Origin of the sequence: Kibdelosporangium banguiense, from assembly GCF_017876405.1 — a bacterium.
In the GTDB taxonomy this organism is placed as follows: domain Bacteria; phylum Actinomycetota; class Actinomycetes; order Mycobacteriales; family Pseudonocardiaceae; genus Kibdelosporangium; species Kibdelosporangium banguiense.
Genome location: NZ_JAGINW010000001.1, coordinates 6,134,651 through 6,192,321, shown reverse-complemented (window position 1 = coordinate 6,192,321; position 57,671 = coordinate 6,134,651). Strand labels below are relative to the sequence as shown.

Sequence of the window (57,671 nt, the reverse complement as noted above, 5' to 3'; positions counted from 1 at the left end):
GCATCGCCAGGTCGGCGCCGACGACGACATGCACTGCGGGATTCCCCCTGCGGACCGTGGCACGGTCGATCACGTCGTCGTGCACCAGGGATGCCAAGTGCACCAATTCGACCACCGCGCCAAGCCTGGCTACCCGGTCCGAATCAGCGGACCCATATCCGGCGCAGGCGGTGAGCATGGTCGAGCGGAGCTGTTTGCCGGGTCGTTCCACCAAACCGCTGACCGCGTCACGCAATACCGCGGGCAAACCTGCGACCAGGCGGGCCAAATGCCCGCGTACCGCAGTGGTCATCTTTGGCCGGACGAGAACGTGTACGAACCGTCCAGTTCAAGATCAGGAATTGCCAGCAGATGCAGGCGCACCCGGTTATAGACCGCAAGATCATCCATATACGTGATCAGTTGCCTGCGGTTCATGCCGAGAGCGGGCGTGAGGACCTGGTCGAACAACACCCACAGAACATCCTTTTCCGCCGCGGTCACCAGTTCCGGCGAAAGACCGGCGAACATGTGCCGGACGTCGTCGAGATGCCCTTGGTTCAGCGCGACCGTGGAGTTCGGGTCCGCGAGCACGGATGCGACAACCGCCCGATATCGGTCGTAGTACAGACGTGCCTGGGCGCGTTCCTCCGCAGTACCGTCGCCGACGGCTTGCAGCCGTTCGATCCCTCGCTCCATGTTCAGGTAGATCGCCTGGACGATGAGGTTGCCGGTCTTGCTCTGGCCGAGGAACTCGTCGCGTGCCTTGTCCGCGAGGTCGTTGTCGCCAGTGAGCGGCAGGTCGTAGTACGTTCCTGAGGTCGCGAGCATGCGGCATTCGACGTAGTCGATGGGTGTCGGTGTCCGGCCGTTCCCGCCTTCGCACACCACCGCACCTGAGTCGCCGGTCATCGAGAACCGTTGCGCGAAGACCAGATCCTCGAACCGGTAGCCGTTGACCACGACCGTGGCCGAGGTGTCCAGGATGAAGCTCGACGTGTATCCCGTGCTGCGGCCGACTTTCTCGATCGGCCTGCCCACCACGGCGGGCGCGGTCGAATTCGGTGTCAGCAGTTCGACGTCCAGCTTCCGCAGGATCGAGTCGATCTTGGCGATGAAACACGCGCCGAGCTTGCTGGAGATGAAGGCCATTCCGATCACGGGATGGGTCGGCGAGATGGGTGCCATCAGGTTACGGGCCACCGCCGTGTCGACCTCGATATCGGGCGCCAGCTGAGCGATCGCGGCGTCCACTGTGTTCGCTCCGTCGGCCTCCTTGACCAACGGGACGAACCGCTTGAGGGTGGCGACCGTGTCGTTGGCAGGCCCGCCACCGTCCTTGACACTGGGCTGCACGGTGTTCTCACCAAGGCTCGAATGCCCGAAGTTCGCCAGGACATGGTTCGCCGACAGCACGCAGATCGTCCCGTCCGTCTTGTCCCGGACCAGACAGCCCAACGTGCCGTGACTGCCGTCGACCGCGTTGCCGATACTGGATCCCTGAAGCGGTGGACGTATCCGTTCCACGATGTCGCTGACTCCGGCGCCCGCCGCCGTGCCGGAGAAGGTGAACTCGCCGGTCTCCACGACGTCGACACCGTAGCTTCGCCCGTCGACCTCCACAGTCTTCGGGAGCAGCCGTCGCCGGGATATCAACGCCTCCCGCCGTTTCTTCAGCACCATGACCACGGCCACTGGTTCGTCGGTGAGTTCGCCGCCCCGGCTACGGAAGCCCTTGGCGACACCGACCACGCCAGGATCGCTCAGGAACTGTTGCGCCAGTTCGGCTTTGGCCCGGTCCAGGGCGGCCGCGACCTCAGGTGTCATGCAAATGCTCATGTCTGTTCCCCAGCGCCCGTTCAGCGGATGTCGATCGTGGTCAGAGTCGGGTCCTGACCGTCCTTCAGGGTCAGTGTGACGAACCCGAGAAGGTTGGTGCCGGTCGGTTTCCAGCCGATCATGTCCGCGCGGGCCCGTGGGTCCATGGCGATCCGCATCGGCCCTTTGTTCCTGGGCAACGGTAGTGGGAGCGGGCTGGTGATCGCGGCCGTGCCGGTGATCAGGAAGTCGACGTCGGTCTCGGGCATCGGTGTCTGCGGGAAGGTCAGATCGACCAGGAACTGGGCGGTCAGACCGCGTGGGTCGGTCGCGGTGAGACTGCATTTCCCGGTTCCGCTCACCCGGTCTATGTTCGCTCTTCTGAGCTTGCCGACCACGTCCGCTGTGCACGTGGCCTGAACGATGATCGTGCCCACCGCGATGGGCTGGCCGTAACGGGCCACGGTCGGCAGCCTGGTGATGATCCGCGACGGCATGTCCCAGAGGATCGCCTGGCTGGCGTTGGCCCTCCAGACCAGTCCGCTGGTTGCCGCTGCCGGGCCGGCGGCAACCGTCATGAGGGCGCCGGTCGCTCCCATTATCGCGGTACGCCTGCTGATCGCAGGACTCATGTGCGCTCCCCCACTGACACTGTCAACGAATGTCCATTGTGACCAGTAACGGATCCTGGCCGTTGTTCATCGCGAGCGAGACCTGGATGCCCTCGCCCCACACACTGCCGTCGGCCGCCCATCCGCTCATGGTCATCAGCGCCTCCGGATCAAGGCTGATCCGCATCGGCCCTCTGTTGCGCGGCAGCGGCAAGGGAAGTGGCCTGATGATCGCGGCAGTGCCGGTGATCGTGAAGTCGATCTCCGTGTCAGGGAACGGAGTCGGCGGAAAGTTCAGACCGACGGTCGCATGTGCGGTCAGCCCGCGCGCGTCGACAATTGTGATGGTGCACTCCCCGCTTCCGCCCACCGCCACCATGTCGGTCATCTGCCGGACCTGTTCGATGAAGTACCCCGGACAGGTCGCGCCGACAATCACCTGGCCGACGGGAATCGGCAGGCCGTAACGGGCCGACACCGGCAGCCTGCTGACAATCCGGGATGTCATTTCCCATTGCACGCCAAAGGCCGACGTGGCAGTCCAGGACACGTCCTGAGCAGCGGCCACGCTGGTCGACGCGCCGACCGCGACCGTCACCAGAGCCGCAGTTGTTCCCTTTAACGCCTTGCGCCTGCTGATCGCAGGATTCATATGCGCCCCCAGTCGGCCGGCGCCCCCCGGCACCCGCAACGAACCGTACCGGCCTTCGATCCTCGCACGGAGATCCTTATGGCGCAATGTAAGTTCCGCTGGGTGGTCCAAAGCTGTGCGGCAACACAGGATGCCGCCGCACAGCAAAGCGCTCGAATTGACACAGGCACTTGTCCGGCAGACCACAAACACGCTACTTTCCTGGCTGGATGGTCATTATTGATCATCCAACTAACTGGGGGGTTAGTCATGGTCAGGTACTCATGGGCAGCCGTCGTCTTCGCCATTGTGCTGTCGGGGCTTGGGATCGCGGCGCCTGCCGCGGCCGCCGACCCAGGACTGTCCGCATGGAACCGCGAGTTCGTGCGGCTGGTGGCGGGTTCGCATCCACAGGAACTGGTTCGTGCGGACGCCTGGGTCGCGTTGATCAGCGAGGACGGCGACGCGGCGGTCGACGAATTCGTCGATGTGGGACTGTGGGACGCGGTGCAACGAGCCGACGAGGTCGGCGAACAGCACGCGGATTTCGCACGGCGGGTACTGGCCACGTTCACAAGTGAGTTCTCACCGGAAGTGCACGCCGCGGCGCAGCACGCGCTGAACGGCGGGGATTCCGATCGCGCCGAGTTCGTCCTGACGGGATTCGCCGCGGCACAGAACCGCGACCGGCAGGCACGTGCCGCCGAGGGCAGCCTGGCCCGTGCCCTGGTGGCCGAAGACCGGGCGTTCGTACGCAACCTGGCGGCGACTGACCCTGGGGCGCAGGTTCGGGCCTCGGCGACATGGGCGACGCGCACCGGCGCGACCGACGACGATCTGGTGGCGTTCTTTGCCGACGGCTGGACTCACGCGGCTGTGCTGGACCTGGAAAGCCATCGCCGCCAGGAAATCGAGAGCGACGCGCGTTGGCGTGCCACCGTGCGGCGGCTGCTGGCCGACGCGCAGGAAGCCGAGCAGGCCGCACTCGGTGCGGCGGAAGAGTTTCGTGAGCAGGCCAGGGCGGCGGCAGCCCGAGCGTGGCGCACGGCCGGCGAAAGCACCGGCCCGGCCAGGACAGCATGGGCCGGCGCTGAGCAGATTGCCTTGCAGCAGGCCGCGAACTGGCGTGCGGTCGCCGCGGCGGCGGCTGCTGCCACCGGACCGAACTGGAAGCCGATCGCCGGTGTGGCGACCCGTACGCAGTCCAGTTGGACGGCTGAGCGTGAGTGGGCAGCAGAACAGGCACGGGCCTGGAACGCGTTGCTGGCCAAGGCGATCGAGGGCGAGACGCGGATGACGCAGCCGGCTCGCTGAATCTGATCCACCGATCCACATCCCACTGTTCATCAGGCGTATGTCCTTCAGAAGGTGTGTGATGGCGCGCAGACCCGCATGGCAGGCTTTGCTTTTGCTGGTGGTGTTGTCGGTGTTCGCCGCCGGGGCGGTGCAACCGGTCGTGGCGGCACCGGCCAATCTGACAGCCGCTGAGGAACCGCCGGGTCCCCGGCCGATTCCCAAGACCCCGTATCCGGGCTGGGACGGGCAGAGCGGCGTCGGCGAACCTCTCAACCAGCAACTTCGCTGGCTGGTGATGGAGAACGCGGAGAAGTCCGAGGACTTCGAGATCCGGGATGTGGCCTTGGCGGCGTTGGCGGAGAACACGAACGCCGCGTTCAGGCGGTTCCTGGTCACCGACCGGCCCGCTGCGGCGGCGCGGGCGAAGACTCGGCGCGAAGCGACCGCGCGGCAGAACCGGGCGACGATCGAGGCGTTGGACGGCACCGGTGGACCGGTCTTCAACGCCGAAGTGGACCGAGTGCTCGCCGGCACCGACTACGACCGTGAGATTTTCCTGCTGTATGGCAAAACCATCGCCACCGAACGGGACGATCGGGCGCGCCGGGCAGCCGAGGCACGCGCGGATGAGTTGCGCGCCAGGGTAACCGTGCTCGCGGCCACGGCGGGCCCGGACGTGCAGAGAGCGGCCCAGGAGGCGTTGGCCGCCGGTGACGCCGCGATCGCCGCGTTCCTGAACGGTGGATACCTGGACGCCGCGAAACGGGACGCGGTGGCACGTGAGCAATATCTGAAAGACCTCGAAGAGCGCACCAAGGCCGCGGAGAAGCTGAGCGAGGTCGCCAAGAGAGCGGCCCGTGCCTCGGAAGCGCGTAAGAACCTGCTGATCGCACACGGCCAAGGCGTGCGGGCGTTGCAGCGTAGCGCCAACGCGATGGTCTCGGCATCCAACGCGGCCAGGCAGGCAGCGCAGATCCTGGCCGCGAACGAGGCCGGCGGGCACCATTCCCCGGAGTCGTTCCGCCCCGCTCAGGAAGAAGTCAACCGGCAACTCGGTTACGCCCGCGCGGCCGCGACCGACGCCCGTAACGCGGCGGTAGCAGCCAAAACACAGGCCGACATCCTGATCGAGATCGAACTTCCCTACGGCGCCGACTGGGCACGCATGGCCGAGGGTATGGGCGCCGCCGCACGTGCCGCGGAACTGGCCACGGAGACCGCGCAGCAAGCGATTGTGGCGACAATGGCCACCGACGCCGCCCGCGACGACCAAGCAAAAGCCGAGGCACGCGCCGAGCAGGCACGACGGTGGCGTACCCACGGCGAGGAGCATGCCCGCGCCACAGCCGCGTTGGCCGAAGCCGCGCGACTTCATGAGGTGGCAGGAAAAGACGCCGCGAACCGCACACGCAGCGCGCGGGAAAGCGCCCAGCAGGCCGAGCGGCTCGCGAGTTTCCATGCCGACGAGGCCCGCAGGCAGATGGAAACCGCCGAACGCGAGCAGGCACAGGCAGCGGAGTGCCGCCGGACCGCGGAGGCCGAACGCGCCAAGGCAGAGCAGTACCGCAGGCAGGCTGAAGCCGAAGCGGTGACCGCCCGCAACGCCCGAGCCGAAGCTGAACGGAAGGCAAGCATCGCAGCCGAATACGAGCGACGGGCGGTAGCCCAGGAGCGCATCTCGGCCGATGCCCTCGCAGCCACGCTGCGGGAGGAACGCAACGCGGAGATCGCGCGGGACCACGCGTTGGCCGCCGAGCGCGAGAAGGACATCGCTGAGGCCAAGGCGCAGATGTACGAGCACGCGGAGGCGTACGCCAGGGGCACTGAGCATGAGGCAGCCGCGCACGCAGCCGCCGTGCAAGCGCGTGCCGACGCAAGAGGTGCGTCGGCTGCAGCATTCGACGCGCGCAACGCAGCGAACGCCGCAAACGGTGCTGCGGCGCGCTCGCGTGAGTACGCCATCCTCGCCGACGGCGCCGCCGCGCGGGCGCGGGCAGCTGCGCAGGAAGCCAGCCTGCATGCGGCAAGAGCTTCCGAGGCCGCCAGCAATGCGGAGTCCGCAGCGGCGCAAACGCACTATGCGGCCACCAAAGCGAATGCCGCGGCTGCCGACGCGACTGCGGCGGAAGCACAGGCCGCCCACCACTCGCGGGAGGCGACACGGCTGGCCGAGCTGGCAACCGTGCAGGCCACTGCTGCCGCGCTTGCGTCCGACCGCAGCAGGGACGAAGCCGATGCCGCGAACCACGAGGCTGTGTCGGCGGTGACCCAGTCCGCGCTCGCGGGCCGAGCCGCGCTCGGTGCACGGTTCTCCTCCGCAGCGATCCTCGAGCCAACGAACACCGCGATCATCGTCGTGGCCCCGTTCACCGGCTCCGATCTCGACGCCGACTGGATCGCCGAGGTCGCCCGGCAGGCCCAGGGAGTAGGCGAACAACAGGCCAAGGCCGCCCAGGACCGGGCCAACGAGGCCCGCGACGCCGCGATCCTGGCCCAGTGGGCAGCTGACCAGGCCGAAGGCGACGCGAAGGCCGCGTACCAGGCATCCGCCAACGCCGCGAAATCCGCGGCAAACGCACAACAGTCCGCCGCGAACGCCCAGAAGTCGGCGGCCGACGCGGCGGTGGACGGTGCCAAGGCGCGAGAAGCCGCCGCAGCGGCCAACCGGCACGACGCGGCGGCCCACGAGTCCGCAGCCAGAGCCCGTCGGGCGGCCAACCAGGCAAACGAGGACGCGGCCATCGCAGGGCGTTCCGCCGACCAGGCAGCACAAGACGCCATAGCCGCCAATGCCGCCGCCCAGCAGGCTGAGCGAGACGCGGCAGCCGCCAACACGGCGGCCGAAGCAGCCGAGCGCTCCGCCGCGGCAGCACAGGCCGCGGCCGAACAGGCACAACGCAATGCGGACGCGGCCACCGCGTCGATGGAACGCGCCCGCCAGACAGGCATCGAGATCCAGCAGGCCCTGGACCGCCTCGAACAGCAACGCCTTCAGCAAGAGGCAGAACGCCGCAAGAGCGAAGCCCAGCAGATCGCCTCGTGCGTACCCGGTATCACGTCCGACGACGTGGAGTTGATGGAGTCCACCGACGAGGGCGTGGCAGCGCTTGGCGAATACCGGGAAATCATGCAGGGCTGCGCGAACGGCGGAAGCGTCACGTCCTTCCTGTTCAGTATCGGCGCCGAAGTTCTCCTGGAGGTCATCGGCTGGCGTGACCTGGAACGCTGCTTCGGCGACGGCGATGTGGCGGCCTGTATCTGGACGATCATCAACGTCCTTTCGTTCGCCGTGATCGTGATCAAGGCGATTCCGATCGCCAACGCGATCGTCAAGGTCGTCGCCAACATCGGCAAGTACCTGGCCAAATCCGAGCGAATAAAGAACATTCTCGCCAAATTCACCATCGTTCTGGAGAAATTGCGCAAGGTCTGCCCGATCCGTGGCGCGGCTTCGGCGGCGGCGTGGCTGAGCCCATGCGACCTGCTTCCGAACAAGGCGAGCCCGGAGGAGATCGCCGAGGAACTCGCGGCCGCAAGGCGGCTCGGTGTCAGCCCGATCAAGGGCCGCACACCGGAGTTCGACGCATTGGTCGAGTCCGAGGTACCCATCAAGTGGGCAGTGTTGAAGGACGGAACCGTGCGGGTGATACCGAAGTTCAAGAACGGTGAGGAGCTCAAGCACACCGTGCTCGGGGGTGGCGATTCGGTCGCCTCGGCAGGTGAGTGTGTGATAAGAAAAAAACCTGACGGAAGTTATGAAGGGGTGAGCCTCGATCTCAACAGCGGGCACCACCAGCCACCGCGGCAGGGCTCGCTGGGCAGGAAGTACTGGGAAATCGGGCGAAACGCGTTCATCGACATCGGTATCCTCTTCAGCCGAATGCCATCGAGAGCGGGTGCGCAGTCGCCGGTTGGGACAGTGAAGTGAGTTTTCCCGATCGTGAGGCCCTTTTCCGCCTCGGGTTTCGTGAACTGGTCGACCGGCTCGACGCGCTGCGGATCACCGATCTCGCACTCGTCGATCCGGCCGAAAGAGGTGACCACTATGACTGGCTGCTGCTTGTCGAGCGCTTCCCGGAACGGCTCGTCAAGGCCTGTCATGAGCTGACCGAAGACGAACTGCGGCACAGCTTCGAGCTTGCCGACAGCATCTTTCACGGAGCCGAGACATATGGCGGCCGCCCCCGGGAGGACATCCTTCACGCACGGTTCAACCTTTCCGCGGTGCTGTTGCGAACAATCCCGGCACGGCCGGGTCTTGCTTACCTTGACCCGGCCGGCCTGCTGCGTGACTACCTCGCGGCACTGCCGATGACGCTGGCCGAAGCACAGCAGATGGAGCTACGCCGGGACACTCTCGACACCGCCGAGTTTCTTCGGCTGCGCGAGCCCAAGTTGCTGATGATGCCGCTGAAGCTGGTTGATCACCTGTTTGAGGAGTCGGCGGATCTTGACGAGTACCGGAAATGGAAAGAACTCTGGCCGGATCTTGCATAGAAACTGGGTCGGCGATGATGACATCGAACAGAACCGGATCGCGTGGTGCGGCAGCGCGACGGCTTTCGGCGTTGGGGTTGGCGCTACTGGGGATGATCGCGGTCAGCCCGGCGGCGGGTGCCGCACCCGGCCCGGTGGCCGAGCGCGTCCATCAGTCCGCGCCGCCTGCGAAGACCCGGATGGCGTCGGGTGAGACGCCTTCGGTCGCGGCGGAGACGGAGAAGGTCAGGGCCGCGTTCGTACTGGGGCTGGTCCCGACCGACGAGCAGCTTCGGTTGAACGACAAGGACTTCGTGATCCTGTTGTGGCGGCGGGCGACCGGGGCCGAGGTGCGTGGGTCGGCGGAGCTGGCGTTCGCCAGCTCGGACGCGGCGTGCACCGAGTGGATTCGGACGGGTATCCATCAGGCGAACACCCGTGACCAGGTGAACCAGTTGCGCGACGCCGAGGCGGCGCGGGTGGCCAGGGAGCTCAAGGAACAGGCCCTGATCGTGCTGGGCATCGTGCCCGAGTCGGAACTGGTGATCACGAACAACCGCGACTTCATCTACGAGATCACCCGGCGGGCGACCGGTCCGAAGGTGAAAGCGGCCGCGCTGGAGGCGTTCGGCCAGCCGGACCCGGCGCAGAAGGAGTTCATCGCGAACGGGCTGCGCACCGCCCATTCCCGTGACCAGCAGGACAAGATCGACGCGGAAGCCGCCGGGGAGGCGGCCAAGAAGGCGCGTCTGGAAGCGGAGGCGGCCAGGGCCCGCGCGGTGTCGGTGGTCCGTGTCCTTCCGACGCCGGACATCGTGACGCTGCCCGACGACGACATCCTCCGGGTGATCGCCGACCGTGCGACACCGGGCAGTGAGCTGGAAAAGGATGCCGTGAAGGCATTGCGCAGCCGGGACCGCGCCGACTGGCGGCGGTTCATCGACACCGGCGTGTTCGCGGCGTACAAACGCGACAACGCCATCGTGCTGCAGAAGAAGTACGAGGCCGACCGGCGGATCGTCGAGGAGATCAAGACCCGGGCGGACAACAGCGGACTGCAGCCCCGGCTGGCGCGAGCGGCAGCGGCGGCCCTCGCCGGTGGCGTCGACGAGGTGCAAGGGTTCCTCGGCATCGGGCAGTACGAGGTGCTGACGCAGTCGCTCAGCAGGAACGCACTCAACGGCAACATCGCCGGGCACTACCTGCGCGACGTGAACGGTGCGCTGGTGGTGAAGCCGGGCAGCCCCGAGCCCGCACCCGACGAAGGTCTGGACGCCACCTGGCGGATCGGGCCTGGGCTGGCGAACGCCGAGTGCCGTTCGTTCGAGTCGGCCACCAAACCCAACTACTACCTGGCTCGCTATCACGACGGCCAGAAGATCCGCGTGGGAGTGCGCCCGACCGACGGCACGAACGACTTCTTCTGGAACGCCACATGGTGCGTGGACACCAAACTGCCCTCGGCGGGTGTGACGATCCGGGGCGGGGCCGACTTCCTGCGCCGTGAAACCGATGGCACGGCAGGCGTGGGCACGGTGTACTACTGGTGGGTCACGGACCCGAATCCCGACTCGACCGAAATCACTCTCCACTGGCTCAACAGGTATCTGCCGGACTACGACCCCTATGCGGACCTGTGGGTGGAACCGGTTGGCGCAGAACAGGTGGACGGCCGGGTCAGGTTCCGTGATTTCCAGGAACGGGATGACGAAGGAGTTCCGCATCCAGCGTTCCGCTTGTACTGGAGCGCCGCGACCGGGGTCCACCGTCTGAATGTCGGCCGCGGAACGACCTGTCCGGCTCCCGAGATCCTCGACGCGTACCTGAAGCTCGGTGGCCACAAGTCCGTGCTTGGGCCGCCCTCGTCCGACGACGCCTGTACCGCGGAAAGGACTGGCCGTTACGCGCACTTCGGTTCCGCGGGCTCGATTTACTCGACCGACCGGACTGGCGCGCACGCCGTGTCGGGTGCGATCCGGGCCAAGTGGGCGTCGCTGGGCTCGGAGAAGTCCACATTGGGCTATCCGACCAGCGATGAGTTCGACATTCCGGGCGGCAGGCGTAACACGTTCGAGCGCGGGCGGATCGACTTCGACGCGGCGACCGGGGTGGCCACCGCGTACCCCACTACCAGCTGAGGCGGACACATGATGAGACGAAGATCGGCGCGGTCCGGGCTCCTGGCCGCCACCGCGCTTGCCGCATCGCTTTCTCTGGCAGGCCCGGCGGTCGCGGTGCCGGCGCACCAGGCCCAGAATGTCGCGATAACCGCGGCCACCCAGCGCGACAAGATCGACGCGGCGGCCGAGCTGGGCATCGTGGCCAGTCCCGAACTGCTCGTGCTCAACGACCGGAACTTCGTGTTCGCCCTGTGGCAGCGGTCGGCGGGCAAGAAGGAGGTGCGGGCGTCGGCGGAGCTGGCGTTCGCCGCGGGCCCCGACGCGTGCACCCAGTGGATCAAGATCGGGGTACGTGAGGCCAACCGTCGCGACCAGCTCAACCAGCAACGGGACGAAGCGATCGCCACGAAGGCACGTGAGCTCAAACAGGCGGCCGCGGCGGTCAACCAGATCATCGCCACGCCGGAGTTGCTGATCCAGGGCGATCGGGACTTCGTGTTCGCGATGTGGGAGCAGGCGTCCGGACCGCTGCTGAAAGCCGCGGCAAGGGTCGCCTATGAGAACGGGACCGCGCCCGTACTGGCGGAGTTCATCCAGGCAGGCATCTTCACCGCGCGGGAGGCCGACCAGCAGGCCAAGATCGATGCCGACGAGCACGCCGACGAGGAGAAAAAGAAGCGGGAGAAGGCCCGCAACGCCCGGATCCGGGCGGCGAACCGGCTGGGCATCGACGCCGACGAAGGCATGCTGGTCCTGCCGGACGACAGTTTCGTGCTGGAGCTGTGGACCTACGCGAAGCCAGGCTCCGAGGTCCGGGCCGCGGCCGAGCGCGCGTTGCGCAGTCCGGACGAGGCAGATCTGACCAAGTACATCGCCACCGGCATCCACGAGGCGTCCCGGCGAGACCTGCTGGCGCTGCTGACAAAGCAGGGGCAGGCCGACCGGCGCCTGGTGTTCGAGCTGCGGACCCGGGCCGAGCAGAGCCGGGTGCATCCGGCTCTGGTGACGGCCGCGACTGCGGCTCTGGCCGGCAGCGACAGCGATGTCGGCGACTTCCTGCGCGTCGGGCAGTACCAGGACTCCGTGCTGACCCAGTCCCTGCAGGCCGTTTCGCCGGGGAAGCAGGGCTGGTACCTGCAGGGCATCGACCAGGCCGTGATCGGCCCGGGCAACCCGGCCGGCGCGGACGCCACCTGGCGCGTCCTGCCCGGTAAGGCCGACGCGACCTGCCATTCGTTCGAGTCGGTTGCCCGGCCGGAGTACTACCTGCGCCAGCAGGGTCTGCAGGTGATGATCGCGCCCTCGGACGGGACCGCCCAGTTCAAGGCCGACGCCACCTGGTGCACCAAGCCGGGGCTGAACGCGACCGCGGCGCTGGAATCGCTCAGCAGGCGCGGCAAACTGCTCCGCCACCACAACAATCTGGTGTGGGCGGCCGACAGTTCCGGGCAGAACGACTTCGAGACGCCGACCGGGTACGCCGAGGACACCTCCTGGCAGATCGCCCCGCCATACCCCCTGCCCAACTAGATTTCGCGCAGGACTGAAGCAAGGATGTCCATGGCTCCGCGGAGCTGGTCGTCGGACAGATAGGGCGCTGGGCCGAGGCGTAGATAGTCACCGCGACTGTCGGTGAGCACGCCTCGGCTTGCCAGCTGGGCTTGCAGCTGCGGGGCCTTGGCCGTCCTCAGCGACACAAAGCCGCCGAAGTTCTCACGAGGTTCTTCAGAGATCGATATCAGCTCCGGCGAGACGGACATCCCGGCGAAAAGCGTTGCGAGCAAACCGGTCTGCTGCAGAACGATCTCGCGAAGCCGGGCGGGGGTCAAACCCTGCCCGGCAAAGAAGTCGAAGACGCGAGCGGCGCGGTAGTGGCTGGTGGGGTCGTAGGTCGATCCCGCATATCGGGTGGCGCCGAGCGGATAGCTGACCGCGCCGGGATGATGCTCGGCGAGTTCCGCGAACTCGGCGTACCAGCCGGTGATCACGGGCCGGAAGTTGTCGGCATGGGCGGGCAGGCGCAGGAAACAGTTGCCCTCGCCCAATTGCAGGTACTTGTAACCGCCGCCCACGACCCAGGCTGACGGGAAATCCGCTGTGGTGAACGGAACCGGGCCCAGCGCGTGATAGGCGTCGACGAGTAGCTCGACGTCATGGTCGACGCAGACCGAGGCAAGAGAACCAAGCCCCGGCACGATTCGAGACGTCTCGAACAACACCGCGGAGACAAGGACAGCGCTGGTCTGGGCGTCGACCGCGTCAGCCAGCCGGGCAGCCAAGGTCTCAACCGGTTCCGCATCAACGAAAACGACGTCGAGATCTGTCTCAGCGAGACGGTTGAGCTGGCGGCGCAACGTGTGGAACTCGCCGTTGGTGGTGACCAGACGCGGCCGTGACTTGAGGTCGAGCGCCGACAGAAACCGCAAGACGAGCTCATGAGTGTTCTGGCCCAACGCGATCCGTGCGTCCGGCTCACCGAGGAACACCCGGAAGCCGTCGCGGACACGGTCGGCCTTGGCGAACGCACGCTCCCATTTCTCGTCCACATGCGACGCGGCGTCTTGGAAAGCCTCGATCTGCCCGTCCAGGGCGACGTCCGGCCACGCCTGATGGGAGTGTCCCGACAGCAGCAGGCGTCCGGAGACGCCGAACTTCGAGTAGTGCCTGGCGAGGTCGTTCACAGCTCGCTCCGCACGGCCCACAGGTCCGGGAAGATCGGTGTGAACAGCGTGGTCCGCAGGTACGCCGCGCCGGACGACCCGCCGGTGCCGGACTTGTCCCCGATGGTCCGTTCGACCATCTTCACGTGCCGGTAGCGCCATTCCTGGATGCCTTCGTCCAGGTCGACCAGCCGCTCACAGATCTGCGCCGCGCCCGCGTCGTCCTGATAGACCTTCAACAGCACGTTCTGCAGGTCCTTCGACGGCTCCAGCGGCGCCGACACGTCCCGGTGCAGGCTCTCATGCGGCACCTGGTAGTCGTGCACGGCAAGGTAACCGAGGAAGGAGTCGAAAACCGACGGCCGGGTCATCGCCGCCTCGACGACCTCCCGCTGCTCGCTGCCGGCCGGGTAGTGCTTGATCACGCGTGGATCGCGCCGGCCGAGCACGGCCTCGACCGTGCGGAACTGGGCGGACTGGAATCCGCTCGACGCGTCCAGGCGGGCCCGGAAACTGGTGAACTGGCGCGGTGTCATGGTTTCCAGCACGTCGATCTGCGCGACCACGACCTTCAGGATCGTCAGCGCCCGGCGCAGCGTGTGCAGCGCGTGCGCGGTCTCCCCGTCGGCCAGGACCCGCTGCAGGTGGGCGAACTCGTGCAGCAGCTGCTTGAACCACAGCTCGTACACCTGGTGGACGACGATGAACAGCATCTCGTCGTGCTCGTCCGAGCGTGGCTTCTGCGCCGCGAGGACCTCGTCGAGCGCCAGGTAGGAGGAGTACGTCAGAGCGGCATGGTTTTCGGTCACGGCTGCATCACCTCATCGAAACGGCGCATCGCCGCGGGGGCCAGCGCGGTGTAGAGATCATGGAACAACCGCACGGCTTGCGCGCGGTGAGCGGGAGGGGAGACCAGCCCGACAGGCAGTTCGGGATCCAGGAACGGGAACTGCCTGAACGTGTGCGTCAGCCGGGTGCGTAACACCAACGCGTCCCGGTCGGGGAGCATCGCCACGTCGTGGCTGCCGAATTCCTCGACGAACGCCTCGTACCGGCCGGCCAGCTCGTCGAGGTCCCAGACCCGGCCGACGAACGACCGGAAATCCAGCGAGGCCGCCGGGCTGCCCAGCAGCAGGCCGGCGTGCCGCTGCACCTGGTGTTCCGCCAGCAGGGCGGTGACCTCGCGTTCCCGGTCGTGCGGCGCGATCCAGGTGCCGTCCTGGACCGGCCCGAAGCCCAGGAACCGGAGCCTGCGGACAAGCCGCGTTCTGGCGACCTTCTGCTCCTCTGGGATCGTGTGCCACAACACCGTCCACTGTGGGTCGGCGGTGCCGTTGCGGCCCAGCGTGAAGATCCGGTCGTCGCCCTCCTCGAACACGGCCGCGCTACGCGGCGTGATCGTGTAGTGCACCAGCCTGCCGTCCTTCACCCTGGCCAGCAGCTCACGGCGGACCAGCCGGGTCAGCGCCACCCGGGCGGCGCCCGCCGAGAAGCCGAACTCGGCCAGCAACTCGACCAGGCCACCCGACCACACCTGGCGGTCGCGCGGCCGCAGGTGCGCGCCGAGCAGCGTCATCACCAGATCCTGTGGAGCCTCGGGCATGCCGCGAGCATAGTTGACTCATCAGCTGGGTCAACCGTAATGTTTCGCCCGTGCTCTACTTCGCCGAGCTGACATCACCGCAGGTCGAGGAGCTGTTGACGGCCTCCCGGCGGCCGGTTCTGCTGCTTCCGGTCGGCGCGATCGAGCCGCACGGCCCGCACGCGCCGCTTGGCACCGACCCGATGATCTCCATCGGTGTGTGCGAACGAGTCGCCCGGCGGCTCGCTGACCATCCGTCACTGCGGGCGTTGATCCTGCCGCCACTCCCCTACGGCGTGACGCGGTACGCGTCGGCGTTTCCCGGCGCTGTGCACGTCAGTGAGGAGACGCTCTACTCGATCGTGGTGGACGTCTGCACGTCCTTGGTGAGCCAGGGTTTTGTGGACATCGTGGTGGTGAACAACCACTTCGAGCCCGAGCACGTGGCGACCTTGCGGCGGGCGACGAACGCCGCCGGGGTGGCGTATCTGGATCTTGTCCGGCGAGCTCAGGCGAGCAGGCTGACGCCCGAGTTCCAGTCCGGGTCGTGTCACGCCGGGCAGTACGAGACGTCGCTGGTGCTCGCCGACCGGCCGGATCTCGTCGACCAGGAGCGGATGGCGGCCCTGCCGCCGGTACACGTGGACATGCCGGCCGCGATGTCGGCCGGGCGCAAGGACTTCGTGGCGATGGGCATGCACGACGCCTACTGCGGCTCACCGGCCGAGGCGACCGCCGAGGAAGGCGAGCAGACCTACGACACACTGGTCGAGATGGTTCTCGAACTGATCGGGGGCGCGTGATGCGCTACTCGGACCTGCCGCACTCGGTCAACCTCGCCTCTTTCTTCGTCGACCGCAATCCACCGGACCGCACGGCGTTGATCACGAACGCGGGCCCTGTGACGTACGGCGAACTGGCCGCGCGCACCAACCAGATCGGCAACGCGCTGCTCGAACTCGGTGTGCGGCAAGGTGATCGTGTCCTGCTGGCACTGAACGACGGCGTCGACTTCGTGGCCGCCTGGTACGGCGCGCAGAAGATCGGCGCGGTCACAGCCGAGGTCTACACCTTCCTTCAGGTGAAGGACTATCAGTACTTTGTGGACTACGTATCGCCTTCGACAGTGCTGGCGGACGCGGCCACGGCGGACAAACTGCGTGCGGCGGGCGCCAGGAATCTCGTTGTGGTGAATGAATCCTTCGCCGCCGGGCAGCCGTCCGAGCTGGACGCTGCGCCGACCACAAAGGACGATGTGGCGATCTGGAAGTTCACCACCGGCAGTACGGGTGCGCCGAAAGCCTGCGTGCTTCCTGCTCGTAGCCCGCTGCTGAGCTTCGAGTGGTACGCCCGGGGTGTCCTGGACATTCAGCCAGATGATGTCGTACTGCCGGTGCCCAAGCTGTTCTTCGGGTACGCCAGGGATCTGGCGGCTCTGTTCCCGTTCGGCGTCGGCGCGGCCGGGATCGTCTTCCCGGAACGCAGCACTGTGGAGAAGCTGTTCGAGCTGATCGCCGCGCACCGGCCGACCGTTCTGGTCAACGTGCCGACCATGATGAGCGCGATGGTCTCGCATCCGCTGGCGTCCGAACAGGATTTCAGCTCGTTGCGGCTGTGCACGTCCGCCGGTGAGGCCCTCCCGGCGGAACTGTACCGCCGGTGGATGGACACGTTCGGCGTCGAGGTGATCGACGGGATCGGCTCCTCGGAGGCGTATCACATCTATCTGTCCAACCGTCCCGGCAACTCCCGGCAAGGCAGCCTGGGCCAGGTCGTCCCGGGGTACCAGGCCCAGGTGGTCGACCTGGACGGCGCGCCGCTGGGTGACGGTGAGGCGGGCAGGCTGGAAATCACCGGCGAGACCGTCGCTGTGGAATACTGGCAGGCGCCGGAGAAATCGGCCGAGACCTTCCCGCGTCCGCACACCGTCCGATCAGGCGATCTGGTCACCCGGGACGCGGACGGTTTCTTTTACTACCAAGGGCGTGTGGACGATCTGCTGAAGGTCGGCGGCGTGTGGGTCGCGCCCGCGGAGATCGAGAACTGTTTGATGGCACATCCCGCGGTGGTCGAATGCGCGGTGGTCGGGTACCTGCAGGACGGCCTGACCCGGCCGCGGGCTTTTGTGGTGGCCGGAAACGCGTTGACCGTGGCCGAGGTGCAGGATTTCGTCCGGTCCAAACTGGCGCCGCACAAGTATCCGCGTGATGTGCGTTTTGTGGAGTCGTTGCCGAAGACCGCGTCCGGCAAACTGGACCGACGTGCGCTCAAGGGAGACAAGACGTGACGTTCCGGGCATCCGCGGGTTTCACCTCGAACTGGGAGCATTTCGGCTTCACAGTGGCCGACGGCGTGGCGACGGTGACGTTCTCCCGGCCCGAGAAGCTGAACGCGCTCACCTTCGACGTGTACGCCGACCTGCGGGACCTGCTCGCGGAGCTGCCGCACCGCGGCGACGCGCGGGTCCTGGTGATCACCGGGCAGGGCCGTGGTTTCTGTTCCGGCGGTGACGTCGAGGAGATCATCGGCGAACTGCGGAAGATGCCGGCCGCGCAGTTGCTGGAATTCACCCGGATGACCGGTGCCGTGGTGAAGGCGATGCGCGAATGCCAGCTGCCGATCATCGCGTCGGTGAACGGAATAGCCGCGGGCGCGGGCTCGGTGATCGCGCTCGCCAGTGACTTCCGGCTACTGGCCGAAAAGGCCGCTTTCGCTTTCCTGTTCACCAAAGTCGGGCTGGCGGGTGCCGATATGGGCTCGGCGTATCTGCTGCCCCGGCTGATCGGTCTAGGCCGGGCGACCGAACTGCTGATGCTCGGCGACAAGGTCGATTCCGCCACCGCCGAGCGAATCGGCCTGGCCACCAAGGTCACCACTGATCTGCCCGGCGAGACCGCCGCACTGGCGGCCCGGCTGGCCGACGGCCCCGCCCTGGCGTATTCGACGACAAAGGTGTTGCTGACCCGCGAACTGGACATGGACCTGGGCTCGTCGATCGAACTGGAGGCGATCACCCAGGCGCTGCTGATGAAGTCCGACGATCACGGCGAGTTCTACGCCGCCTGGGCGGCCGGCCGCAGTCCACGCTGGACCGGCCGCTGAGATCGTCCCGGCTGGGTATGCTGTCGCAGGTTCGGCAGGGCTCACCGAAAGGATCAGCGTAGTGGCGTACCCGGGGGATCTTCCCGTTGTCGACAGTACGATGGACTCCTCATTCATCCGCTACCTCCAGACGCACGCACCCGAACTGCTGCCCTGGAACAAGGTGCGCCGGGATGTCCCCCTTTCGCCGCACGGGACGACTGTCCTCGCCGCGATCTATGCGGACGGCGTTATGGTCGCGGGTGACCGCCGAGCCACCATGGGCAACCTGATCGCCCAGCGAGACCTCGAAAAGGTCCACCCAGCCGACGAGCACTCCGCGATAGCCTTCGCCGGAACAGTCGGCTTGGCCGTCGACCTGGTCAAACTCTTCCAGCTCGAACTGGAACACTACGAGAAGATCGAAGGCGTGACCCTCTCGATCGAAGGCAAGGTCAACAAACTGGGCCAGATGATCAGAGCCAACCTCGGCGCGGCCCAGCAAGGCCTCGCGGTGATCCCCCTGTTCGGCGGCTACGACCTGGTCCAGGCCAAAGGCCGGATCTTCAGCACGGACGTCACCGGCCACGTAACCGAGGACAAGGATTTCGAAGCGGTGGGCTCCGGCTCCCACTTCGCCAAGGGCTCACTGAAGAAGCTCTACCGCCCAGGCCTGACCGAAACCGAAGTGGCCCACATCTGCATTGAGGCCCTCTTCGACGCCGCCGACGAGGACTCCGCAACCGGCGGCCCCGACCTGGGCCGCGAAATCTACCCGATCCTCGCAACCGTGACCGCCTCCGGCTACCGCCAGCTCACATCTGCCGAAACCGGCGAGATAACCCGCGCCGTAGTCCAGCGCTAGGCCAAGCGCCGATATTCCTGAACGCGTGTGTATGTGCCCCCAAAGTGGCTTTCGGAGCATCCAGCGCCCCCAACGCCACTTTGGGGGCATCCGAAGGTCACTGGTAGACATGGCCGTGTGATCTTTCGGGGGATTCTCTGGGGTGCTGCCCTGCTCGCGGTCGTGTCGTACCTGGTGGCGAGCGTGTTCTATCGAATCGATCTGGATGTGTACCGGATCGGGGTGCAGACGTGGCTCGACGGTGGGGAGCTCTACGGCACGCTGCCGGAGACCAGGGCAGGCATCAGCCTTCCCTTCTTATACCCGCCGATCGCGGCCGCTCTGTTATCGCCCTTGGCCGTCGTCTCGTATCCCGTGGCCAGCGTCGCGCTCGCCCTGGTCACCGTCGCTGCGGTGGCGCTCACTCTGATGATCGTCGTCAAGGCACTCGACTTACCCCGGAAATGGTTATTCGTGCTGCCGGTCGCGCTCCTGCTGGAGCCTATCCAGTCGACCGTGGATTTCGGGCAGGTCAACGCGGTCCTGATGCTCCTTGTGGTGGCTGATTGTCTGGTTCGCGATCCTCGGTGGCCGCGCGGCGCGTTGATCGGTGTGGCCGCCGCGATCAAGCTGACTCCCATCGCGTTTCTGCTGTTCTTCCTCGTCAACCGTGAGTACCGATCCGTGGTGACCGCGGTGTTGTCGTTCCTTGCCACCACTTTTGCCGGTTTCCTGTTGGCGTGGCACGAATCGGTCTGGTTCTGGACGCGGATGGTCTTTCGTACCTCCGACCGGATCGACGTCGGCCATGCCGCGAACCAATCGATCACGGGTGTGCTCACGCGGCTGGGTGTCACCGGCAGCCTTACCTGGCTGATCCTCGCAGCGGCGGTGATCACGGTGGCTGTGCTCGGTATGCGTTCCGCACCGCCGCCGCTCGCACTGTCGATCAACGCGTTGGCAGTGCTGCTCGTGTCGCCCATCTCGTGGACGCATCACTGGGTCTGGTGCGTCCCGATCCTCTTGTCGTTGCTGGCCACGGGACACAACATCCTGGCTGCTTGCGGGCTGGTCATATTCTCGATCTCGCCGCACCGGTGGTTCGGGCTGGGCCCGTTCAACCTCGGCCAGTTCCTCGTTGTCGCCGCGTATTTCGGTTTCGCGATCCTCGTGCTGGCCATAGTCCGGTCACGCGACGACTTGCTGCTCAGGGCAAGATCCGGGCTGCGGCCACAGTGACGTTGCCCGCGCTGGTTTTCGGCGCCGCCAGTTCCACCTGGTCGCCCAATTCGCGGGCGGTCAGCAGGGCGGCGGCTTCGGCGACGCTGGGTGTGCCCACTTCGGCTTGAACTCCGGCTGCGGGATTCGGCACGTCGACGCACGCCAGGGCGTCGGCTGTGTGCACGGCGAGCGGGGGCATGCTGCCGTCGCTCTCGCCGTGCCAGAAACCCCAGTCCTCCACGGCTTCCTGGATGCCGGGTTCACGGGCCTTGATGTCGATGGTCGCGAACGAGCGGACCGCGCGAGGGTCCAGCTCGTGCTCGGACTCCAGCAATTCCAGTGCCGCGGTCACGGCTTCGTGCGTGACGCCCTTGCTCGAACCGACGCCGACCACGAGTGTCTTGGGAATCAGCCGCAGCAGCTTGCCTTTCGGGCGCAGGCCCGGGATGCGGTCGTCGATCAGGACTGTCCACTCAGTACCGTAGTTGTCCGGCTGCAGGTTGCCCGGCAGGTCCGGCAACAAGAATCCGAGCGGGTTGAGCAACCGGACTGGATCCCCGGCCAGCACGGCGGCACCGCAGGCGGCGAGGTCGCCGTCGACCGCGGTGTCCAACGTCTCCACCAAATCGTCGATCGGGGTCGCGCCGAGATAGTCCGATGTGGTCACGACCGTGACGTTCAACGACTCGGCAATCGCTTGCGCGAGAATGTTTCCGGCACCGGTCAGGGCAATCACAAAGCCCTCGTGCACACACACGACACCGGGATCGTCACGCTTGTTCTCCAGCAATGGCGCGACGAGCCGGACCGCGGCACCCGCACCCATGAAGAACACGGCCGAGCCCAGGGTCGGCCACAGGCGCTCGAGCGACGGCTTGACCGGGCCGTCCACCAGCACCGTATCCGGGCCCAGCGCAAGGCCGGCGGCAGCTCGTTTTCCCTGAGCTGTCACCGCGAACAGACCGATCAACGTACGCCCCAAACCAAGATCACCGGATCGACGGCGGCCAGTTTCGTGGCGCCGTCGGAATGTTCTGCCAACCGTGCCGCCGACAACTGGCAGCCGTCGACACGATAGTCGGCCGCCTTCAACGCCGATCGGGTGGCAGCGACACGATCGACCGACGCCAACGCCACAACCACCCGCGAAGCCTCAACCGTGGTGCACGCGCGCACGACCGCGTCCCCACCGCCACCAATGAAAACGGCGTCCGGCTTGGGCAATCCGCTGATCGCGGCCAGCAACTCGGCCTCGACCACACGGACGTCAACGCCGTACTGGCTGGCGTTGGCCATGATCCGCAGGCACTGCATCGGATCCCGCTCCACCGCCAGCGCAGCAGCGCCGAGCCGGGCACACTCCACGGCCATCGCGCCCGAACCCGCGCCGACGTCCCACACCAACGATCCAGGTGCGGGCGCGAGCCGGGCAAGCGCCAGGGCACGCAGTTCCGCGGAACTGACCATGCCGTCCCGGTGGGAGAAGTCGTCCTCCGGCATCGCCCAGCCATCGGTGACCGGCTGGGCACCGGCGATCCAGCCACGCGGCGGCACCTTTTCGGCCTCGGTCAGGCTGAGCACCACGCTGGATTCGCGCCAGGTACGTTTCACCGCGTCATTGAGGTCTACTGTGGACACTTTCTCGTCCGGGCCGCCGAGGTCCTCGGCCACCACGAGGGTCCGCCGCCAGCCGCCGAGTGCGACCGCCAGCTCCGCGGGCCCGGCTCCCAGCACCGCCACCGCGGACCGCGCCCGGCAGACGTTCACCGCCTGCCTGATGTCCTTGCCCTGCACATTGACGATCGTCACGTCGTCGGAAGGACGGCCGATCAGCCCCAACAGCCGCTGAACACTCGACACCGTGGGCAACACCGTCAGCCGGATGCCCTTTTCCCGGAGCGTGCCGGCGATTCCGAAGAACCCAGGGTCGCCGTCGGCCAGGACCACGGCGTGCGACGCGAGCTTCAGGTCGGTCAGCACGGCTTCGACCGGCTCGAGTTCCATCGTCCGGACGCTCCGCGGCGCGTGTGCGTCCAGGTGCCGCCGCGCGCCGACCACGACGTCGGCCTCGGCCAGGACGGCCGCCGCACCCGCGGGCAGCGTCTCCCCGTCGACCCCGATCACAGTCACCGTCATGGGCCAGTTCACCCCGTTTCGTCAGAGTGACGCATACCCTGCCACCTATTCGCACGCGCGCACGAATCGGGCTATGGCGCCAGGGTTGGCGACCGGATGAGTATGCAGGTAAGAAGCATGCACGCGGCGCTGGACAAAGCCTTCCCGGACCACCGAGCCCGCACGGTCCCGCCAGATCCAGGCCGGTTTCTCGCCACGAATGGGTGTCACGACAGTCCGGTGGAACTCGTGCCCGGTCCACCGTATGCCTTCGGTGCACAATGGCGAGTCGGCCGCCGCGACGGCGTCCCGGTAACCGAGCGACAGCGACGGCGTCATCTGGGCCTCGGCGTCCAGCACCCCGCACATCGGGTGCCCGTCCAAGCTCTTGACCAGGAACAGCAGCCCGCCGCACTCGGCGTGCACGGGACCGTGGAACGCCGCCACGGCTTCCCGCAACGCCTCGTTCGCGGACAGTTGCTCAGCGTGCTGTTCCGGGAATCCGCCCGGGAGCACTAGGCCTTTCGTGCCTTCTGGCAGTCGCGTATCGCGCAACGGGTCGAACACCGCGACCTCGGCACCGGCTGCGGCCAGCATCTCGGCGTGCTCGGCGTAACCGAACGTGAACGCCGCGCCACCCGCCACAGCGATCACCGGCCGGGACGCTTCCTGGACTGGCGCCTGCCACGGCTCACCATCGAGCGGTCCGGCCTCGCCGGCGACCCGGACGATCGCGTCCAGGTTGACCCCGCCCGCCACCAGCTCGGCCATCGCGTCGATCACCCGGACCGCTTCCGGCCCATGTTCGGCGGCCGTGACCAGGCCAAGGTGCCGGGACGGAACCTTCAGCGCGTCTTCTCGCCGCAGCGCCCCAAGCAACGGCAGGCCGACCTCATCGCAAGCATGCTCGAGAATCTCGGCGTGATAAGCCGACCCAATCCTGTTGGCTATAACGCCAGCCAGACGTATCTCCGGATCGAACGCACGAAACCCATGCACCAGGGCAGCCATACTTCGAGCCTGACCCCAAGCGTCCACCACGAGTATCACGGGCGCGTTCAAAAGCTTCGCCATGTGCGCGGTCGAGCCGTAATCAGAGGTGGGATGACGGCCGTCGAACATCCCCATCACGCCCTCGATCACCGCGATGTCCGCACCAGCCGCACCATGCTTGAAAAGCGGCGCAACCATGTCCTCACCGACAAGCACAGGATCAAGGTTCCGGCCGGGCCGCCCGGCCGCGAGCGTGTGATATCCGGGATCGATGTAGTCGGGCCCGACCTTGAACGGCGCCACCTTCGAACCACGACGGCTCAAAGCCGCCATCAAGCCAGTAGCCACAGTAGTCTTACCGCTGCCGGAAGAAGGCGCCGCGATCACCACACGGGGAATCACTGTCCCCCGACCTTGGCCAGGAATGTCCGCCATTCAGCTGCGCCGACAGTAAAACCGGGCTGTAACCGGTTCTTCGAATCCCGCACACTCACAGCACGCGAAGTGATCCGCACCTCAACGCAGTTCTCGTTGCCACCACCGCTGTAGCTGCTCTTGAACCAACCAGTGTCCACGCTCAGGTCTCCTCCAGCTCCGTGATCAACCGCTTGGACTCCCGCTCGCTCAGCGACAGTTCCCAGATCCGGTCGAACGCACGCCGTAGCGCGGCGACATCCGCTGGTTCATCGTAGTAAGTCGAAGACCCGTAAACGGCAGGTGAGTAGCCTACCGGCGCGGCGCGGTCACCGAACCCGAAGATCGTCAGTCCGCCTCCGCGAGCAGGGTTGCCATAGGCGTGGTTCGGCAGCATCCGGATGGCAAGATCATCGCGCCGGTACAGCAGGCTGAGCAGATGCCGGAGCTGGCCGCGCATGACCTCCGGCTGGCCCATGTTGGCGTGCAGCGCGTCCTCAGTCAGGACGTAACGCAACTGCTTGGGCTCAGTGGAACCCCACAGTGTCTCCAGCCGTCGCAACCGGAAGTTCAGACGGTTCTCACCCTCCGGTTTCGACTTCTCCCACCAGATACCGTCACATTCCTCGATCACTGCTCGCGCGTACTCGGCCGACTGCAAGGGCCCGGGAATGATCCCGGACTCGTAGCAACTGATCTCGGTCGCATTCGCCTCCATGTCGGCGAAACGGTCGTACGCGTCCGGCAATGTGTCCACATAGACACGACGCTTCTGCCGCTTCCGTGCCTGTGCACCGAGTTCGAGAACGGTCTTGCGCTCCGGGCCACGAACGCCAAAACAGTTGAGCAGGGCCACCAGGTCGTCGTCAGTCGCAGTGCTGACGCCTTCCTCCAAAACGACGATCTTGGTCCTGGCTTTCCCGATCGCCGCGGCCGCCTCATGCTGAGTCCGGCCGGCTCGTTCCCGCAACCGCCGCAAGGTCAGACCGAGCTGCCGTCGCTCGACTGTCGGGCGAGCCTGTCCCACACGCACCTCCGCACCCTGAGTACCTGGGCAAAGTCTGCCAGTCGGCAACCATCACCCGATCAGGTCCCACCCTCTAGTCATACAGTAGGACTAAATTTCAAACACAGGTAAACGGTGCGATAAGAAGGAATGCTCATGCCCCTCTACTTCCAGTCCCACATCAGCGTCCAGTCCTGGGTCGAGATGGACCACGACGTCCAAGTCACCTACGAGATCGACTCACGCAGCGAGTGCGCCACCTTCTTCTTCGGCGCCCACAACGACTACGTGCTCACCCTCAACCGCCAGAACCTCAGCCAGGTCCTCGAACTGGGCAGCAGAGCAGCCGCCGAACTCGACTCCGCATCCCCCGACAACAGCTGAGCGCTTCCCCGTGGTCACTGGTGACCCTGATCGCCGCCCTCGCGACGATGACCGCCTTCGCTCTGCTCCTGGTGGGCATGGCGATCGCGGCGGTCGCTCCTGACTTTCCGCTATTCCCCGTCAGCCGACCCGATGTCGCCCGGCCAGGTGGGCCGCAGCGCGGGGACTTTGCCGTCAAGTGCCGCGTTGACGACCTCGATGGTCTCCGGTTTCAGACGGGAAGAACGCCGAGCCTCCTCCAACCGATCCCGCATGGTGGAGACAGACAGTGTGATCGCCGCGTACTCCACCACCTTCGGCTTGCGATCCGACAGGCACGCAACAAGCGAATCAGCCACCGAGTCCACAACCGCCGGCGCCACAGCACCATCTCTGGACAATCGCCGGATCGCACCGGTGGCCTCGACGCGGACCCGCCAGTTCCTGTCTCGCAACGCCTTCACAACCAACGGCACAGCAGCAACATCCGCCGTGTCCCCGAGTGCCAGCACTGCAGCGAACCGGCGCATGGCGGTCCAATGCGCTGCGTTCACCGCATAATGCTCGACCGGCGCTGCAAGCCGAAGCCGGCAAATCCCATAATGCAGCCCCAGCGGATGCCGGTAGGCCTGGCGGCCCACCCAAGACTCCACCCTGTCTGCACTTCCTCGCTTCGACCGGGCGAAACAATCGAACGCGTACGACGGATCCCGATCGGGCCGCCGCTCCGCCAGGACCCGGCAGAGCACGGAAGCCACCGTGGCCCGCTGGCCGGCCAGCATGGCCAGGATCCTCTCGTCGAGCCCCTCGTCCGTGCTGTCGATCAACGACCGGATGTGATCTCGCCGGTCCGGGGCATCCACATCCAGCACCGCGGCGAGAGCTGCATCGGTCGACAACGTTATTCCCTTTCCACCACCGAGCCTTGCAATCCAGGACATCTGGCCGTATCCCCGCTTCGGTCAGCTGACACGACTTCCCTGCCATGGTCTTCCACGTCACGGTTCTCAGGCCTATATCAGTCCTTCTGGTGTTCGTCGTCCTGCTCGCGTTCCGCGTCCTGACGCCGCCAACGCTCAGCAAACGTCATCCCGAGACAACGCCGAGAGCGAGACACTGCGTTCGACGTCCCGAGCGACGAGAAGCACCGTCGTGGACGGAAGCACGGATGGACCGGGTCCAATCTGGACCTCAGCCACGTCGGCCCAGGCCAGCGTCATCGCCCTGGCGAGCATCCCTCGATCCACGACATGCTCAGTGGTCACCACGACACCAGATCGTAAAGATCTGCAGGTCATCAGCCCGCCTCCGACACACAAGACGACCGCCGTGACAATCTCCCCGATTCCGGTCAACCCACCAACGAAACCGCTGATCCCTAACAATAAGACCAGGAGCCCTGTGGCGACAGCAAGCCAGCGCCATGGCGATCTCATCGTACAAGGCAAACCGAGAACAGCGGCCTCTTCAGTCATCTTGTGCCTGACACGTCAGTCGCCTGGCTCCCTGTCCTGACGGTCGCCGATCATCACCCGGCGGCGCGACAGATTCAGCCCGAGCACGAGAACTGCGGTCACCAGAGCCGCCACACCCCAGCCAAAATAAATGTTGGTCAAGATTATCAGCGCCAGTCCCCCGACGAAAATCGCCAAACCCACAACGAGAGCAACGGGCCGACTCATCGTCACCTGCATTTCATCAAGGTGGGATCCTGGTGCCGCCAAACACCGCGCGACAACACCAGGATCGCATCGAGCGACGGGCGCCCAAGCCCGATTCGGGTAGAAACACACCCCACGTCCGCCAACTCGAAGCCCTCGGTTACAAGGTCACACTCAAACCCGCAGTATGACCACCACGGCAGTGCCCGGCTCCGCTGTGCTCCGCCGGGCACTGCCGTCTGCCCACTCACGTTCGATTTCGGACTAGTTCATCGCTTCAGCACACCGGAGGTCGCCCTCCATGGTGAACCGGAACTCCAGCCTGTTGGGCTCAGGTCCCAGATCTGACAGTTCCGTCGACATCTGCTCCGACTGTTCCTCCGGGATACCACTCGGCGCGCTCGCCGGAGCACGCGTCGCTGTGTAGACAGCGAGGATGACATGAGGAGGCGACATGCTGTCGAAGCACAGCTCTGGCCTGCCGAAATCAAGGCCTTGACCGGACTGGAACGGCGGGCCTTCGCCGCTGAGAGTCCAGCCGCGGCTGGGAAGTTCCGCGCGGTAGTACTGGCGCAACTGGTCTGTTGTACCCGGGAATTCGAACATCGTTCCGATCCTGCCGACGTTGTCGTCGTCCTGACAGGGCGTCGTCACGTAGTCATCGAAGCCGGTTGCACCCGCTGGGGCCAAGCGAAGGATCTCGCTCTTTGCGAGTTTCCGGCTCAATGACTCTTCCTCCGGAGAACAGCCGCCGCCCAGGGGGGCGATCAGAGGGCTGCAGCCGGAGACCAGCAGTGAGAACGCGAGCAGGACCCCGTGCATGTGACGTGGCATCAGTCACCACCTGTGATGTCCAAGACGCCCCATCGCATCAGCCAGTTCGCCCTCAGTTGTATTACGTAGTTGCTTTGCCGCTGGATATTGCCATACGCGGATAGATCGCCCGATCATGCGTCCGGCCACGTTGTTCCACACGTCGACGGAGTGGTCGCGAGAGCGGTCATCACCCTCGTGCGCGTTTCCCCATGCTGCGGCACTCCTCGAACCCAGAGCCACAGTCAGCATCGCTTGCCAGATGACATGCCGGTAGGCGTTCCCCTCTTTGCGGGCTCCGATGTCAGTGAGGCCGGTAACCTCGCTCGTCGGTTTGCCCAGGAAGCCGCGCTGATCAAGCCACGGTCCGCCTTGGATATCGCCGACGTTATTGCCCTACACGTCCGGGTCCCGCCTGGTCACGGCGAATCCAACAGAGTCAACGGAGACAGCTCCGGTGCCGCGCAGGTCAGCCATCACATACTTCGGGTTGCCTTACTCAGGCACGCGTAACCGCTTGATCAAGCTCTCCGGGAGACAGAACGACGCCCCCAGGATCTCGATCCCATGCAGTGTCCGACCGTTCTCGACATCGAAGATGATCTCACTGTTGGGCGGGCTCTTCTTGACGATGGTCTGCCGAAGTACGGCACCCTGGGCTTCTTCGTCGGAGATGAGGTAAATGTACGCCGCATCTACCTCGGCATCGTAGTGGATCTTCACCTTACCTGTGAGCAATGGCGGGCTGCCATCCATCAGTTCGTCCCCAACCGAGAGGGTTTTCCTGTCTTTATTGCACGCTTGATTTTGTGAACGCCGCGATGGGTTCACCAACGGTACACCCATCGCAGCAATGAGACTATACTTCAGGCTTCTCTGCTTTACGTTTATCAGATCGCCAGAAGTAATAGTCACCGACAGCCAGCGCCAGTGACCCGGCTACAGCTACAGTATCAACGCGCCCACCAAACTGGGCCAGTCGAACACCGCCCACGTGACCATCAAAGCCACTGCGATCACAACTATGAACAGCCGACTGCGACCTATCCGTTCATGCCATAGCCACCAACCGATCGACTGCATAAGCTCTACTTCCTCGTCGGCCACGCATCGTGGATCCCGACCGTTCTCGATCTTGATGCCGATCACCGCGTTCGCAAACCCGGTCTTTCACGTCACCGAAATCGTTCGGCCAGCACAAGGCGAGAACCGCCTCTGTCCGACTTGCGACAAGGGGCGGTTCTCAGGCCTATATCAGTCCTTCTGGTGTTCGTCGTCCTGCTCGCGTTCCGCGTCCTGACGCCGCCAGCGCTCGGCAAACGTCACCCCAAGGAACACGACTAGCCCACCTGCGAGTCCTGGGCCTACCCAACCGCCGATCACTAGACTGACCGTCGACACAACGCCCACGCATACAGCGAGAATCAGTAGGCGCACGGGTGTCAGCCGGGGGAAACGCCTGGAAACCATCATTCTCCTTCATCCAATCCCAGACTAACGCCGCCACCAGAACCAGCGTTTCAAACCCCTGTTTTGCGCACTCCAGTGGTTTCCTCGGTAGAACCACGGCTTGCGATACTGCACGCGGCCGTTGACGCGCAGCCCATGTTGGGTGGGTTTTGCCTGGTTCGCGCCGATTCTGGCACGTGCTGGACCAACGCCGCCGGTCGCTGCGCCCATTGCCGCCGTGCGGAACGCACTGCCCCAGTTCCAATTCGACGTCCCGGCGTTCTGAGCAGAATAACCAGCGAACGCGGCCGTACCACCGACGACCACCCCGCAGACGACGCTGACGCCGCACGCGATCGCACCAGCTGCACCGGCGATCCCGACACCGACCGTCGCGATCGTCCGCCAGTTTCTCTTTGTCCAGTTCCAGGCGGGTTGGATGACGTTGCGGTTGACCCAGTTTCTTGCGCTGGAAAGTTTACGTTCAGCCCAATCACAGAAGCCCCACAGGCACCGCCCATCCAGATCAGTATTGTTGATCGGGTTGGCCGCAGTGTAGTCGTAGTCGTTGGCGGAGCCGCCTTCGACAGGGTCGAGGGACAGGAACCGGCCCAGCAGTGGGCTATAGGGGCGAGCGCCCATCTGTACCAGTGACAACGATCCGGCGTGCTCATAGGGCCGTTGGTGTTGGCCGAGCCAGCCGTGGTCGAACTGGCCAGGTTGGTTGTCGGGCACGTTGTCGGGGTCGATGCTGCCGTCGGCCTTGAGTGGTTCACCGAACGGCGTATAGGTGCGGAGATCACCCACCTGCTTGCCCGCAGTGTCCGTACTCAGGCAGATGTCGCCGCGTACGGTCGGGTGGTCCCACGATGCTGTACCGCCGCTCTTGGTCGTGTACAGCACTCCGCCGGGCAAGGAGATGCTGCGGGTGAGCAAGCGCTTGTCCGACCCAAAAGCCAGATCCGCACTGTCACCGCCGCCGGTGTAGCCGTACAGGACATCAGCGGTCTGATCGCCTTGAGTTGCCTGCCGGCGAATGATCCGGTCGGTCGCGTCCCGGGTGTAGGAGACGACTGCGGGATCAGGACCTGTGGTGCGGGCTGAGGTGTTGCGGTCGGCGCCGTCCCAGGCGAGGGTCGTGACCGCACCGCCGGAGGTGTATTCGGTGGTGGCGCCGTGGCTGTTGTACTTGATGCCGGTCACCGCGTTGGCGCCTGTGGTGGCGAGGATGCGGTCGGCGGCGTCGTAGCAGTAACCGGTCTCGGCGGTGCCAACAGTGGTTTGGTTGAGCAATCGGACGCGGTTGGTGTTCGCCCCGGCGTTGCTCTGGGTGCCGGTGGGGCATCCGGTGGGCGCGGCCGAGGTGAAGTCATAGGTGTAATGATGCCCGGCCACCCATGCCTCGGTCAGCCGCCCGACCGCGTCATAGACATAGTTCGGTGCATTCGGGCGAACATCCACACCAGCCAAGGATTCGTCCACGATTGTGCCGGAGCGTGAGCGCCCCACAGCCGACACGACTTCCCTGCCGTCACTGGTCTTCCACGTCACCGAGGTTGTTCGGCCGGCTGTGTCCTTACCGGTCGCCGCCAGCGACGAGCCGTTGGAGTAGGTCACGGTCGCCAGTTCGCCGGCGGCGTCGTAGGTGACGGTCGCCAGCACGGTGTTGTCCAGCTTGGTGCTCAACAACCGGCCCGCATTGTCGTAGGTCGGGGTGCTGATCTGGGGTGCGTCGCTGGAGTTCGGTGGGGTGAGCTTCTCGGAAACGGCTCGGCCTGGGTGGTCGTAGGTTGTTTCGGTGCGGGTGCCGTGTACATCGGTGTAGGACACCGTTCGTCCCAACAGGTCCACCACTGTCGTCACTGTGCCCGCGGGATCGGACACGGACGAGGTGAGTGGGTCGCCGCCGACCTTGTAGTTGTAGGTCACTGTCCGCGCGGCGGAGGTCGCGCTGGCGGGGACGGTCTGCTCGGTGACCCGGCCGCGCGGGTCGTACTTGGTGCACGACCAATCGCCGGAGGTCGATTTCGCCACGACCCGGCCGGAGGTGTCGTAGATCTGCTCATCCACCCGCGCCGCACCGCTCGCCGGGGTGGTGAGGGTGGTCAGCTTCGCGCCACCACCCTGGGACACCGCAGGTGAACCAGCGACACACGGGTTGGCCCGGGTTTCTCCCTCTGCGTAGTAGCTGTAGGTGACCCGGGCACCGGTGGGCAGCGTCTTGGCGGTACGACGTTTGAACCCGGGCACTTCATACTGCGTCCGCTGGGTCAGGTTGAGACCCGTGGGATCCGTCGAGGTGGACGTGGCCAGGCCGTGGGCGGCGTCCACACCGTCGGTGTAGCGAGTAGCTGTCCGCTGGTCAGGGACACCGTTCGTGTCGGGTGTGTGCGTGGAGGTCGTCAGTCCGTACCGGGGACGCAACTGGCTGCCCGGCACGGCTTCCTGAACGCCACCCGGCTTGGTCCAGTGCAGTTCGAGCTGCGCGTTGTTGTCGAACTCGTAGTAGTCCAGCCGGATGCGTTTGATCGAATCTGCGGCGTCGCTGCGCACCGTGCCCTGCGTCCAGACCGCCGGCCCGGTACGCCACCCATCGACCACCAGCCGATCATCCACCCACACCCGCACGCCGTCATTGGCGAACACCCGCAGCGTGTAGTCGCCCGCCTGGGGAAAGACGATCTCGCCGGTGGCACGCAACGAGAAATGATCGGCCGGGATACCAGTGACAGGCGCGGACATGGCCCAGTTCTTCACGAACTTCCCATCCGGCTCACCCAGCCCGGTGCTGTGCACCTTCGGCGCACCGGTCAGCATGTCGTTGTCATAGAACGCGACCGCCAACCCGTTGATGCCCTCGTCGTACGCGGTGTGCGTACGCGGCACCGTCACGTCGCACTCCGGCTTCGGCAGCAGACCCGTGAAACACGTCTCGGGCGCGGGACCATAGGTCGCGGTCACCCGATCGGCGTGGTCATAGATCGTCGTCGACTTCCGGCCTGCCGCGTCGATGGTGGCGACCTGTTGGTCCTTGACGTTCCACTCGCTACGACTCGTCCGTTGGGTCGCGTCGGTGTCGGTCAGCGTCCGGTACGCCTCATCAAAGGTGACCTTGCGGGCAAACCCCGCCGCCGGACTCAACCCGGCGAGGTCCATCTGGGTTTCGGTTGCTGTCACATACCGGTAGGCGTGGGCCGGTCGCGGTTGGCCCACCGCCGGTGGCGGCTGCGTGACCGTGGACGCCTTCTTACGCCCGTCGTGGTCGATGTAGGCGATCTCGGTCGCCAACGCCGGGAGATCACGATTGGCCAGGTCGGCCGCGATCCAGTCGTTCAACAGCGGGTCACGTACCCGTTGCAGCACACCCTCGCTCGTGTAACCGAAATCGGTCACCTCCTCACCCGGGTCCACTATCCTGGCGAGGTTCCCGGCCCGATACCACAGCACGCTCTGCCTGCCATCCCAATAAGCGATGCGGCACAACATCTGCGCGGGCGCGGTGGCGTCCGCACCCGGCGGCACGGTCTGACCGGTGTAGCAGTCATCACCCGACCGGTTGTAGTGCAACCGAATCACCCGGTTGGACACCGGGTCCTTGATCTCCCGCAACCGCCGCGGGCTGCTGTCATAGACGTACTGCAACGACGCGGGCTTCAGGTCATCGACCGGCGCGGTCTGCGACTCGATCTTTCCGTCCACACCGAACACGAACACATCACCGTCGTGCACCGTGGTTTTGCCGCTGCCGTCGATCGCCAGCGTGCCGTCCTCGCCCTCAGGCGGGGCATAACCACCGGTCGACTTCTTCGTCCAGGTGTGCTTGGCCCCACTGGCATCGGTCAGCACGACAGTCTGATCGGCCTGCTGCGCCGACACATAACCCGCGCCGCCACCGTCCAGATCGGCCGACAGCGTCCAGCCTTCCGACAGGGTCGGGACATCCTCGGTGAACAACCACTCCGGCCGCACCAACTGCGGCGGCACGATCGACTCGTTCGTCGTGCGCACGAACAACTTCACCGAACCCGGCCCATTGGTCTCCGCCAGCTCGGCCTTGATCGGGATCCGCTGCCCCTTGGTCAACGCCACCGACCCGATCGCGTGCTCGCTCGTCCAGTTCACGTTCGAGGGATTCCACTCGTCACCCCGGTAGACGTGCTGGTTGTTGACCCACACGTTCAACGAGTCGTCATGCAGGCCCGCGAACTGATACGTGCCGGTCTCCGGCGCCGAGAAATATCCCGTCCACCGCGCGATCCAGAAATCCGGCGGAAGCGCCGGCGCCAACGGCGACTCGAGGCCGTAGTCGATGTTCACCGACGGCTCCAGCCGCACCAACGACGGCTGCACATTGTCATCGACCGCCCGGTTGTGGTTGACATCGTTGAAATACTCCGCGGTCAACCCACGCGGACTGGCCTGCTGCGAGTTGTACCGGAACGTCAACCCCGCCTCACCACCGACAGCGGGAAACGACGGCGACTTCGCCTCCACCGTGACGTTGCCGTTCGCCAGATTGGTCTCCACCGCACCGACCGTGTCCGACGGCGCCGGACCATCATCACCGATCCGCTGATCAACCCGGAAATGACCAATCCACGACGGTTTCGTCGTCGTGAAATTCGACAAAGTCCACGCCTGCCACGTATACGCCGTCCCATCACGCAACACCCGGTCCGGAACCGTCCACGTGGGAGTGGCGATACACCCCGACTCCACCACGATGCCCGAGTTCGCGTCCGCACCTGTCGCGACCCGGAAGCAGTACTTCACCGGCTCACCATCCGGGTCAGTCACCGGCGAGACCTGCAACGTCGGCGCCGTCTTCGTCAGCACCGAATTGTCAGCCGGGGCGACCAGCGTCGTCGCGGGCGGCGCACTGCCGTAGTCGATGAACAGATCCGCGTCCAGATGCTTGTAGGTCCAGGTACCCGCTTTCTCCTCGCCGGTCAGCATCACCCACGCGCTACTCACATTGTTCCTGACCAGCTCACGCAGCCAGTCAGTCAACCCCTGGCCAGTCAGGTCACCGCCCTCACCCACCACACCACCGGCCAACTGCCGGCCGAAACCGTTGAACTCCAACCGGTCAGCCACCCACGCATCGGCGTTCCAGCTCTTGATCGAACCGACAATGCCCGGCACCCGATAGACACTCAGCTTCGCGCCCACCACATTCGCGCCCATCAACGACGGGAAATCCAGCCGGAACACCGACCGGTTGTAGGTATCCCCCTGCGCCTGGCTGTTGCCGATCCGCATCCCACACCACGAACAGGTGTACCCGTCCGACCGATACGCCAGCTGATCGACATCCGGATACACCACCGTCGGGTCGACGAACACCGGATACACACGATCCTTCGCATGCAACCATTCCCGGCTCATCTCGACCGTCAACACCCAGCCCTGCGCATCCCGCGCAAGCCGGTAACGACCACCGGTCATAGCCGGGGCCGTCTCGCCGTTGCCCGCAGAATCCCAGGCCTCGATCGGCGGCATCACCATCACCGTTTTGCCCGCGGCATCACGGTATTCAAGCCCATCACCGACAAGAACCGGCGTCACACCATCGGTCCGCAACCGGAACGCCCAACTCGTCGCCCCGGGCTTGTGCAGCACAATCGATTCCTTCACCGACCCGCGCGTCACGTTGTACCGCAGGTCAGTGTCCCGTGCCACGCCCTCGTAGCTGAGCGCACCCGCTTCTCCTGTTCGAGCGGGTTTCTTGGTGGCACCGTCCATCGACAACGTGACCCGCTTATCACCCACACCCACCTGCAACAAGCTCGGATCCGCCGCGTCCGCACCGAAACTCGGCGACAACGGATGCCGCGGCGCGGTCAACCGGCCATCAGCCGCCTTCCCCAGACCAATACCAATCGGCTGCCATTTACCCTGCCCATCCTGGACATTCAACGGCACCTTGGACTGCCGGACCGTCGTCGTCCCGTCCGGATTCCGGTACTTCTCGGCATATTGAGTACGTTCGACCGCCACCGAGCGTTTCTCGTCAAACCGCGAACCACCCCGCTCACCCAACACACCGAAATCCGCTGCGGTCTTACCTGACATGGTCTCCGGCGGCACCGGACCACCCGGCAACAACGGCACCTCAGTCACCGGCACCGGACGCAACCCCGACACAGAACCAGCTGGAGAAGAAGCACTCGCAGGAATCTCACACAACGTCAAACCCAGTACGGCAGCTGTCATGCCGGCAAACAAGCGCGCGCGAAAACCGCGCGCCACACCGTGGCGTGCCAAAAGAAACCCCCTCAGGGTCGATCAGTGCGTGCCCCCCGGCAGCGCGCAACCCGAATGAAGTCAGCAACACATCGTTGCCGCACGGTCACCCACTGAACAAGAACCGAACGGGCTAACTTGATCGCACAGTGACCGGCCCGCTCGTCACCATTCGATGCCGCGCTGGCCTTTCTGGCCTTCGTCCATCGGGTGTTTGACCTTTGTCATTGTCACGACGAGGTCGGCGGCGTCGATCAGGGCCTGTGGGGCGTTGCGGCCGGTGATCACCACGTGCTGGTGGCCTGGCCGGTTGACCAGGGTGGACACCACCTCGTCGACGTCGATCCAGCCCCAGTGCAGGGGGTAGGTGAACTCGTCCAGCACATAGAGGCCGTGCTGTTCGGCGGCGAGTCGCCGGGCGATTTCCTGCCAGCCCTCGACTGCGGCTGCCGCGTGGTCCTCGGTTGTGCCTTGTTTACGGGTCCACGACCAGCCTTCGCCCATTTTGTGCCACTCGACGGGTGCGCCTTCGCCTGTCTCGTCGTGCAGACGGCCGAGTGCGCGGAAGGCGTTCTCCTCGCCGACTTTCCACTTCGCCGACTTGACGAACTGGAACACGCCGATCGGCCAGCCCTGGTTCCAGGCGCGCAGGGCCAGGCCGAAAGCGGCCGTGGACTTGCCCTTCATCTCGCCGGTGTGCAGCATCAGCAGTGGCCTGTTACGCCTTTGCCGGGTGGTCAGTCCGTCCGCCGGGACCACCGACGGTTTTCCTTGGGGCACGGCGTTCTCCTCACGCAGCTCGGGCGGCTCGGACGACGCCCGTCACCTGATCGGCGGACAGCTCGGCCAGCCGGACGCAGGCTCCGCCGAGGACTCTGGCCACCTTGGCGGCCAGGCCCAACCGGATCGGGCCTTGTTCGCAGTCGACCACGATTGTCGCGATTCCGTCTGCGGCAAGCATTCCGGCCGCCCTCATGGCGTCTTCCATCGGGTCACGCCCGCCTGCGCTCTGCGTGGCACGACCGTCGGTCAGCAACACGAGCAACGGACGGCGTCGGGGGTCACGAAGTCGTTCGGCAGCAAGAACCCTGCGGACACGCAGCAAGCCGTCGGCGAGCGGGGTACGACCGCCAGTTCGTAGCCGCTTCAACCGCACCGCAGCAGCATCCACAGAGGACGTCGGCGGCAAGGTGACCTCAGCCGAAGTGCCACGGAATGTCACCACGCCGACCTTGTCACGACGCTGATAAGCGTCTCGCAGCAAGGAAAGCACCGCGCCTGTCACAGCCGACATACGTTTGCGCGCCGCCATCGAACCGGAGGCGTCGACACAGAAGAGCACAAGATTGCTCTCCTTGCCTTCACGGACCGCCATTCGTAGATCCTGCGCCTGCAACAGCAATCCGGTACTGTCCCGGCCGCGTGCGACCTGATGCGGCGCCGCAGCGGACAACGTGCCGACCAGGTGCAGACCGTGTCCATCCACAGTAGATGGACGGACAGTATGGCCATTGCGGGCCGTGGCCCGAGATCGACGGCCCGGCGCGCCTTCACCGATCCCAGGGACCTGCAGCAACCGGGCCCGGAACGCCGGCGCGGGCGGGACTGGCGGCTGATCACCACCACCCGATCCCTGAGGCTGCTGTTCGGAATTCTGCGGCAGCTCACCGCCGCCGTCGCCTGGGCCGTCGGGGTCGTCTTCCGGCTCCTGCGCGGCTTCTTCGGCGTCCTGCAGGGCGTCCTGCAGCTGCTTCTCGTCGATTCCCGGCTCGTCAAAGGGATCCCGGCGCCGCCGGTGCGGCAACGCCAGCCGGACCGCCACTTCGACGTCCTCCGCCTCGACCGCATCAGCTCCACGCCAGGCGGCATGCGCGATGGCTGCCCGTGCGACAACAAGATCCGCACGCATACCGTCCACTTCGAACGAAGCGCAGACGGAAGCTATTCGGCGCAACTCCGAATCCGGCAACGAAACGTGCGCCAAAGCCGTCCGCGCCTTGACAATCCGTGCCGCCAACTCGGCATCGGCCGCGGCCCATTGCGCCGCGAACCCCACCGGATCCGCCTCGAACGCGAGCCGCCGACGGATCACCTCGGTCCGCGTCGCCACATCCCGTGACGACAACACGTGCACGGTCAGCCCGAACCGGTCTAGCAGCTGCGGCCGCAACTCGCCTTCTTCCGGGTTCATCGTCCCGACCAGCAGGAAGCTCGCGGCGTGGGACACCGACACGCCCTCGCGCTCGACGTGCGCCCGGCCCATCGCGGCGGCGTCGAGCAGCAGGTCGACGAGGTGATCGTGCAGCAGATTGACCTCGTCGACGTAGAGCACGCCGCGATGCGCGGCAGCCAACAGGCCCGGTTGGTACGCCCGGACACCCTCGGTCAGCGCGCGTTCCAGGTCGAGCGACCCGACCAGCCGGTCCTCGGTCGCACCGACCGGGAGCTCCACGAGCCGCGCGGCCCGCTGGTCGGAGCCGTCATGCGGCGCGTCCGGGCACGACGGGTCTGGGTTGGCCGGGTCGCAGGCGAACCGGCAGCCCGGCACGACGCCGACCGGGGGCAGCAAGGCGGCCAGGGCACGCACGATGGTCGACTTCGCGGTGCCCTTCTCGCCCCTGACCAGCACTCCCCCGATACCTGGATGCACGGCGTTGAGCAGCAGAGACATCCTTAGGTCGTCGTGCCCGACAACAGCTGAGAACGGAAACATCCGCGAGCGATCCTTCCCCGGGTGTCCACGCCCGAAGTCGAGGCCACGGGTGCGCGGGTGCGTACCCGAGCGAAGGTGGAGTGTCTGGCTTCCAGGTCGCCCTGGTCACAGTGGCGGGACCGCACCGGAGTCGCACCGGTTTCCTCCCACACCTTCACTACAGGCATCGTCGCATCCCATGCACCCGAAACCCAACAGCTACCGCTTCGGCCAGGCGTGTCCAGCACCACACCACTTCGCCGGTGCCCGGCCGACCTGGCACGGCTGCGCTACGCTGAGTGATAGGTTCACCCCATGACTGGTACTTTCCGGTTCGGTGTCAACATGACCTCCGTCGGTACACGGTCCGATTGGGTCGCGAAATGCCAACGTGCCGAGGATCTCGGCTACGACGTGATCCTCGTGCCCGACCATCTGAGTATGGGCGCGCCGTTCCCTTCGCTGATGCTCGCCGCCTCCGTCACGACACTGCCCCAACTCGGGACTTTCGTACTGAACGCGGGCTTCTTCAACCCGGTTCTGCTTGCCCGGGACGTGTTCGCGGTCAACACGTACACCGACGGCCGGTTCGAACTCGGCCTCGGCGCCGGCTATGTCCGCGAAGAGTTCGAGGAAGCCGGCCTGGGCTGGCCATCCGCTGGTGAGCGTGTGTCCCATTTGGAGCGAACGGTCGCGGCGATCGTCGAGAAGCACTGGGACATGCCCCTGCTGATCGGCGGCAACGGCGACCGCGTGCTCCGCCTGGCGGCCAAGCACGCCGACACAGTCGCGTTCACCGGCCTCAAAGTCGTTCCCGGCAACCCGCCGCTGGAGTTCCTGCAGGCAGACGAGGTGCTGGAACGCGTCGAATTCGTCCGCGCGCAAGCCGGTGGCCGGACGTACGAGTCGAACATCCTGATCCAGAGTGTCGTCCCCGCTGACGACCGGGCCGCCAAAGCCGGGGAGCTGCGGCAGCTGTACAAGATGGATTTCACCGTCGAGCAGATCCTTGAGCTGCCTGCCCTGCTGATCGGGCAACCCACAGAGATCGCCGACCAGCTGCGGGCCCAGCGGGACCGGTTCGGATTCACGTACTTCACCGTGCTTGAGCCCTCGATGGAGGACTTCGCGCCGGTATTGAAACTGCTCGCTGAATGACCGTTCTCGCACAACGGATGCACGCTCAGCGGCTGAGCTCACCGGCCGCTGACGTGCTCACCGCGGTCGTCGGCGCGGCCGGTCTGCAGGCTCAAGACCCGGCCGCGTGCCGACTCTCGGTTCGGGCCCGCACAACAGGTTTGACTCACACTGACGTCGACAAGGCGTGCTCGGCCGGGACAGTCGTCCGGACCTGGCTGATGCGCAGCACTCTGCACATGGTCGCGGCGCGCGATGTCCATTGGCTGCTTGACTTTCTCGGCCCAGCGATGATTCGCGGGCAACGACGACGGCGTAGCCAGCTCGGCCTGGACGACGACACATGCGCCCGCGCCCTGGCCTGTCTCCCGGAGATTCTGACCGGCCGGGCACTCAGCCGTGCTGAGATCGTGCGCTCGTTGGCGGCGCACGGCGTGTCGATCGAGCCCAAGGGTCAGGCTCCGGCGCACATGATGTTCTACGCCGCAGCCTCCGGCCTGATCTGCCGCGGCGCCGAATTCGACTCCTACGTCCTGCTCGACGAGTGGGTCAAGGACCGGTTCACGCCCGCGGATCCCCTGCAGGAGCTGGGAAGCAGGTACTACCGCGCCTTCGGCCCGGCCTCGGCTGAGGATTTCGCCTACTGGGCAGGCATTCCCCTGGGTCAAGCCCGCAAAGTCCCGCCATCGTCAGCCGACGACTCAAGCTCCGGTGTAGTGCGCCTCCTGCCCGCATTCGACACATATCTGCTCGGCTACAAGCAACGGCCGGTCGGGCCCGAGTTCGCGACCCGGATCAACGCGGGCGGCGGCTGGATCCACCCGACCGTCGTGCTCGACGGCCGGGTGATCGGCGTGTGGAAACTGCGTTCCGGCGAGGTCGAGGTTGAGCCGTTCGAGCCCGTCCCCGACCTCACCACCGAGATAGCCGACATCCAGCGGTTTCTCCACTAGCAACGAAATGATCACTCGGCGCGGGTTCCGGAGGCGATGAAGATCGGGATGGCGACGAACAGCCGGCCGTTGCGTGCCCTGGCGGTTTGATCGTCGAGCCAGGTGCCTTCTCCTGCGATGTTGGCCAGCACCGGCAGGACCGTGGCGTCTGTCCATACGATTGTGCGGACGTCGACGGTGACATCGACGAACCCATTGTCCAGCAAGAGGTTCCGGTATCGGCGGGCAACTCGCGGGTTGGGCATGCCGTCCGCACGGGCGTGGACGAACTCGCGGGTGAGTCCGGGGTCGTCGGAGTCGATCACAAATGTGTCCCAGTCCTGGCCGATGAGCACCGCCCGGCCGTTTCTGGCCAGGACTCGGCGGGCCTCGACGACAGCTTGCGAGGGCTCGGCGAGGGCGTGCAGGACTTTGTCGGCGCGGTAGCCGGTGACCGAGCCGTCGTCCAGCGGCAGCGCGGTGACGTCGGCGACGTGGAACTCGCCTGCGGGCCAGCGCTCGGTCGCGACCTCGATCATGGCGGGGTCGAGATCGACGCCAATGGCATGCACTCCACGGCCAGCCAGCTCACCGACGGCGCGCCCGCTCCCGCAGCCGACGTCCAGGACTGTGTCGCCCAGTGCTTCGTAGGTGTGTTCGCGCAGGTTACGGGCCTGCGGGAGGTCGTCGAAGGTGTCGAGCATGGTCAGCAACGTGGACATGTCCGTCATCCTGCGACTTAATGTCGGCATGAAGTCAATCGGTGAGGTGGCGGCTCAGTTCGGGTTGCCGGCACATGTGCTGCGGCATTGGGAGGCTGAAGGACTGCTGACGCCGACCCGCGCAGGCGACCGGCGCCGCTACACCGACACGGATCTGCACCGGGTCGCTGCGATCCTGATCTCGAAGGAGGCGGGCTTCGGCCTCGCGGACATCCGGACGATGCTGGCCGCCCGATCCGCACAGGACCGCCGTGAGGTGATGGCGCGCCACCGCGAGCGGCTGCTGGCCCGGATCGCCCGTGCCCAGGCCGCACTCGACATGATCGAGGGCGAATGCACGCACGACGACATCATGGCGTGCCCGCATTTCCAGGGCATGCTGGCCGACCGGCTGCGTGACGCACCCTAGAACCGCAGGTCCGGGCGGTAGAGGTCGAGCCAGTGGTACATGTCCAGGACCCGGTCGATGCCCCGGCGAGCGTCGCTGGGCTTGGCCACGTCCTGCTGCACGATGCCCGCCAGCCAGTCCTGATCCAGCAGGTCGTGCACTGGGTGGCCCCGGTCGGCGATGACCTCCTTGGCCTGTTGCTGCAGGCTCAGCGCGTACCCGGGGTCCTGTGTGGACGGATACGGGCTCTTGCGCCTGCCCAGCACCGACTCCGGCAGCACGTGGGCCGTGGCCGCGCGCAGCAGGCTTTTCTCACGGCCGTCGAAGGTCTTCATCGACCAGGGCGTGCTGTAGAGGTATTCGATCAGCCTGTGGTCGCAGAACGGCACGCGCACCTCCAGACCCACGGCCATCGAGATGCGGTCCTTGCGGTCCAGGAGCATCCGCACGAACCGGGTCAGATGCAGGTTCTGGTTCACCCGCATGGTTTTTTGCCACTCGTTGTCACTGTCGCGATGTTCGACCGCCGCGACGGCAGTCGCGTACTGGTCGTCGACGTAACTGTCCAACTCCAGCCGGGCACGGATGTGCGGGGCCAGGAACGCGGCCCGGTCACCGCTCATCGGGCTGCGGTAGGCCAGCCACGGGAACGTCTTCGCGTTCACCGCGACCGGATCGTGCATCCACCGGTATCCGCCGAACACCTCGTCGGCCGACTCGCCGGACAAGGCCACAGTGGACTCCTGTCGGATCGCCTCGAACATCAGGTAGAGCGAGGTGTCCGTCTCGCCGAAGCCGACCGGCATGTCCCGTGCGGTGATCACCGCACGGCGCAGGTCCGGGTTGGTCAGGTCCCCGGGCTTGAGCATGATGAACTGGTGGGTCGAGCCGACCAGGTCGGTTACGTCCCGGATGAACGGTGTGTCCGGGCTGTCCCAGTTCTCGTCGGCGGTGAAGGTCTCCTCACGGCCCACGAAGTCGACAGAGAACGTGCGCAGTTGCTCCCCGAGAGATGCCAGCCGTGCTGCCGCAAGCCCGGTCACCGCGCTGGAGTCCAGCCCACCGGACAGCAGGACACAGCGCGGCACGTCGGAGACCAGCTGGCGGTGCACGATGTCGGTCATCAGCTCCCGGATCCGGTCGATGGTCGTGTCCAGATCGTCCTGATGCTCCGCGGGTCGCAGAGACCAGTACCGGCGCTGCCGGATGCCGTCCCGGTCGACGGTCACGATCGTGCCCGGCTCGACCTCGTACATGTCCTTCCACAACGACCACTTCGGCGCCACGGTGAACCCGACCAGCTCGCGCAGGCCGTCGAGGTCGACTACCTTGCGCGCCAACGGGTTGGCCAGGATCGCCTTGGGTTCCGACCCGAACAGCACGCCGTCGCGGGTCGGGTAGTAGTGCAACGGCTTCACGCCCAGCCGGTCACGGATCATCACCAGTTTGTTCACACGCTCGTCCCAGACAGCCAGGGCGAACATGCCGTTGAGCCGCTCGGCGACCGCGTCGCCCCATTCGAGGTACCCGCGCAGCACGACCTCGGTATCGCTGACCGTCACGAACTTGTGTCCCTTACGCAGCAATTCCTCGCGCAGGTCCTGAAAGTTGTACGTCTCTCCACTGTAGACCATGGCGACCTCGCCCGACGGCGTCGGCACCGACATCGGCTGACGGCCGCCGGGCAGGTCGATGATGGCCAGACGGCGGTGGCCCAGGCCGGCATGCGCCCGGATCCAGGTGCCCGAATCGTCCGGTCCACGACAACCCATGGTCGCCGTCATCGCGTCCACTGTCTGCGAACGGATGGTCAGGTCGGTCTCGAACGCCACCCAGCCAGCGATTCCACACATGGTCTTCCCCGATCTCAGGGCGATCCCGTAGCCCCTTGAAACGATCGGCACCTCGGTGGCCGGTGTCAACGCGCGCGTCCAACCAGGAACATCCCTGTTGGACGGTGCCGCTTCTCCAGTAGCGATCAGGGAATTCGCCAGGTCTGAGCACCGCTCTGGTTGCAGTCGTAGATCTGCAGCTGGGTGCCGTTGGCGGAGTTGCTGTTGGGCACGTCCAGACAACGACCGGATGATGGGTTCACCAGGGCGCCGTTGGGTTTCGGCCACCACTGCTGGGCGCCGGTTCCGTTGCAGTCCCACAGCTGGATCTTGGTCCCGTTCGCCCGGCCACTGTGGTCGACGTCGACACACCGGCCGAGCGCCCGAATTGTCCCATCAGAGCTCAAAGTCCATTGCTGGGCCGCCGATCCGTTGCAGTCCCAGATTCGAACCTTGGCGCCGTTGGTGGTCTGACTCGGGTCACCGTCCGCGCACTTGCTCGCCAGACCGACGATCGCGCCCGTGCGTGGCTGCGCTGGACCGACGTCGAAGGACGGTGGTGCGTCCGCGGGCGCGCTGCCCCACGAGGTGTTGGCGGTCGTGCCGAGGGTGAAATCGAGCGTGCCGCCGTTGAGGACGAACGACTCCGGCAGCCAGGCACGATTCGAGGTCTGGCCGTTCACGCGGAGGCTCTGCACGTATTTCGCGCTGTCCGAGGCGTTCGGCGCGTTGATCGTGATCGTCTTGCCGTTGCCACGACTGATCACGGTCGTCGGGAACTGCGGGCTGGCCAGCACCAGTTCGGCCCGGCCGGGCGCCTGCGGGTACATCCCGAGCGCCGCCCACACCGCCCAGGACGACATCTGCCCAAGGTCGTCGTTGCCGACGATGCCCTCGGGTAACGGTTTGAAGATCGTGGTCAATGCCCGCCGGACCACATCCTGCGTCTTGTACGGCGCGCCCGCGTAGGCGTACGCCCATGGCGTGTTCAGGGTCGGTTCGTTGCCCAGGTAGGCCATGTTCTTGGTCGGCCCGGCGTTCAGCTCGGTGAAGAATGAGTCCAACCTGGACAGTACGGCAGCGTTGCCGCCCATGGCGTCGAACAGCCCTCGATGGTTGTAGGGCACCATCCAGGCGTATTGTCCGCCATTGCCCTCGACGAACTCGTTCTGCTGAGTCGGGCTGAAGGACGGGAACGAGGTGTCGGTGTTGCGTGGCTGGATGTATTTGCTGCCCGACTCGAACAGGTTGCGCCAGTTCTGGGCGCGGCGCAGGAAGTTCTCGGCGTTCGCGGTGTCCCCGAGCCGGGCTGCCAGCTGCGAGATCGCGAAGTCCGCGCTGGTGTACTCCAGAGTTGTCGACGCCGAGCCCCACACGTCGCCGAGACCGGTCGGCACATAGCCGTACTGGTTGTACTGCAGCCAGCCCGGCCGCTGACGGACATCGTTGACACCCGCCACGATCCGGCGCAGGCCGTCGGCCGCGTCAAAGCCGGTTGCCCCGAACGCGTGCATAGTCGAGACGATGATCGACACCGGGTCGCCGTTCATCACGCCCGTGCCGCCGTTGGCGACCGTCCAGCGGTCGAAATACCCGCCGTACGCGGCCTGATTGATCGCAGACTGGGCGATATCGGCCGCTTCCGCCGGAGCGATCAGGGCGATCAACGCGACCTGGGACCGGTAGACGTCCCAGCCGGAGAAGTTGGCGTACTGGGCATGCCCGCCCGGCACGGAGTGGATCTGCCTGTCGAATCCCGTGTATCGGCCGTCGACATCGCTGAACACGTTGGGGTGCAACAAGGAGTGGTACAGCGAGGAGTAGAGGTTGCGCAACTGCGCGTCCGTGCCGCCGGTGACGTTGATCCGGCCGAGCAGGTCGTTCCAGGCGTTGCGCGTGCCGGTCTTGACCTCGTCGAAGCTGCGCGTTCCCTGTTCGGCATTCAGGTTCGCCTGCGCGCCGTCAAGGCTGACGAACGAGATCCCGACCCGCGCGGTGACGGTCCGGTTCGTGCTGGTGTCAAAGGAAACGAACGCCGAGGCGGCCAGCGGCGTGACATCGTTCGTGATCGCCGGAGGTTTCCTGGTCTGCGGGCCGACCTTGGGAGAGGCCGGGACGTCGCTCTTGCCCTCGATGGACTTGCGGCTCTCATCGACCTTGCCGTCCGCGCCCGCGACACCTGATGTGGCAAACGGCCGGTCGAACGTGGCCTGGAAGTAGATCCGGTACCGGTTGCCCGCGCCGCAGAATCCGCCGCCGTCGGTGTACCCGGACAACGTGTTCGTGCCGATCGTGATCGTGCCGCTGGCCGCGTTGAAGGCTTTCGCCGCGTCAACCGACAGCGAAGCGCGCTGACCTGCGGGGTACGTGAACCGCGCCATGCCTGAACGCTGAGTCGTGGTCAGTTCGGTGCGTAAGCCGTTGTCGAAGGCCACCGAGTAGTAGCCGGGGGACGCGGACTCGTTGGCATGCGAGAACGTGTACTGGCTGACGGGACTCGCGCCCAACGCCGGCATGAACGGGATATTGCCGAAGTCGCTGCACCCCGGCCCTGAGAGGTGCGTCAGGCTGAAGCCTTTGATCCGGTTGTCGTCATAGTGGTAACCACCGTGCTGGTGGGTCACGGTGTCCGGACTCCACTGCAGCATCCCGAAAGGCGCGTCCGCCCCTGGGAACGTGTTCCCGGCGCCGCCACCGTGCCCGAAATCCGGGCCACCGGGCTTCGTACCGACAAACGGATCGACGTACTGGGCGGGATCGGAGACCAGGACTTTCGGCGCGGCTGTCGCGGGAACGGCGGCGAACATGAGCGCCGCTGCGAACCCCAGAGTTGCGGCGAGTACACGCATGATGTTCCTCCTGCAGGGAGGGGAGGGTTGACAACGTTGTCAACCGTAATTTTCGCACCACTCCCACCCGCTGTGGAACCACCGCTCGGCTTAACTACCCTGCTGGCGACGCATCCGGGCGAGGCTCCGCCTGCCCCGGGCGATGGCCCGAAGGCCGTGCAGGGCGAGCAAGGGTTTGAGCGGCCACGCCTCGCCGAACCGGTAGTCGGCGGCGCGTACCAGGCGTTCGGCGAGGTCGGGACGTTGGTGACGCAAGTAGAGGCGCGCTTTCTGGGCGTGCAGCGGATTCGACACGATCTTGATCTGATCGGCGTGCTCGATCAGCGGGATCACGTTTTCCACGTTCTGCCAGGTGCTTCGCGACTCCTCCTCCAGCTGTACCGGCCCGGTGAAGCCGCATTCCGACACCGCGTAACGGGCCAGCAGCACCGCCTCGGACCCCGAGGCCCCGCCATTCCCGCCGGAACAGATCAGGATCGAGCTGGCCAAGGCCGGGTCGATGGAACGCAGTGCCGCTCGCACTCGCCACCGGTTCATCGCGTTCGCACGGTCGCCGCGGATATTCCGGTACCCGAGCACGACCACTGCCTCGCTACGAGCAGGCAGACGCTCGTACGTGTGAGCACGGCTGGCCCGCCAGTGCACGAACTCGCCCCATACGGCCAATCCACAAAGCCCGAGAATCACCCGCGTTGCCCGTCTCACGATTTGTACCTCCCCAGGTCATTTGCCGGTCGGAGCCCCAGGCGGCAGGACCGGCAGTCCGGACGGCGCTCCCTCGGCGAGCAGCCGACGAAGGACATCGGTGTCAAGGTGGTCGGCGACCAGGTCGGCCAGCAGGTCGAGCTGGGCTTCCCGGAGCGCGGCGAACGACGTGTCCTGCGCGACGACGAACCCGTCGCGGCCCGCATGCGCTGCGGCCCAACGCAAGAACTCACGTCTGGGCTCGTCGTTCTCGAGCAGGCCATGCCAGTGTGTGCCCGCGATCGCGTCCTGGAGGACGCCTTCGGGCGTGCCGTCCGGGAGGGTCACCAGGCCGTTCGGGGGCTGGCTGACGACTGCGCCATGGTGGATCTCATAGCCTGTCGCAGGCGCGCCGAAAGCCAACCCGTCCGGGCGACGCAGGGTCTTGCGCGGCTGGAACTCGATCTCGATGTCCAGCAGGCCCAGCCCGGTCACCGCGCCCGCCGCGGATTCATACGAATCGGTGATCTTTTCGCCCAGCATCTGGAAGCCGCCGCAGATTCCCAGCACCGGCAGGCCCTTGCGGGCGTGAGCCGTGACCGCGTCGGCCAGTCCGGTGCGGCGCAACCAGTCCAGGTCGTGCACGGTCGCCTTGGAACCCGGCAGCACTACCAGATCCGCGTCCGCCAGGCGGGACGGCTCGGTCACGAACCGGACCGACACGCCCGGCTCGCACGCCAGCGCCTCGACGTCGGTTCCGTTGGAGATCCTTGGCAACCGGACCACCGCGACCCGCAACCACTGTTGTCCCAGAGGGGGTTGCGCGCGGCCGATGACGCCATCCGGTGTGTAGGACAGGGAATCCTCCGCGTCCAGCCACAGTTCCCGGTGCCACGGAACAACTCCGAGCACTGGTCGGCCAGTCAGGTCCTCGAGCTGGCCGAGCCCTGGCGCGAGCAAGGCCGGGTCGCCGCGGAACTTGTTGATCACGAATCCGGCCACCAGCACCTGGTCGGCGGGCGAAAGCAGGGCGACAGTCCCGTACAGATGCGCGAAAACGCCACCTCGGTCGATGTCCCCCACGACCACCACCGGCAGGTTCGCCGCCCTGGCCAGGCCCATGTTCGCGATGTCGTCGGCCCGCAGGTTGATCTCCGTCGGCGAGCCCGCACCCTCGCAGATCACCACGTCGTACTCAGCCCGTAGGCCTTCCAGCGTGGCCAGCACGGTCTCGAACAGCTCGGGTTTACGGTCCCGATAGGACATCGCCGTGGTCTGGCCGACCGCCTTGCCCAGCACGACGACCTGCGAACTTCGGTCGCCGCCTGGCTTGAGCAGGACCGGATTGAACCGCACGCTCGGCGCCACCCCGGCGGCCGCCGCCTGCAGCGCCTGTGCCCGGCCGATCTCGCCGCCTTCCATCGTGACGACCGAGTTGTTCGACATGTTCTGTGCCTTGAACGGCGCCACCCGGACGCCCTGGCGGGCCAGCCACCGGCACAGCCCCGCGACCAGCACACTCTTGCCGGCGTCCGACGACGTACCGGCCACCAGCAGGCCTCCGCTCACCCCGCGAACCCTATCGGGATAGTGTCTGGCTACCCCACGAACACGCACGGTCGAACACGTGTTCTAGAATGGGGTCCCCCTCCACGTGACCACGAAAGGACCAGGATGACCGCTCCAACCGCCGAGGCGGCAAGCGCTCCCGGTGACGAGGAGGTGCCTGCGTCGACCAACGGACAGGGCACCGAGGGCACCGACGCGGCAACTGACGCGCCGGTCGCCGAGGAGAAGCCCAAGCGCGCCACACGGACCAAGAGCACCGCGAAGAAGACCCGCACCATCGAGCTCACGCTCACCGTGACGGGCACCCTCGACGGTGCGTGGCAGGCCGATCTGATGCACGGCAGCACCCGCGTCGTGCAGGGTCTCTCCATCCCGGCCGCGGCAGTCGCCAAGGCCTCCCAGGAGCTGCACCCCGAGATCGCCGAGAAGATCGACGAGGTGATCACCGCGGCACGCGAGCAGCACGAGTCGCGTCTGCGTGAGCTCGAAGCCGAGGTCGCGAAGGTCAAGCAGGCCCTCGCGGACCTCGACGGCGAGTCCTGACGAAGGCTCCCGCCGCCGGGCCACCCCCGGCGGCGGGACTTCATTTCTCCGGCGATCGTCTCAGGCGTCGAGCCGGTCCTGGATCGCGTCGAAGAAGACTGTCTTGGCGAGGGTGTACTTGTCGTAGTCCTCGTCCTGGCCGTGTGCGGCGACGAGATCGAGTTTCATCCGTTGATAGCTCTCGCGTAGCCCGGCGTCCGAGCGGAGCAGGTCGCGGAAGCGGATTGTGTAGTGCCACCAAGCGGAATCCAGCTGGCGGACATGCAGGATCGCCTGCTGTGAGGCGAAAAGCCGCTTGTCCCAACGACTGTTGGCGCGTTTGCCGCGGGCATCGTCCCGTAGGACGCCCGGCGAGCCGGGCCTGACCGTTGCCACGTCGACGAATCCCGCTGGTTCGAACGCCTCGGCGATGCCGTCGAGATGGTCGAGTGAGGGCACGCCGAGCTGCAGGTCGATGAAGGGCTTGGCCGCCAGGCCCGGCACCGCTGTGGAGCCGATGTGATCCCAGGCGAACTCCCCTGCTCGGGCCAACCCGCCGGCAAGCGGCTTGAGCTGCTCGATCAGCCGGTTCGCCATACCTGACCAGGCAGGATCCGGCGGTGACAGTCTGGGCGGTCCTGACGACGTGCTCACATTCCCGTCCGCCAGAGTCGTACCTCGCCGTCGATGAGCTCGACTGAGCCGTGTTTGCGCATGTACTGCAGGTGGGCGCCGGTTTCCGCGAGGGCGGTACGGCGCATGAGGCCGCGGACGTTCTCCCAGCCGCGCGACCAGGTCAGTCGCTCGGTGATCTCCCAGGTTGTGCAGTCGCCTCGGTCGCGGAGGACCTGGGTGATCTCGTCACAGCGTTCCTGATGGTGCTTGACCAGGGCGACAGTGCGGCGGGCGATGCCGCGGAACCGGTACTCGTGCGCGGGCAGGACCTCCGCGGAGTCGTATTCGCCGATCTTCTCCAGCGAAGAGATGTAGCTTGACAGCGGGTCGTCGTCGCCGATTGTCATCCCGATGGTGGGGCTGATCCTGGGCAGGACGTGATCCCCGGTCAGCAGTACGCCTTTGGGCTCGTCATGCAGGCAGATGTGGCCGGGAGTGTGGCCAGGCGTCCAGACCGCGCGCAGTGTGCGGTCTCCGTGCGGCACGTAGTCGCCGTCGGACAGCACGAAGTCCGGTTGGGCCAGGTCCATGAAGGGCTGCATCGTGTCCGGCGTGAACTCCAGCTTCGCTGCGATCTCCGCGGGGACACCGCACGACGTCAGCCAGTCGTGATCCCACGACGACTCCACGGTTTCACGCATGCTGCTGGGCAACGCGTCGCGCTCGGCGGGGTGCATCGCGATCCAGGCGCCGCTCTCCTGCTTCAGCCGCGCGCTCAGGCCGTGGTGATCCGCGTGCATGTGCGTGACCACTACACCGACCACATCGGACACTTGGGCGCCGGCAACCGCAAGGCCCGCAACCAAAGCGTCCCAGGTCTCGGTGGCGAACCAGCCCGGGTCGACCACGAGCACGCCGTCGTCGGCCACCGACAGGTAGGTGTTGGTGTAGCGCAACGGGTTGTGCGGGATCGGCACCGGAACCGACCAGAGGCCGTCCCGGACGCGCTCGGCCGGCGGTGTTTCCTTGCGCTTCCAGACTTCCCACTGTTCGATCGAGCTCGGCTCAGCCGGGACGGTACTCATGCGACGATTTCCGCGATGGTGCCCAGCGTCTTGATGTCGGTGTTGACCAGCAGGGAGGTGACCACGCTTTCCTTCCAGGCAGCCAGTTCGTCGCGGATCTTGGCCAGCGGGCCGACCAGCGCGATGTCCTCGACCATGGCCGTCGGCACGGTCGCGACCGCCTCGGCCTTGTGCCCGTCCAGGTAGAGCTCCTGGATCTTCTGGCACTCGGCCTCGTAGCCCAGCCGTACGAACACGTCGAAGTGGAAGTTGGCACCCTTGGCGCCCATGCCGCCGATGTAGAGCGCGAGCATCGGCCGGACCCAGTCCGCGGCCTGCTCGACGTCGTCGTTCACGATCACCGGCAGGAAGGCGGGCACCTCGAAGGTCTCCCAGGTCTGCCGGGCGCCCGGCCTGGCGAAGCCCTCGGCCAGCGCGGTGCGGTAGAAGTCGTTGCTACGCGGGGAGAAGAACATCGGCAGCCAGCCGTCGGCGATCTCAGCGGCCAGCGCGACGTTCTTCGGGCCCTCGGCGGCCAGGAAGATCGGGATGCCGGTCCGCAGTGGATGCACTGTGGACTTCAGCGGTTTGCCCAGGCCGGTGCCGCCCTGATAGGGCAGCTGGAAGAACTTGCCGTCGTACTCGACCCGTTCCCGCGCCACGACCTTGCGCACGATGTCGATGTACTCCCGGGTGCGGGCCAGCGGCCGCGGGTACGCCTGGCCGTACCAGCCTTCGACGACCTGCGGCCCGGACGCGCCGATCCCCAGCACGAACCGCCCCCCGGACAGGTGGTCGAGCGTCAGCGCCGCCATAGCGGTCGCGGTCGGCGTCCGGGCGGACATCTGCAGGATGTTCGTGCCCAGCCGCACAGAGTTCGTACTCGAGCCCCACCACGCCAGCGGTGTGAGGCAGTCCGAGCCGTAGGCCTCGGCTGCCCAGATCGAGTCCAGGCCCAGCCGTTCGGCCTCGGCGATGGCCTCCTGCACGCCCTGCGGCGGGCCGGACGACCAGTAACCGGTGTGAAATCCGAGCTTCACGAGCACCTCCTGATACTCAATTTCTTGAGTAATCATATCCTTGAGTATCCTGGCCACAAGAGAGGGCGAGGTGACACATGGCACTACGGCACGCTGTGCTGGCCGCGTTGGTGGACCGCGAGCTCAGCGGCTACCAGCTGGCCAAGCTGTTCGACCTCGGCGTGTCCTCCTTCTGGCACGCCGCCTCCCAGCAGCTCTACGTCGAGCTCGGCAAACTGGAGGCCGACGGATTGCTGACCGGCCACGAAGTCGTCCAGCAGGGCCGCCCGAACAAGCGGGTCTTCGCGCTGACCGAGACCGGGCGCGCGGAGCTGCGGCGCTTCACCGACGCCCCCACCAAACCGACCTCGATCCGCGACGACCTCCTGGTCAAGGCCTACGCCGCGCATGCCGCCGAGCCGGCCAACCTCGCCGGGCAACTCGAACAACGAGCCGCCCAGTGCCAGGCCAAGGCCGACTACTTCCAGACCCAGCTCGCCAAGTTGCGCGGTGACCAGCCCGAAGCCGAGTACCTCGCCACCGCGCAGAACATCGGCCCATACCTGGCCGGTACCCGAGGCCTGCGTTACGCGCAGGAGGAGGCGAACTGGTGCACCTGGGCAGCGGCAACGCTACGAGCCCGCAGCTAGCTCGTCAGGCGGACGGGTGGTCAAGCACGAACGAAACCGTCGTGGTCGTGCTGCCGCCGATGTTGAGCGTGCCGAATCGCCGGGCGCCGTCGACCTGGTAGTCGCCTGCCTGGCCGAGAACCTGTTTGTGCGCGTCGAGGACCATGCGGACGCCGCTGGCACCGACCGGGTGACCGCCGCCGATCAGGCCGCCGCTGGGGTTCACCGGGATCCGCCCGTCGCGGGACAGGTCGCCGGAAGCGACGGCCTTCCAGCTCTCGCCGGGTGCGGTGATCCCGAAGTGGTCGATCGCCATGTACTCGGACATCGCGAAACAATCGTGTGTCTCGATTCCGTCCAGGCCGGAGACATCCGGGACCTCGGCGCGGCAGAAGGCATCCAGCACTGCGGCCCGCACATGCGGCAGGACGTACGGTTCGTCCGCGCTGCGGGCCAGTTTGCGGGAAAGGGAGAGTCCCGCGGTGCGATGGCCCCAGCCGGCGATCCGGGAGACCTGGAAACCCGGCCGTGAAGCCAGGAAACGGGACGACACGAGCACGAGACCGGCCGCGCCATCGGTGACCTGGCTGCATTCCTGACGGCGTACCCGGCCTTCCACGATCGGGTTTTGCGTCTCGTCCGCGGTGAACGCGGCCGGGCCGAACCGCCACGCCCGGGTCTGCGCGTTCGGATTCAGGCGGGCGTTGCCGAAGTTCAGCGCGGAGATTTCCTGCAGGTACTGGGAATCGAGACCGTAGCGACGGTCGTATTCGTCGGCCAGTTCGCTGAACATGTACGGCCACATGTATTTCGCGTCCTGGCCTTCGTGGCCGATCCACGCCGCCGCACCCAGATACGAAGTCGCTGTGTCGCCGGGAACGGTTTTCTCGAGTTCGGCACCCAGGACCAGAGCGCAGTCGTACCGGCCCGCTTCCAGGTCGGCCATGGCGGCGAGAATCGCGACGCCGCCGGACGCGCACGCGGCCTCATGCCGGGAAGCCGGAATGCCCCAAAGCTCTTCCTGCACGGTGGCAGGCATTCCGCCAAGCTGTCCCTGACCGGTGAACAGCTGTCCGAAGGCGTTGCCGACATGGATCACGCCGACATCCGGCGGGGAAATGCCCGCCGCCGCCAGGGTCTCGCGGGTGACCTCGGCGAACAGATCGGCGAAGTCGTGCCCCTCGCGCTGCCAGTTGCGCGCGAAGTCCGTCTGGTATCCGCCGGCTATGAAGGCCATGACCGCAACTGATCCATTCGTACCCAGGTGGCGTGGAATCCGACCGGCACCCGTTGCGGCAGCAACACGCGGCCGACCGGGCCGGCCGCCACATCGGCGGCATCGAAAACGGCGACTTCGGAGCGGTTTTCCCGTTCGTCGGTCACAAAACTGACCAGATAGCCGTCGGTTTCACCGGTGGAGCCGTCGCGCGGCGCGAACGGCGCCTCAGAACCCCAGCGTCCCGGCCCGAACTCGTGGATCTCTTTCGCCCCAGTGCTGGAGTCGTAACGCACCAACGCGTCGAACAGCAGCGTGAAATCGCTGGAGAGACGCATGTTGTACGAATATCGGTGCGGCCGGCTGACAATCCGGGAATCCACACTCGGGAACTCGAGGTTCACGTCGTCCAACGGGCCTTCAGCGACCGCGCCCGTCCGCAGGTTGAACCGATAGCGATACAGGTGGGCGTCGAGCCGGAGATAAGCGAGCATCGCAGCCAATGGTGTTTTGACGCGCGGCGCGTGGCTCGGGTTCTTCACCCGGCATACGTCCATGATGATCTCGTCGCCCTGTTCCCACGAGTTCACCACATGGTAGATGTAGCAAGGCTTTGCCTCGAACCAACGGACATCGGAGCCGTAACGCGGAATCACGCCGAACCTCGACGCGAGCGACCGGTCGAACTGGATCCGGTATTTCCCGGCCCGGCGGGCGTCCTGGTCCTGCAGCAAAGGCAGATCCATCAGCACGGCATAGTTCTCGGTCAACGCCATGTCGTGCGGCAGTCTCGGCCCCGGCAGGGAAACATCGGCCACATGACTGACCGTCCCTTCAGGACTGATCACGCCGTATCGCATGTACGGCGCCTCAGGGCCGTAGTCGAACCAGAACAGCTCACCGGTGGCCTCGTCGACCTTCGGGTGCGCCATCATGTCCCCGGCCAGCGTGCCCAGGAAGTCCTCCGCGCCGATGGTTTCCAGCGACAACGGGTCCAGCGCGTACGGCGAGCCGCACAGGTACCAGGTGGCCAGCACCTTGCCCCGATGGAAGATCACATCGGTGTTCGCGCTGTCCTTGAGGCCCAGGCCATGGGTGTTCCCGAACGGGTTTCCGGCCGGGTTCTCCATCACGCCGGTCCACAGCGCGCGGCCCTGCTTCGACTCCTCGTGGAACGCCGCCGTCCGGATGAACCTGTTGCGGTAGCGGGCTTTCCCGTTCTCGAAGTGCACCGCGTGCACCATGCCGTCACCGTCGAACCAGTGGTAACGGCCGTCCGCGGGGTACTGCCGGTTGGGTCCGTTGCGCAGGTAGACACCGTTGAGATCACGGGGGATCTCGCCGATGACCTCCAGGTCCGACGACGTGATCTCGTCGGCCACCGGGGCGTAGACGCCCAGGAGGTACGGATTTTCCTCGGCAGCGCGTGCGACAGCGATCGGCTCCACCCTTCGAAGCTACGATAGCCGAAGTCAGGTGTCAATCACGCTAGGATGATCACGTGGAACCCAGCGCGATCGGCCAGGCACTGCTCGCCGTCGGCGACCAGTGGACCCTGCTGATCCTGCAGCGTGCCTTCCTCAAGCACACCAGGCGGTTCGCCGACTGGCGCGACGACATCCGGATCTCCGAGTCGGTGCTGGCCGCCCGGCTCAAGGAAATGGTGGCCAACGGCCTGCTCAAGCCGGTCCCCTACCGCAACGGCCGGATGCGTACCGAATACCACCTGACCGAGAAGGCGATCGAGCTGTGGCCGATGCTCGTGTCGATCTGGTCGTGGGAACGCGCCTGGGTCACGCGTACGCATCCGCTGCCCGAACTCGTACACACGGAGTGCGGCGAGCGCACGGACGTCGAACTCGGCTGCGGCGGCTGCGGCAAGGCACCGATCACCGCCCGGGATGTCGAAACCACCCGCGAGGGCACGTTCGCCCAGGTGAGCGCGCCACGCCTGCATCGCAAGATCACCCGTGAGCACGATCCACTGTCGTATCTGCCGGCCACCATGGAAATCCTCGGCGACCGGTGGAGCACGGTCCTGCTGGCCGCGGCCTTCCTCGGGCATCGCCGGTTCTCGGAGTTCGAGGCGCAACTCGGCCTGGCGCCCTCGATTCTGAGCGACCGGCTGAAGCGATTCGTCGAATTGGGCGTGCTGCGCCAGGATCCGGCCGAATACCGGTTGACCGGCAAAGGCCTGGCTTTTTTCGGGGTTTTCAGTTTTCTGGCCGACTGGGCGCAGCGCTGGTACACCGGCGCGGATCTTCAGATCAGCCACTGCGACCAGGGATTCAGCCCGCTGCTGCGCTGCACGAACTGCCTGCAGCCGGTCGCCCGAACGGGTTTGACCTGGGAATTCTGGCAAATTCCGTAACCGGACGCGGGTTGTGGCCCGCCGGTATGGGCCGCAGGATCGCGGAATGTCCGCCATCTCCCTGCAGGAGGCCGCGTGATTCGTCAGAGATTGTCCGTTTCTTTGGCTCTCGCGGTCGCGATGAGCTTTGTCGTGTTCAGTCCCGGCTCAGCTGACCCGTCGTCCAGCGCACCCGACCGTACTTCGGCGGAGTACCAGGTCGAGGGCGTGAAGACCAGCAAACAACGCAGCCAGATCGCCGCGACCGGCGCCGCGGTGACGTATGCCGAGCACGGCGTCGTCGGGGTCACGGCCACCGCGGACGAGGTGAAGCAGATCGAGAAACTCGGCTACCGGGTCAGCAAGCAGGCCGCGCCGACCCAGCCGGACGTGGGCACGTTCGACTTCCCGCCCGCCGACTCGCTCTATCACAACTACGCCGAACTCACCGCCGAGGTGAACACGGCCGCGGCGGCCTACCCGGCGATCGTGTCCAAGCAGGTCGTGGGCAAGTCCTACGAAGGCCGCGACCTGATCGCGATCAAGATCTCCGACAACGTGACAGAAGACGAGGCCGAGCCGGAGGTGCTGTTCACCGCCCACCAGCACGCCCGCGAGCACCTGACCAAGGAGATGGCGCTCTACCTGCTCAAGGAGCTCACCACCGGGTATGGCAGCGATCAGCGGATCACCAACATCGTCAACTCCCGGGAGATCTGGCTGATGCCCGATCTCAACCCGGACGGCGGCGAGTACGACATCGCGACGGGTTCGTACCGGTCATGGCGTAAGAACCGTCAGCCGAACACGGGCTCGTCGAACGTCGGCACGGACCTCAACCGCAACTGGGACTTCAAGTGGGGCTGCTGCGGCGGTTCGTCCGGCAGCACCGGCAGCGAGACCTACCGCGGCCCGGCCGCGGAGTCCTCGCCCGAGGTGAAGGCGTTCGCGGACTTCGTGCGCGGCCGCAAGGTCGGCGGTGTCCAGCAGATCAAGACGGGCATCGACTTCCACACCTACAGCGAGCTGATCCTGTGGCCGTACGGCTACACGTACGACGACACCGCGCCCGGTCTCACCGCCGACGACCAGGCGACGTTCGCCAAGATCGGCCGGGACATGGCCGCCACCAACAACTACACGCCGGAGCAGTCGTCGGATCTGTACATCACCGACGGCTCGATCGACGACTGGCTGTGGGGCGACCAGAAGATCTTCGGCTACACCTTCGAGATGTACCCGACCGGCCCAGCCGGCGGCGGCTTCTACCCGCCCGACGAGGTGATCGGCCGGGAGACACTACGCAACAAGGAAGCCGTGCTGCAGCTGCTCGAACTGTCGGACTGCCCGTACCGCGCGATCGGCAAGGACGCGCAGTACTGCGGGACGACGCCACCGCCGGGCGGCGGGTCGTTCGAGAACGCGACCGACGTCCAGATCCCGGACGCCGGCGCGGCGGTGACGAGTTCGATCACGGTCACCGGCAAGGACGGTAACGCTCCGGCCGCGCTCAAGGTGACTGTGGACATCAAGCACACCTACCGCGGTGATCTTGTGATCGACTTGGTCGCGCCGGACGGCACGGCGTACCGGCTGAAGGCGGCCAGCTCCGGCGACTCGGCCGACAACGTCAACGAGACGTTCACAGTGGACGCCTCCAGCGAGGCCGCCAACGGCACCTGGCAGCTCAAAGTCCAGGACATTTATTCGGCGGATGTCGGTTTTGTCGATCTGTGGCGCCTGACGTTCTAACGTGGCTGACAAAGGAGGCCACCTGTAGGCTTGGTGGCCTCCTTTTGGACCCATTAGTCCGTCTGGGCGACTCGCTTGCACCGCTCAGCGGAGTACTGCTACCCATCAGTAGGTATGAGCCCCGACTCCGTTGAAGTGCGTGCGACCGTGCGCCACCCACCGTCCAAAGTGTGGGAGGTGATCGGCGACCCAGAGCTCTACCCGCGCTATGTCCGCGGGGTGAGCTGGTGTGAGCGGCTGACTCCGAACAGTGGTCGCGGAGCGCGCTATCTGGTCCGGGCCGGGTACGACGACGAGGTCGAAATCCTGATCTACCGCCA

General features: G+C 66.0%; 51 protein-coding genes and 1 riboswitch (2 of these 52 running past the window's edge). Of the genes, 19 read left to right on the top strand and 32 right to left on the bottom strand.

Annotated features, from left to right (window positions below; translation table 11 throughout):
- The 4 genes in view from JOF56_RS29155 to JOF56_RS29140 are tightly spaced (at most 32 nt apart) and all read right to left on the bottom strand, a layout consistent with a single transcriptional unit that may run on beyond the window.
- Window positions 1-292: the start of a polyprenyl synthetase family protein gene (locus tag JOF56_RS29155; protein WP_209642681.1), read on the bottom strand. It extends 629 nt beyond the left edge of the window; only the first 292 of its 921 coding nucleotides appear in the window; its start codon is at window positions 290-292; the stop codon falls past the left edge of the window.
- On the bottom strand, window positions 289-1,806 hold the full coding sequence (locus JOF56_RS29150; RefSeq protein ID WP_209642680.1) for a chymotrypsin family serine protease: 1,518 nt from the start codon (window positions 1,804-1,806) through the stop codon (window positions 289-291). The genes JOF56_RS29155 and JOF56_RS29150 overlap by 4 nt, the downstream gene beginning before the upstream one ends.
- Window positions 1,807-1,838: 32 nt before the next feature.
- Window positions 1,839-2,429, bottom strand: a complete 591-nt coding sequence (locus JOF56_RS29145) for a hypothetical protein (RefSeq protein ID WP_209642679.1) — start codon at window positions 2,427-2,429, stop codon at window positions 1,839-1,841.
- Window positions 2,430-2,451: 22 nt separating this feature from the next.
- On the bottom strand, window positions 2,452-3,060 hold the full coding sequence (locus JOF56_RS29140) for a hypothetical protein (RefSeq protein WP_209642678.1): 609 nt from the start codon (window positions 3,058-3,060) through the stop codon (window positions 2,452-2,454).
- Window positions 3,061-3,309: 249 nt separating this feature from the next.
- Between JOF56_RS29140 and JOF56_RS29135 the strand changes: the two genes are divergently transcribed.
- From JOF56_RS29135 to JOF56_RS29115, 5 genes are all read left to right on the top strand, one after another.
- Window positions 3,310-4,353 (top strand): hypothetical protein, encoded by a 1,044-nt coding sequence (locus JOF56_RS29135; protein ID WP_209642677.1) that lies wholly within the window; start codon window positions 3,310-3,312, stop codon window positions 4,351-4,353.
- Between the two features lie 61 nt (window positions 4,354-4,414).
- Window positions 4,415-8,263 (top strand): coiled-coil domain-containing protein, encoded by a 3,849-nt coding sequence (locus JOF56_RS29130; RefSeq protein ID WP_209642676.1) that lies wholly within the window; start codon window positions 4,415-4,417, stop codon window positions 8,261-8,263.
- A complete protein-coding gene (locus JOF56_RS29125; RefSeq protein WP_209642675.1) occupies window positions 8,260-8,832 on the top strand; it encodes a hypothetical protein in 573 nt (190 codons plus the stop codon). Before JOF56_RS29130 ends, JOF56_RS29125 begins: the two co-directional genes overlap by 4 nt.
- Window positions 8,833-8,849: 17 nt before the next feature.
- Entirely contained in the window at window positions 8,850-10,949 is a 2,100-nt protein-coding gene (locus JOF56_RS29120) for an AbfB domain-containing protein (RefSeq protein WP_209642674.1), read from the top strand.
- A gap of 12 nt (window positions 10,950-10,961) precedes the next feature.
- Window positions 10,962-12,461, top strand: coding sequence for an AbfB domain-containing protein (locus JOF56_RS29115; RefSeq protein ID WP_209642673.1), 1,500 nt, complete (start codon window positions 10,962-10,964; stop codon window positions 12,459-12,461).
- Here the strand turns inward: JOF56_RS29115 and JOF56_RS29110 are convergent.
- The 3 genes from JOF56_RS29110 to JOF56_RS29100 are packed head-to-tail and all read right to left on the bottom strand — an operon-like array spanning window position 12,458 to window position 15,194.
- Window positions 12,458-13,612, bottom strand: coding sequence for a kynureninase/PvdN C-terminal domain-containing protein (locus JOF56_RS29110; protein WP_209642672.1), 1,155 nt, complete (start codon window positions 13,610-13,612; stop codon window positions 12,458-12,460). The genes JOF56_RS29115 and JOF56_RS29110 overlap by 4 nt on opposite strands.
- Window positions 13,609-14,400 carry a tryptophan 2,3-dioxygenase gene (locus JOF56_RS29105; RefSeq protein ID WP_209642671.1) on the bottom strand — a complete coding sequence of 264 codons (792 nt, stop codon included), beginning with the start codon at window positions 14,398-14,400 and terminating at the stop codon, window positions 13,609-13,611. Before JOF56_RS29105 ends, JOF56_RS29110 begins: the two co-directional genes overlap by 4 nt.
- Window positions 14,397-15,194 (bottom strand): PaaX family transcriptional regulator, encoded by a 798-nt coding sequence (locus JOF56_RS29100; RefSeq protein ID WP_245378443.1) that lies wholly within the window; start codon window positions 15,192-15,194, stop codon window positions 14,397-14,399. Before JOF56_RS29100 ends, JOF56_RS29105 begins: the two co-directional genes overlap by 4 nt.
- A gap of 50 nt (window positions 15,195-15,244) precedes the next feature.
- Here JOF56_RS29100 and JOF56_RS29095 point away from each other — a divergent pair, with 50 nt between their 5' ends.
- The 5 genes from JOF56_RS29095 to JOF56_RS29075 all read left to right on the top strand — a co-directional run bounded on the left by JOF56_RS29095 (window position 15,245) and on the right by JOF56_RS29075 (window position 20,337).
- Complete coding sequence (locus JOF56_RS29095; protein ID WP_209642670.1) at window positions 15,245-15,976, top strand: creatininase family protein; 732 nt, start codon at window positions 15,245-15,247, stop codon at window positions 15,974-15,976.
- Window positions 15,976-17,460, top strand: coding sequence for a benzoate-CoA ligase family protein (locus tag JOF56_RS29090; protein WP_209642669.1), 1,485 nt, complete (start codon window positions 15,976-15,978; stop codon window positions 17,458-17,460). The genes JOF56_RS29095 and JOF56_RS29090 overlap by 1 nt, the downstream gene beginning before the upstream one ends.
- Complete coding sequence (locus tag JOF56_RS29085) at window positions 17,457-18,275, top strand: enoyl-CoA hydratase family protein (protein ID WP_209642668.1); 819 nt, start codon at window positions 17,457-17,459, stop codon at window positions 18,273-18,275. Before JOF56_RS29090 ends, JOF56_RS29085 begins: the two co-directional genes overlap by 4 nt.
- Before the next feature lie 100 nt (window positions 18,276-18,375).
- Window positions 18,376-19,119: a proteasome subunit beta gene (gene prcB, locus JOF56_RS29080; protein ID WP_209642667.1), complete on the top strand. Its 744-nt coding sequence runs from the start codon at window positions 18,376-18,378 to the stop codon at window positions 19,117-19,119.
- Window positions 19,120-19,236: 117 nt separating this feature from the next.
- On the top strand, window positions 19,237-20,337 hold the full coding sequence (locus JOF56_RS29075; RefSeq protein ID WP_209642666.1) for a glycosyltransferase 87 family protein: 1,101 nt from the start codon (window positions 19,237-19,239) through the stop codon (window positions 20,335-20,337).
- On the opposite strand, the gene JOF56_RS29070 is transcribed toward JOF56_RS29075, so the two are convergent.
- Genes JOF56_RS29070 through JOF56_RS29050 form a run of 5 tightly spaced genes read right to left on the bottom strand, consistent with a single transcriptional unit; the run spans window position 20,306 to window position 24,874 of the window.
- Window positions 20,306-21,289: a cobalamin biosynthesis protein gene (locus JOF56_RS29070; protein ID WP_209642665.1), complete on the bottom strand. Its 984-nt coding sequence runs from the start codon at window positions 21,287-21,289 to the stop codon at window positions 20,306-20,308. The two genes, JOF56_RS29075 and JOF56_RS29070, sit on opposite strands and share 32 nt — an antisense overlap.
- Window positions 21,286-22,455, bottom strand: coding sequence for a precorrin-6y C5,15-methyltransferase (decarboxylating) subunit CbiE (gene cbiE / locus JOF56_RS29065; protein WP_209642664.1), 1,170 nt, complete (start codon window positions 22,453-22,455; stop codon window positions 21,286-21,288). Before cbiE ends, JOF56_RS29070 begins: the two co-directional genes overlap by 4 nt.
- Window positions 22,456-22,500: 45 nt before the next feature.
- Window positions 22,501-23,862: a cobyrinic acid a,c-diamide synthase CobB gene (locus tag JOF56_RS29060; RefSeq protein WP_209642663.1), complete on the bottom strand. Its 1,362-nt coding sequence runs from the start codon at window positions 23,860-23,862 to the stop codon at window positions 22,501-22,503.
- A complete protein-coding gene (locus tag JOF56_RS29055) occupies window positions 23,826-24,002 on the bottom strand; it encodes a DUF397 domain-containing protein (RefSeq protein WP_209642662.1) in 177 nt (58 codons plus the stop codon). The genes JOF56_RS29060 and JOF56_RS29055 overlap by 37 nt, the downstream gene beginning before the upstream one ends.
- A gap of 2 nt (window positions 24,003-24,004) precedes the next feature.
- Window positions 24,005-24,874: a helix-turn-helix domain-containing protein gene (locus tag JOF56_RS29050; RefSeq protein WP_209642661.1), complete on the bottom strand. Its 870-nt coding sequence runs from the start codon at window positions 24,872-24,874 to the stop codon at window positions 24,005-24,007.
- 129 nt (window positions 24,875-25,003) lie between these two features.
- On the opposite strand from JOF56_RS29050, the gene JOF56_RS29045 reads away from it, so the two are divergent.
- Window positions 25,004-25,231, top strand: coding sequence for a hypothetical protein (locus JOF56_RS29045; protein ID WP_209642660.1), 228 nt, complete (start codon window positions 25,004-25,006; stop codon window positions 25,229-25,231).
- Window positions 25,232-25,341: 110 nt separating this feature from the next.
- On the opposite strand, the gene JOF56_RS29040 is transcribed toward JOF56_RS29045, so the two are convergent.
- From JOF56_RS29040 to JOF56_RS29005, 10 genes are all read right to left on the bottom strand, one after another.
- Window positions 25,342-26,109 carry a HEAT repeat domain-containing protein gene (locus JOF56_RS29040; RefSeq protein WP_209642659.1) on the bottom strand — a complete coding sequence of 256 codons (768 nt, stop codon included), beginning with the start codon at window positions 26,107-26,109 and terminating at the stop codon, window positions 25,342-25,344.
- A 177-nt stretch (window positions 26,110-26,286) separates the two neighbouring features.
- Window positions 26,287-26,478 (bottom strand): hypothetical protein, encoded by a 192-nt coding sequence (locus tag JOF56_RS29035; protein ID WP_209642658.1) that lies wholly within the window; start codon window positions 26,476-26,478, stop codon window positions 26,287-26,289.
- A gap of 222 nt (window positions 26,479-26,700) precedes the next feature.
- Window positions 26,701-26,904 carry a hypothetical protein gene (locus JOF56_RS29030; protein WP_209642657.1) on the bottom strand — a complete coding sequence of 68 codons (204 nt, stop codon included), beginning with the start codon at window positions 26,902-26,904 and terminating at the stop codon, window positions 26,701-26,703.
- A 231-nt stretch (window positions 26,905-27,135) separates the two neighbouring features.
- Complete coding sequence (locus JOF56_RS29025) at window positions 27,136-27,705, bottom strand: hypothetical protein (protein ID WP_209642656.1); 570 nt, start codon at window positions 27,703-27,705, stop codon at window positions 27,136-27,138.
- Between the two features lie 3 nt (window positions 27,706-27,708).
- On the bottom strand, window positions 27,709-27,987 hold the full coding sequence (locus tag JOF56_RS60795) for a DUF6973 domain-containing protein (protein ID WP_372448394.1): 279 nt from the start codon (window positions 27,985-27,987) through the stop codon (window positions 27,709-27,711).
- A 192-nt stretch (window positions 27,988-28,179) separates the two neighbouring features.
- A complete protein-coding gene (locus JOF56_RS29020; protein WP_209642655.1) occupies window positions 28,180-28,440 on the bottom strand; it encodes a DUF2283 domain-containing protein in 261 nt (86 codons plus the stop codon).
- A gap of 498 nt (window positions 28,441-28,938) precedes the next feature.
- Entirely contained in the window at window positions 28,939-29,067 is a 129-nt protein-coding gene (locus JOF56_RS59620) for a hypothetical protein (RefSeq protein ID WP_281065506.1), read from the bottom strand.
- Window positions 29,068-29,178: 111 nt separating this feature from the next.
- The gene (locus JOF56_RS29015) at window positions 29,179-35,262 is read right to left on the bottom strand and encodes a PA14 domain-containing protein (RefSeq protein WP_209642654.1); all 6,084 of its coding nucleotides are present in this window, start codon (window positions 35,260-35,262) and stop codon (window positions 29,179-29,181) included.
- A gap of 282 nt (window positions 35,263-35,544) precedes the next feature.
- Window positions 35,545-36,159, bottom strand: coding sequence for a cob(I)yrinic acid a,c-diamide adenosyltransferase (gene cobO / locus JOF56_RS29010; RefSeq protein WP_209642653.1), 615 nt, complete (start codon window positions 36,157-36,159; stop codon window positions 35,545-35,547).
- A gap of 10 nt (window positions 36,160-36,169) precedes the next feature.
- Window positions 36,170-38,092: a putative cobaltochelatase gene (locus JOF56_RS29005; RefSeq protein WP_209642652.1), complete on the bottom strand. Its 1,923-nt coding sequence runs from the start codon at window positions 38,090-38,092 to the stop codon at window positions 36,170-36,172.
- A gap of 57 nt (window positions 38,093-38,149) precedes the next feature.
- Window positions 38,150-38,263, bottom strand: a riboswitch (cobalamin riboswitch).
- A gap of 123 nt (window positions 38,264-38,386) precedes the next feature.
- On the opposite strand from JOF56_RS29005, the gene JOF56_RS29000 reads away from it, so the two are divergent.
- Window positions 38,387-39,229 (top strand): TIGR03621 family F420-dependent LLM class oxidoreductase, encoded by an 843-nt coding sequence (locus JOF56_RS29000; RefSeq protein WP_209642651.1) that lies wholly within the window; start codon window positions 38,387-38,389, stop codon window positions 39,227-39,229.
- Window positions 39,226-40,161: a winged helix DNA-binding domain-containing protein gene (locus JOF56_RS28995; RefSeq protein WP_209642650.1), complete on the top strand. Its 936-nt coding sequence runs from the start codon at window positions 39,226-39,228 to the stop codon at window positions 40,159-40,161. Before JOF56_RS29000 ends, JOF56_RS28995 begins: the two co-directional genes overlap by 4 nt.
- Window positions 40,162-40,172: 11 nt before the next feature.
- Here the strand turns inward: JOF56_RS28995 and JOF56_RS28990 are convergent, their stop codons facing one another.
- Entirely contained in the window at window positions 40,173-40,862 is a 690-nt protein-coding gene (locus JOF56_RS28990; RefSeq protein ID WP_209642649.1) for a methyltransferase domain-containing protein, read from the bottom strand.
- Here JOF56_RS28990 and JOF56_RS28985 point away from each other — a divergent pair.
- Window positions 40,843-41,271, top strand: coding sequence for a helix-turn-helix domain-containing protein (locus JOF56_RS28985; protein WP_245378442.1), 429 nt, complete (start codon window positions 40,843-40,845; stop codon window positions 41,269-41,271). The genes JOF56_RS28990 and JOF56_RS28985 overlap by 20 nt on opposite strands.
- On the opposite strand, the gene asnB is transcribed toward JOF56_RS28985, so the two are convergent.
- The 4 genes from asnB to JOF56_RS28965 form a co-directional block, all read right to left on the bottom strand.
- Window positions 41,268-43,103, bottom strand: coding sequence for an asparagine synthase (glutamine-hydrolyzing) (asnB, locus tag JOF56_RS28980; protein WP_209642648.1), 1,836 nt, complete (start codon window positions 43,101-43,103; stop codon window positions 41,268-41,270). The genes JOF56_RS28985 and asnB overlap by 4 nt on opposite strands.
- 125 nt (window positions 43,104-43,228) lie before the next feature.
- Window positions 43,229-45,931: a lectin gene (locus JOF56_RS28975; protein ID WP_209642647.1), complete on the bottom strand. Its 2,703-nt coding sequence runs from the start codon at window positions 45,929-45,931 to the stop codon at window positions 43,229-43,231.
- Between the two features lie 90 nt (window positions 45,932-46,021).
- Entirely contained in the window at window positions 46,022-46,636 is a 615-nt protein-coding gene (locus tag JOF56_RS28970) for a YdcF family protein (protein ID WP_307855305.1), read from the bottom strand.
- A gap of 18 nt (window positions 46,637-46,654) precedes the next feature.
- Window positions 46,655-48,184: a cobyric acid synthase gene (locus JOF56_RS28965; RefSeq protein WP_209642646.1), complete on the bottom strand. Its 1,530-nt coding sequence runs from the start codon at window positions 48,182-48,184 to the stop codon at window positions 46,655-46,657.
- Window positions 48,185-48,289: 105 nt separating this feature from the next.
- Between JOF56_RS28965 and JOF56_RS28960 the strand changes: the two genes are divergently transcribed.
- Window positions 48,290-48,727: a DUF6319 family protein gene (locus JOF56_RS28960; protein WP_209642645.1), complete on the top strand. Its 438-nt coding sequence runs from the start codon at window positions 48,290-48,292 to the stop codon at window positions 48,725-48,727.
- Between the two features lie 60 nt (window positions 48,728-48,787).
- Here JOF56_RS28960 and JOF56_RS28955 read toward each other — a convergent pair whose 3' ends face one another.
- From JOF56_RS28955 to JOF56_RS28945, 3 genes are read right to left on the bottom strand one after another with little or no spacing between them, the layout of a single operon-like run.
- The gene (locus tag JOF56_RS28955; RefSeq protein ID WP_307855304.1) at window positions 48,788-49,360 is read right to left on the bottom strand and encodes a GrpB family protein; all 573 of its coding nucleotides are present in this window, start codon (window positions 49,358-49,360) and stop codon (window positions 48,788-48,790) included.
- Window positions 49,357-50,406, bottom strand: a complete 1,050-nt coding sequence (locus JOF56_RS28950) for an MBL fold metallo-hydrolase (RefSeq protein ID WP_209642643.1) — start codon at window positions 50,404-50,406, stop codon at window positions 49,357-49,359. Before JOF56_RS28950 ends, JOF56_RS28955 begins: the two co-directional genes overlap by 4 nt.
- Window positions 50,403-51,425, bottom strand: a complete 1,023-nt coding sequence (locus JOF56_RS28945) for an LLM class F420-dependent oxidoreductase (RefSeq protein WP_209642642.1) — start codon at window positions 51,423-51,425, stop codon at window positions 50,403-50,405. The genes JOF56_RS28950 and JOF56_RS28945 overlap by 4 nt, the downstream gene beginning before the upstream one ends.
- Before the next feature lie 77 nt (window positions 51,426-51,502).
- Between JOF56_RS28945 and JOF56_RS28940 the strand changes: the two genes are divergently transcribed.
- A complete protein-coding gene (locus JOF56_RS28940; RefSeq protein ID WP_209642641.1) occupies window positions 51,503-52,054 on the top strand; it encodes a PadR family transcriptional regulator in 552 nt (183 codons plus the stop codon).
- A 4-nt stretch (window positions 52,055-52,058) separates the two neighbouring features.
- Here JOF56_RS28940 and JOF56_RS28935 read toward each other — a convergent pair whose 3' ends face one another.
- Together JOF56_RS28935 and JOF56_RS28930 are read right to left on the bottom strand one after the other, a co-directional pair.
- On the bottom strand, window positions 52,059-53,270 hold the full coding sequence (locus JOF56_RS28935; RefSeq protein WP_209642640.1) for an acetyl-CoA acetyltransferase: 1,212 nt from the start codon (window positions 53,268-53,270) through the stop codon (window positions 52,059-52,061).
- The gene (locus tag JOF56_RS28930) at window positions 53,258-54,697 is read right to left on the bottom strand and encodes a carotenoid oxygenase family protein (RefSeq protein WP_209642639.1); all 1,440 of its coding nucleotides are present in this window, start codon (window positions 54,695-54,697) and stop codon (window positions 53,258-53,260) included. The genes JOF56_RS28935 and JOF56_RS28930 overlap by 13 nt, the downstream gene beginning before the upstream one ends.
- Window positions 54,698-54,750: 53 nt before the next feature.
- Between JOF56_RS28930 and JOF56_RS28925 the strand changes: the two genes are divergently transcribed.
- The 3 genes from JOF56_RS28925 to JOF56_RS28915 all read left to right on the top strand — a co-directional run.
- A complete protein-coding gene (locus tag JOF56_RS28925; protein WP_209642638.1) occupies window positions 54,751-55,620 on the top strand; it encodes a winged helix-turn-helix transcriptional regulator in 870 nt (289 codons plus the stop codon).
- Between the two features lie 75 nt (window positions 55,621-55,695).
- Entirely contained in the window at window positions 55,696-57,351 is a 1,656-nt protein-coding gene (locus JOF56_RS28920) for a M14 family metallopeptidase (RefSeq protein WP_307855303.1), read from the top strand.
- Between the two features lie 114 nt (window positions 57,352-57,465).
- Window positions 57,466-57,671, top strand: the start of a protein-coding gene (locus tag JOF56_RS28915) for an AMP-binding protein (RefSeq protein ID WP_209642637.1). It continues 1,822 nt past the right edge of the window; only the first 206 of its 2,028 coding nucleotides appear in the window; its start codon is at window positions 57,466-57,468; its stop codon lies off the right edge, out of view.

Bases quoted from the DNA above. Each gene is read 5' to 3' on its own strand.
- cbiE (WP_209642664.1), bottom strand. From the start codon at position 22,455: ATGACGGTGACTGTGATCGGGGTCGACGGGGAGACGCTGCCCGCGGGT.
- JOF56_RS28960 (WP_209642645.1), top strand. From the start codon at position 48,290: ATGACCGCTCCAACCGCCGAGGCGGCAAGCGCTCCCGGTGACGAGGAG.
- JOF56_RS29000 (WP_209642651.1), top strand. From the start codon at position 38,387: ATGACTGGTACTTTCCGGTTCGGTGTCAACATGACCTCCGTCGGTACA.
- JOF56_RS29025 (WP_209642656.1), bottom strand. From the start codon at position 27,705: ATGCCACGTCACATGCACGGGGTCCTGCTCGCGTTCTCACTGCTGGTC.
- JOF56_RS29115 (WP_209642673.1), top strand. From the start codon at position 10,962: ATGAGACGAAGATCGGCGCGGTCCGGGCTCCTGGCCGCCACCGCGCTT.
- JOF56_RS29005 (WP_209642652.1), bottom strand. From the start codon at position 38,092: ATGTTTCCGTTCTCAGCTGTTGTCGGGCACGACGACCTAAGGATGTCT.
- JOF56_RS28995 (WP_209642650.1), top strand. From the start codon at position 39,226: ATGACCGTTCTCGCACAACGGATGCACGCTCAGCGGCTGAGCTCACCG.
- prcB (WP_209642667.1), top strand. From the start codon at position 18,376: ATGGACTCCTCATTCATCCGCTACCTCCAGACGCACGCACCCGAACTG.
- JOF56_RS29145 (WP_209642679.1), bottom strand. From the start codon at position 2,429: ATGAGTCCTGCGATCAGCAGGCGTACCGCGATAATGGGAGCGACCGGC.
- JOF56_RS29060 (WP_209642663.1), bottom strand. From the start codon at position 23,862: ATGGCGGACATTCCTGGCCAAGGTCGGGGGACAGTGATTCCCCGTGTG.
- JOF56_RS29020 (WP_209642655.1), bottom strand. From the start codon at position 28,440: ATGGATGGCAGCCCGCCATTGCTCACAGGTAAGGTGAAGATCCACTAC.
- JOF56_RS29030 (WP_209642657.1), bottom strand. From the start codon at position 26,904: ATGCAGGTGACGATGAGTCGGCCCGTTGCTCTCGTTGTGGGTTTGGCG.
- JOF56_RS29100 (WP_245378443.1), bottom strand. From the start codon at position 15,194: ATGCCCGAGGCTCCACAGGATCTGGTGATGACGCTGCTCGGCGCGCAC.
- JOF56_RS29090 (WP_209642669.1), top strand. From the start codon at position 15,976: ATGCGCTACTCGGACCTGCCGCACTCGGTCAACCTCGCCTCTTTCTTC.
- JOF56_RS28940 (WP_209642641.1), top strand. From the start codon at position 51,503: ATGGCACTACGGCACGCTGTGCTGGCCGCGTTGGTGGACCGCGAGCTC.
- JOF56_RS28935 (WP_209642640.1), bottom strand. From the start codon at position 53,270: ATGGCCTTCATAGCCGGCGGATACCAGACGGACTTCGCGCGCAACTGG.
- JOF56_RS29120 (WP_209642674.1), top strand. From the start codon at position 8,850: ATGACATCGAACAGAACCGGATCGCGTGGTGCGGCAGCGCGACGGCTT.
- JOF56_RS28975 (WP_209642647.1), bottom strand. From the start codon at position 45,931: ATGCGTGTACTCGCCGCAACTCTGGGGTTCGCAGCGGCGCTCATGTTC.
- JOF56_RS28990 (WP_209642649.1), bottom strand. From the start codon at position 40,862: ATGTCCACGTTGCTGACCATGCTCGACACCTTCGACGACCTCCCGCAG.
- JOF56_RS29140 (WP_209642678.1), bottom strand. From the start codon at position 3,060: ATGAATCCTGCGATCAGCAGGCGCAAGGCGTTAAAGGGAACAACTGCG.
- JOF56_RS29135 (WP_209642677.1), top strand. From the start codon at position 3,310: ATGGTCAGGTACTCATGGGCAGCCGTCGTCTTCGCCATTGTGCTGTCG.
- JOF56_RS29045 (WP_209642660.1), top strand. From the start codon at position 25,004: ATGCCCCTCTACTTCCAGTCCCACATCAGCGTCCAGTCCTGGGTCGAG.
- JOF56_RS28950 (WP_209642643.1), bottom strand. From the start codon at position 50,406: ATGAGTACCGTCCCGGCTGAGCCGAGCTCGATCGAACAGTGGGAAGTC.
- JOF56_RS28985 (WP_245378442.1), top strand. From the start codon at position 40,843: ATGGTCAGCAACGTGGACATGTCCGTCATCCTGCGACTTAATGTCGGC.
- JOF56_RS29150 (WP_209642680.1), bottom strand. From the start codon at position 1,806: ATGACACCTGAGGTCGCGGCCGCCCTGGACCGGGCCAAAGCCGAACTG.
- JOF56_RS29130 (WP_209642676.1), top strand. From the start codon at position 4,415: ATGGCGCGCAGACCCGCATGGCAGGCTTTGCTTTTGCTGGTGGTGTTG.
- asnB (WP_209642648.1), bottom strand. From the start codon at position 43,103: ATGTGTGGAATCGCTGGCTGGGTGGCGTTCGAGACCGACCTGACCATC.